General features: G+C 69.5%; 64 protein-coding genes (1 of these 64 running past the window's edge). 49 read left to right on the top strand and 15 right to left on the bottom strand.

The window, feature by feature from the left end:
- From asnB to ACFOYY_RS06365, 5 genes are all read left to right on the top strand, one after another.
- Positions 1-608 carry the end of an asparagine synthase (glutamine-hydrolyzing) gene (asnB, locus tag ACFOYY_RS06385; RefSeq protein ID WP_386188581.1) on the top strand. It extends 1,576 nt beyond the left edge of the window, so only the last 608 of its 2,184 coding nucleotides appear in the window; its start codon lies off the left edge, out of view; its stop codon occupies positions 606-608.
- Entirely contained in the window at positions 598-1,377 is a 780-nt protein-coding gene (locus ACFOYY_RS06380; RefSeq protein WP_362777832.1) for a hypothetical protein, read from the top strand. The genes asnB and ACFOYY_RS06380 overlap by 11 nt, the downstream gene beginning before the upstream one ends.
- Positions 1,377-1,652 carry a PqqD family protein gene (locus ACFOYY_RS06375; RefSeq protein ID WP_352011058.1) on the top strand — a complete coding sequence of 92 codons (276 nt, stop codon included), beginning with the start codon at positions 1,377-1,379 and terminating at the stop codon, positions 1,650-1,652. The genes ACFOYY_RS06380 and ACFOYY_RS06375 overlap by 1 nt, the downstream gene beginning before the upstream one ends.
- Positions 1,649-2,602, top strand: coding sequence for a diiron oxygenase (locus ACFOYY_RS06370; protein WP_352011057.1), 954 nt, complete (start codon positions 1,649-1,651; stop codon positions 2,600-2,602). The genes ACFOYY_RS06375 and ACFOYY_RS06370 overlap by 4 nt, the downstream gene beginning before the upstream one ends.
- A gap of 179 nt (positions 2,603-2,781) precedes the next feature.
- Positions 2,782-3,774, top strand: coding sequence for a LacI family DNA-binding transcriptional regulator (locus tag ACFOYY_RS06365; RefSeq protein WP_352011056.1), 993 nt, complete (start codon positions 2,782-2,784; stop codon positions 3,772-3,774).
- Here the strand turns inward: ACFOYY_RS06365 and ACFOYY_RS06360 are convergent.
- Positions 3,765-5,219: an MFS transporter gene (locus tag ACFOYY_RS06360; protein ID WP_386188578.1), complete on the bottom strand. Its 1,455-nt coding sequence runs from the start codon at positions 5,217-5,219 to the stop codon at positions 3,765-3,767. The two genes, ACFOYY_RS06365 and ACFOYY_RS06360, sit on opposite strands and share 10 nt — an antisense overlap.
- Complete coding sequence (locus ACFOYY_RS06355) at positions 5,216-6,178, bottom strand: hypothetical protein (RefSeq protein WP_386188576.1); 963 nt, start codon at positions 6,176-6,178, stop codon at positions 5,216-5,218. Before ACFOYY_RS06355 ends, ACFOYY_RS06360 begins: the two co-directional genes overlap by 4 nt.
- Positions 6,179-7,289: 1,111 nt before the next feature.
- Here ACFOYY_RS06355 and ACFOYY_RS06350 point away from each other — a divergent pair.
- The 3 genes from ACFOYY_RS06350 to ACFOYY_RS06340 all read left to right on the top strand — a co-directional run bounded on the left by ACFOYY_RS06350 (position 7,290) and on the right by ACFOYY_RS06340 (position 12,263).
- Positions 7,290-9,125 carry a non-ribosomal peptide synthetase gene (locus tag ACFOYY_RS06350; protein WP_352011053.1) on the top strand — a complete coding sequence of 612 codons (1,836 nt, stop codon included), beginning with the start codon at positions 7,290-7,292 and terminating at the stop codon, positions 9,123-9,125.
- A 95-nt stretch (positions 9,126-9,220) separates the two neighbouring features.
- Complete coding sequence (locus tag ACFOYY_RS06345; protein ID WP_386188574.1) at positions 9,221-11,140, top strand: radical SAM protein; 1,920 nt, start codon at positions 9,221-9,223, stop codon at positions 11,138-11,140.
- Positions 11,130-12,263 carry an acyl-CoA dehydrogenase family protein gene (locus ACFOYY_RS06340; protein WP_352011051.1) on the top strand — a complete coding sequence of 378 codons (1,134 nt, stop codon included), beginning with the start codon at positions 11,130-11,132 and terminating at the stop codon, positions 12,261-12,263. Before ACFOYY_RS06345 ends, ACFOYY_RS06340 begins: the two co-directional genes overlap by 11 nt.
- Before the next feature lie 117 nt (positions 12,264-12,380).
- Here the strand turns inward: ACFOYY_RS06340 and ACFOYY_RS06335 are convergent, their stop codons facing one another.
- Both ACFOYY_RS06335 and ACFOYY_RS06330 read right to left on the bottom strand, forming a co-directional pair.
- Positions 12,381-12,686 (bottom strand): hypothetical protein, encoded by a 306-nt coding sequence (locus tag ACFOYY_RS06335; protein WP_352011050.1) that lies wholly within the window; start codon positions 12,684-12,686, stop codon positions 12,381-12,383.
- 131 nt (positions 12,687-12,817) lie between these two features.
- Complete coding sequence (locus ACFOYY_RS06330) at positions 12,818-13,837, bottom strand: aldo/keto reductase (protein WP_386188572.1); 1,020 nt, start codon at positions 13,835-13,837, stop codon at positions 12,818-12,820.
- Positions 13,838-13,978: 141 nt separating this feature from the next.
- Between ACFOYY_RS06330 and ACFOYY_RS06325 the strand changes: the two genes are divergently transcribed.
- Positions 13,979-14,575 (top strand): TetR/AcrR family transcriptional regulator, encoded by a 597-nt coding sequence (locus ACFOYY_RS06325; protein ID WP_352011048.1) that lies wholly within the window; start codon positions 13,979-13,981, stop codon positions 14,573-14,575.
- 172 nt (positions 14,576-14,747) lie between these two features.
- On the opposite strand, the gene ACFOYY_RS06320 is transcribed toward ACFOYY_RS06325, so the two are convergent.
- A complete protein-coding gene (locus tag ACFOYY_RS06320; RefSeq protein ID WP_352011047.1) occupies positions 14,748-15,005 on the bottom strand; it encodes a holin in 258 nt (85 codons plus the stop codon).
- A 143-nt stretch (positions 15,006-15,148) separates the two neighbouring features.
- Between ACFOYY_RS06320 and ACFOYY_RS06315 the strand changes: the two genes are divergently transcribed.
- Positions 15,149-15,409, top strand: a complete 261-nt coding sequence (locus tag ACFOYY_RS06315; protein ID WP_386188569.1) for a hypothetical protein — start codon at positions 15,149-15,151, stop codon at positions 15,407-15,409.
- A 206-nt stretch (positions 15,410-15,615) separates the two neighbouring features.
- Here ACFOYY_RS06315 and ACFOYY_RS06310 read toward each other — a convergent pair whose 3' ends face one another.
- Positions 15,616-16,266, bottom strand: a complete 651-nt coding sequence (locus ACFOYY_RS06310) for a TetR/AcrR family transcriptional regulator (protein WP_352011045.1) — start codon at positions 16,264-16,266, stop codon at positions 15,616-15,618.
- Between the two features lie 132 nt (positions 16,267-16,398).
- Between ACFOYY_RS06310 and ACFOYY_RS06305 the strand changes: the two genes are divergently transcribed.
- The 19 genes from ACFOYY_RS06305 to ACFOYY_RS06215 all read left to right on the top strand — a co-directional run bounded on the left by ACFOYY_RS06305 (position 16,399) and on the right by ACFOYY_RS06215 (position 38,648).
- Complete coding sequence (locus ACFOYY_RS06305; RefSeq protein WP_386188567.1) at positions 16,399-17,865, top strand: DHA2 family efflux MFS transporter permease subunit; 1,467 nt, start codon at positions 16,399-16,401, stop codon at positions 17,863-17,865.
- Positions 17,866-18,304: 439 nt separating this feature from the next.
- The gene (locus ACFOYY_RS06300; protein ID WP_362777865.1) at positions 18,305-18,997 is read left to right on the top strand and encodes a helix-turn-helix transcriptional regulator; all 693 of its coding nucleotides are present in this window, start codon (positions 18,305-18,307) and stop codon (positions 18,995-18,997) included.
- A 617-nt stretch (positions 18,998-19,614) separates the two neighbouring features.
- Positions 19,615-20,652, top strand: a complete 1,038-nt coding sequence (locus ACFOYY_RS06295; protein ID WP_352011042.1) for a methyltransferase — start codon at positions 19,615-19,617, stop codon at positions 20,650-20,652.
- Positions 20,653-20,700: 48 nt separating this feature from the next.
- On the top strand, positions 20,701-22,170 hold the full coding sequence (locus ACFOYY_RS06290) for an FAD-dependent monooxygenase (RefSeq protein WP_386188564.1): 1,470 nt from the start codon (positions 20,701-20,703) through the stop codon (positions 22,168-22,170).
- A 65-nt stretch (positions 22,171-22,235) separates the two neighbouring features.
- Positions 22,236-22,562 (top strand): TcmI family type II polyketide cyclase, encoded by a 327-nt coding sequence (locus ACFOYY_RS06285; protein WP_362777870.1) that lies wholly within the window; start codon positions 22,236-22,238, stop codon positions 22,560-22,562.
- Positions 22,559-23,839 carry a beta-ketoacyl-[acyl-carrier-protein] synthase family protein gene (locus ACFOYY_RS06280; RefSeq protein ID WP_386188562.1) on the top strand — a complete coding sequence of 427 codons (1,281 nt, stop codon included), beginning with the start codon at positions 22,559-22,561 and terminating at the stop codon, positions 23,837-23,839. The genes ACFOYY_RS06285 and ACFOYY_RS06280 overlap by 4 nt, the downstream gene beginning before the upstream one ends.
- The gene (locus ACFOYY_RS06275) at positions 23,836-25,053 is read left to right on the top strand and encodes a ketosynthase chain-length factor (protein ID WP_352011038.1); all 1,218 of its coding nucleotides are present in this window, start codon (positions 23,836-23,838) and stop codon (positions 25,051-25,053) included. The genes ACFOYY_RS06280 and ACFOYY_RS06275 overlap by 4 nt, the downstream gene beginning before the upstream one ends.
- A gap of 65 nt (positions 25,054-25,118) precedes the next feature.
- Positions 25,119-25,391, top strand: a complete 273-nt coding sequence (locus ACFOYY_RS06270) for an acyl carrier protein (protein WP_386188560.1) — start codon at positions 25,119-25,121, stop codon at positions 25,389-25,391.
- A gap of 64 nt (positions 25,392-25,455) precedes the next feature.
- Complete coding sequence (gene fabG, locus ACFOYY_RS06265) at positions 25,456-26,241, top strand: 3-oxoacyl-ACP reductase FabG (RefSeq protein WP_352011036.1); 786 nt, start codon at positions 25,456-25,458, stop codon at positions 26,239-26,241.
- A gap of 41 nt (positions 26,242-26,282) precedes the next feature.
- Positions 26,283-27,230, top strand: coding sequence for an aromatase/cyclase (locus ACFOYY_RS06260; RefSeq protein ID WP_352011035.1), 948 nt, complete (start codon positions 26,283-26,285; stop codon positions 27,228-27,230).
- A 15-nt stretch (positions 27,231-27,245) separates the two neighbouring features.
- Entirely contained in the window at positions 27,246-29,210 is a 1,965-nt protein-coding gene (locus tag ACFOYY_RS06255) for an SDR family oxidoreductase (protein WP_386188558.1), read from the top strand.
- Positions 29,211-29,319: 109 nt separating this feature from the next.
- Positions 29,320-30,081 (top strand): SDR family oxidoreductase, encoded by a 762-nt coding sequence (locus tag ACFOYY_RS06250; protein WP_386188556.1) that lies wholly within the window; start codon positions 29,320-29,322, stop codon positions 30,079-30,081.
- Between the two features lie 83 nt (positions 30,082-30,164).
- Positions 30,165-31,736: an acyl-CoA carboxylase subunit beta gene (locus ACFOYY_RS06245; RefSeq protein WP_386188554.1), complete on the top strand. Its 1,572-nt coding sequence runs from the start codon at positions 30,165-30,167 to the stop codon at positions 31,734-31,736.
- Between the two features lie 11 nt (positions 31,737-31,747).
- Positions 31,748-31,972 (top strand): acyl-CoA carboxylase subunit epsilon, encoded by a 225-nt coding sequence (locus ACFOYY_RS06240; RefSeq protein WP_352011031.1) that lies wholly within the window; start codon positions 31,748-31,750, stop codon positions 31,970-31,972.
- A gap of 19 nt (positions 31,973-31,991) precedes the next feature.
- Positions 31,992-33,248 (top strand): MFS transporter, encoded by a 1,257-nt coding sequence (locus tag ACFOYY_RS06235; protein WP_386188552.1) that lies wholly within the window; start codon positions 31,992-31,994, stop codon positions 33,246-33,248.
- 162 nt (positions 33,249-33,410) lie between these two features.
- On the top strand, positions 33,411-34,061 hold the full coding sequence (locus ACFOYY_RS06230; RefSeq protein ID WP_352011029.1) for an antibiotic biosynthesis monooxygenase: 651 nt from the start codon (positions 33,411-33,413) through the stop codon (positions 34,059-34,061).
- An 883-nt stretch (positions 34,062-34,944) separates the two neighbouring features.
- Positions 34,945-35,622, top strand: a complete 678-nt coding sequence (locus ACFOYY_RS06225) for a hypothetical protein (RefSeq protein WP_386188550.1) — start codon at positions 34,945-34,947, stop codon at positions 35,620-35,622.
- Positions 35,623-35,793: 171 nt separating this feature from the next.
- Complete coding sequence (locus tag ACFOYY_RS06220; RefSeq protein WP_386188548.1) at positions 35,794-37,617, top strand: AfsR/SARP family transcriptional regulator; 1,824 nt, start codon at positions 35,794-35,796, stop codon at positions 37,615-37,617.
- A 206-nt stretch (positions 37,618-37,823) separates the two neighbouring features.
- Positions 37,824-38,648 carry an SDR family NAD(P)-dependent oxidoreductase gene (locus ACFOYY_RS06215; protein WP_352011025.1) on the top strand — a complete coding sequence of 275 codons (825 nt, stop codon included), beginning with the start codon at positions 37,824-37,826 and terminating at the stop codon, positions 38,646-38,648.
- A gap of 937 nt (positions 38,649-39,585) precedes the next feature.
- On the opposite strand, the gene ACFOYY_RS06210 is transcribed toward ACFOYY_RS06215, so the two are convergent.
- Positions 39,586-39,993 carry a GntR family transcriptional regulator gene (locus tag ACFOYY_RS06210; RefSeq protein ID WP_386188546.1) on the bottom strand — a complete coding sequence of 136 codons (408 nt, stop codon included), beginning with the start codon at positions 39,991-39,993 and terminating at the stop codon, positions 39,586-39,588.
- Between the two features lie 114 nt (positions 39,994-40,107).
- Positions 40,108-40,356 carry a GntR family transcriptional regulator gene (locus ACFOYY_RS06205; protein WP_386188544.1) on the bottom strand — a complete coding sequence of 83 codons (249 nt, stop codon included), beginning with the start codon at positions 40,354-40,356 and terminating at the stop codon, positions 40,108-40,110.
- A 97-nt stretch (positions 40,357-40,453) separates the two neighbouring features.
- On the opposite strand from ACFOYY_RS06205, the gene ACFOYY_RS06200 reads away from it, so the two are divergent.
- The gene (locus ACFOYY_RS06200; RefSeq protein ID WP_386188542.1) at positions 40,454-40,663 is read left to right on the top strand and encodes a hypothetical protein; all 210 of its coding nucleotides are present in this window, start codon (positions 40,454-40,456) and stop codon (positions 40,661-40,663) included.
- A 662-nt stretch (positions 40,664-41,325) separates the two neighbouring features.
- Here ACFOYY_RS06200 and ACFOYY_RS06195 read toward each other — a convergent pair.
- From ACFOYY_RS06195 to ACFOYY_RS06165, 7 genes are all read right to left on the bottom strand, one after another.
- A complete protein-coding gene (locus ACFOYY_RS06195; RefSeq protein ID WP_386188540.1) occupies positions 41,326-41,577 on the bottom strand; it encodes a hypothetical protein in 252 nt (83 codons plus the stop codon).
- Positions 41,574-41,861, bottom strand: a complete 288-nt coding sequence (locus ACFOYY_RS06190) for a DUF6247 family protein (protein WP_386188538.1) — start codon at positions 41,859-41,861, stop codon at positions 41,574-41,576. Before ACFOYY_RS06190 ends, ACFOYY_RS06195 begins: the two co-directional genes overlap by 4 nt.
- Positions 41,862-41,888: 27 nt before the next feature.
- Positions 41,889-42,452 carry a hypothetical protein gene (locus tag ACFOYY_RS06185; RefSeq protein WP_386188536.1) on the bottom strand — a complete coding sequence of 188 codons (564 nt, stop codon included), beginning with the start codon at positions 42,450-42,452 and terminating at the stop codon, positions 41,889-41,891.
- Positions 42,449-43,522, bottom strand: a complete 1,074-nt coding sequence (locus ACFOYY_RS06180; protein ID WP_386188534.1) for a hypothetical protein — start codon at positions 43,520-43,522, stop codon at positions 42,449-42,451. Before ACFOYY_RS06180 ends, ACFOYY_RS06185 begins: the two co-directional genes overlap by 4 nt.
- A 162-nt stretch (positions 43,523-43,684) precedes the next feature.
- The gene (locus ACFOYY_RS06175; protein WP_386188532.1) at positions 43,685-44,089 is read right to left on the bottom strand and encodes an NUDIX hydrolase; all 405 of its coding nucleotides are present in this window, start codon (positions 44,087-44,089) and stop codon (positions 43,685-43,687) included.
- Positions 44,076-44,681, bottom strand: a complete 606-nt coding sequence (locus ACFOYY_RS06170; RefSeq protein WP_386188837.1) for an NUDIX hydrolase — start codon at positions 44,679-44,681, stop codon at positions 44,076-44,078. The genes ACFOYY_RS06175 and ACFOYY_RS06170 overlap by 14 nt, the downstream gene beginning before the upstream one ends.
- 217 nt (positions 44,682-44,898) lie before the next feature.
- Complete coding sequence (locus tag ACFOYY_RS06165) at positions 44,899-45,099, bottom strand: hypothetical protein (RefSeq protein WP_386188530.1); 201 nt, start codon at positions 45,097-45,099, stop codon at positions 44,899-44,901.
- 267 nt (positions 45,100-45,366) lie between these two features.
- Between ACFOYY_RS06165 and ACFOYY_RS06160 the strand changes: the two genes are divergently transcribed.
- The 19 genes from ACFOYY_RS06160 to ACFOYY_RS06070 all read left to right on the top strand — a co-directional run.
- On the top strand, positions 45,367-45,636 hold the full coding sequence (locus ACFOYY_RS06160) for a hypothetical protein (RefSeq protein WP_386188528.1): 270 nt from the start codon (positions 45,367-45,369) through the stop codon (positions 45,634-45,636).
- On the top strand, positions 45,633-45,773 hold the full coding sequence (locus ACFOYY_RS06155; protein ID WP_386188526.1) for a hypothetical protein: 141 nt from the start codon (positions 45,633-45,635) through the stop codon (positions 45,771-45,773). The genes ACFOYY_RS06160 and ACFOYY_RS06155 overlap by 4 nt, the downstream gene beginning before the upstream one ends.
- Positions 45,770-45,970, top strand: coding sequence for a hypothetical protein (locus ACFOYY_RS06150; protein WP_386188524.1), 201 nt, complete (start codon positions 45,770-45,772; stop codon positions 45,968-45,970). The genes ACFOYY_RS06155 and ACFOYY_RS06150 overlap by 4 nt, the downstream gene beginning before the upstream one ends.
- Positions 45,967-46,095: a hypothetical protein gene (locus tag ACFOYY_RS06145; protein ID WP_386188523.1), complete on the top strand. Its 129-nt coding sequence runs from the start codon at positions 45,967-45,969 to the stop codon at positions 46,093-46,095. The genes ACFOYY_RS06150 and ACFOYY_RS06145 overlap by 4 nt, the downstream gene beginning before the upstream one ends.
- Complete coding sequence (locus ACFOYY_RS06140) at positions 46,088-46,330, top strand: hypothetical protein (RefSeq protein ID WP_386188521.1); 243 nt, start codon at positions 46,088-46,090, stop codon at positions 46,328-46,330. Before ACFOYY_RS06145 ends, ACFOYY_RS06140 begins: the two co-directional genes overlap by 8 nt.
- Positions 46,331-46,416: 86 nt before the next feature.
- Positions 46,417-46,677: a hypothetical protein gene (locus tag ACFOYY_RS06135; protein WP_386188519.1), complete on the top strand. Its 261-nt coding sequence runs from the start codon at positions 46,417-46,419 to the stop codon at positions 46,675-46,677.
- Positions 46,678-47,056: 379 nt separating this feature from the next.
- Entirely contained in the window at positions 47,057-47,227 is a 171-nt protein-coding gene (locus tag ACFOYY_RS06130; protein WP_386188517.1) for a hypothetical protein, read from the top strand.
- 80 nt (positions 47,228-47,307) lie between these two features.
- Positions 47,308-47,439, top strand: a complete 132-nt coding sequence (locus ACFOYY_RS06125; protein ID WP_386188515.1) for a hypothetical protein — start codon at positions 47,308-47,310, stop codon at positions 47,437-47,439.
- Between the two features lie 94 nt (positions 47,440-47,533).
- Positions 47,534-47,821 carry an HU family DNA-binding protein gene (locus ACFOYY_RS06120; protein ID WP_386188514.1) on the top strand — a complete coding sequence of 96 codons (288 nt, stop codon included), beginning with the start codon at positions 47,534-47,536 and terminating at the stop codon, positions 47,819-47,821.
- Between the two features lie 19 nt (positions 47,822-47,840).
- Entirely contained in the window at positions 47,841-48,014 is a 174-nt protein-coding gene (locus ACFOYY_RS06115) for a hypothetical protein (protein ID WP_386188512.1), read from the top strand.
- 78 nt (positions 48,015-48,092) lie between these two features.
- Entirely contained in the window at positions 48,093-49,517 is a 1,425-nt protein-coding gene (locus ACFOYY_RS06110) for a hypothetical protein (protein WP_386188510.1), read from the top strand.
- A complete protein-coding gene (locus ACFOYY_RS06105; RefSeq protein WP_386188508.1) occupies positions 49,514-49,975 on the top strand; it encodes a DUF3307 domain-containing protein in 462 nt (153 codons plus the stop codon). Before ACFOYY_RS06110 ends, ACFOYY_RS06105 begins: the two co-directional genes overlap by 4 nt.
- On the top strand, positions 49,972-50,250 hold the full coding sequence (locus ACFOYY_RS06100; protein ID WP_386188506.1) for a hypothetical protein: 279 nt from the start codon (positions 49,972-49,974) through the stop codon (positions 50,248-50,250). The genes ACFOYY_RS06105 and ACFOYY_RS06100 overlap by 4 nt, the downstream gene beginning before the upstream one ends.
- Positions 50,247-52,412, top strand: coding sequence for a hypothetical protein (locus ACFOYY_RS06095; RefSeq protein ID WP_386188504.1), 2,166 nt, complete (start codon positions 50,247-50,249; stop codon positions 52,410-52,412). The genes ACFOYY_RS06100 and ACFOYY_RS06095 overlap by 4 nt, the downstream gene beginning before the upstream one ends.
- Before the next feature lie 266 nt (positions 52,413-52,678).
- Positions 52,679-52,867 (top strand): hypothetical protein, encoded by a 189-nt coding sequence (locus tag ACFOYY_RS06090; RefSeq protein WP_386188502.1) that lies wholly within the window; start codon positions 52,679-52,681, stop codon positions 52,865-52,867.
- 93 nt (positions 52,868-52,960) lie between these two features.
- Positions 52,961-53,218 carry a hypothetical protein gene (locus tag ACFOYY_RS06085; protein WP_386188501.1) on the top strand — a complete coding sequence of 86 codons (258 nt, stop codon included), beginning with the start codon at positions 52,961-52,963 and terminating at the stop codon, positions 53,216-53,218.
- The gene (locus ACFOYY_RS06080) at positions 53,215-54,219 is read left to right on the top strand and encodes a tyrosine-type recombinase/integrase (RefSeq protein ID WP_386188499.1); all 1,005 of its coding nucleotides are present in this window, start codon (positions 53,215-53,217) and stop codon (positions 54,217-54,219) included. Before ACFOYY_RS06085 ends, ACFOYY_RS06080 begins: the two co-directional genes overlap by 4 nt.
- A gap of 96 nt (positions 54,220-54,315) precedes the next feature.
- Complete coding sequence (locus tag ACFOYY_RS06075) at positions 54,316-54,663, top strand: hypothetical protein (protein WP_386188497.1); 348 nt, start codon at positions 54,316-54,318, stop codon at positions 54,661-54,663.
- 157 nt (positions 54,664-54,820) lie between these two features.
- Positions 54,821-55,103 (top strand): hypothetical protein (locus ACFOYY_RS06070; RefSeq protein ID WP_386188495.1); only part of this gene is annotated, 283 nt, incomplete at its 3' end.

Here is a 55,103-nt window from a genome sequence, read left to right as displayed (position 1 = left end):
AGGGGCAGCGCCACACCCACCGGGTCTTCCTGCGGATGCTGCGCGGGGACGGGGCAGCGCTCGTCGAGGAGGCCCTGGCCGCGCCGGGCGCCTCCGGCGCGCTGGACGGCCCCGCCGTACGGGGACTGCTGGGGTCGCTGACGGAACGGGACGACCTGGCCCAGGTGGAGATCCTGCTCAGGCTGGTGAACCTGGGGCTGCTGTCCCAGATGGTCAGCGATCTTCCCCCGCCCGTCGTGGACATGTCCGCCGGCCCGGTCCCCGTCGCCTTGGGCGGTGAGAACGAGGCGCGGACGGAGGAGATCCTCGGCTGCGCGCCCTCCGTCGAGCCGGGGTCGGTGCCCGCGCAGGAGGACGGCTTCCTCCTGCTCGCGGACACCACGGCCGAGGGGACCTGGTACGTCGCCGTGGACGGCGCCGTCCGGTACGTGCTGGAGAAGGACGACGACTGGCTGGACCTGCTGCGCTCCGTCGACGGCGCCCGCTCGGTCGCCGAGATCGCCGAACTGACCGGGCGGCCGGGGGACCAGGTGGCACGGCAGGTCGCCGAGGCCGTCGAACACGGGATGTTGCACCTGATCGAGGAGGGGACGGGCCATGCGGGTTGACCCGAGCGGACACCTGGCGGAACTGGCCGCGCGCGGGCTACTGCCCGAGGACCACCAGGCCGTCTACCTGGCCGGATCCCTGGTCAGGGGCTGGGGCAACTCGGGCAGCGACCTCGACGTCTACGTCGTGTCCACCGCCCAGAGAACCGCCCCGAGCACGGCTCTCGCCCCGGTCGCGCTGACCCCCGACCACGTCCCCGTCGAGGTCGTCCACGTGGACGGCGTCAGGTGGGACATCGAGTACTGGACCGACTCCCAGGTCGACCAGATGTTCGCCAAGGTGTCCTGGGAGGAGTTCGACACCAACCACAGCGTGGCCGACCTGCTCACCTCCCACGAGATGGACTTCCTCGAACGACTCGGCAGCGCCGTGTCCGTCACGGGGGAGTCGTGGCTGGCCGGGCGCAGGACACAGCTGGAGTCCTCGGCGATCCGCTCGATCCTGGTCAGCCGCGCGCTCAACCTGTCGGACCTCTTCGTCGAGGACGCCGTCGGCCAGCTCAAGGCGGGAGACGTGGAGAGCGCCGTGCTCTCGGCCAAGCTCGCCTTCGGCTACGCGGTCAACGCCCTGCACGTCTCGTGCGGGGAGTTCGGCCACAGCGCCAAGTGGCGGGCACGCCGGTTCCGCCAGGTCGAGCAGACCATCATGCCCTTCGAGGAGTACTGGACGATCGAGACCATGCGGGGGTACGACCCGGCGAACCCGGCCGCGTGGGTCGAGGACGTCGTACTGGCGTGCCGCCGGATCTCCATGGAGGTCGTGATCTGATGGAACAGCTGTCCCCCGAGGCCGTACCGGTGCCCAGGCTCGACGTCCGGGTGCGCAACGTCGGCGGCACGATCACCGTCGCCTGGGGCGAGAGCGTCTTCGAGCTCTCCGAGACGGCGGGCTTCCTGTGGAGGCGCGTGGACGGCCGCAGGTCGCTGCGCGAGCTGGCCCTGCTGCTGGCCGGGGAGTACGCGGTCGACGCCGAGACCGCGCTGCTGGACACGGCGGAGACCATGACGGCGCTTGCCGACGGCGGGCTCGTGCGGTTGAGATGAGAGACACGCCGGAGGACTACGGCAGCCGTTTCGAGCGCTGGGACGAACGGGCGGCCGTCAGGGTCAAGCCGCAGCCCGTCATGGACCCCCCGGCGCCGGACGCGCTGTACTTCCCCCCGGAACTCGTCCCCGTGCTGCGCCATCCGCTGGTCGCCGAGCGGGGGGAGCGGGCGGTCCACGACGCCCTCGCCCAGCACCTCTACCACTACCTGCACTTCACGGTCGAGCTGGAACAGCTCGCGATCATCCCCGTCGCGGCCAGGATCGCCAGGGGGCGCTCCGGGCTGGACCTCCCGGAGCGGATGCGCGCCGACGCCTACAAGATCGTGACGGACGAGGCCTGGCACGCCCAGCTCTCCTACGACCTGATCAGGCAGGTCGAGGCGCGCTCAGGGGTCGAGTGGGCCGACGCGGGCACCCCGGCCTTCCTGCGGCGCCTCGACGCCGTCCGCAGGCGCCTCGACCCCCGGGTCCGGGGGCTGGAACGGCTGCTGTTCGCGGTCGTCAGCGAGACGCTCATCTCGACCGTCCTGACCGACATCCCCAGGGACCGGCGGCTGCCGGGGGCCGTACGCGACCTGGTGCGCGACCACGCCGAGGACGAGGGCAGGCACCACGCCTACTTCCGTGACCTGCTCCAGCGGCTCTGGCCCGCGCTGAGCGCCGGGGAGCGCGCCTGCGTCGGCCCTCTGCTGCCCGCGATCGTCGCGGCGTTCGTCGAGCCGGACCGTGAGGCGGCGGCCGTCGTCGCCCGGTCGGCGGGGCTGTCGCGCGAGGAGGCCAGGACCGTCGCGGCCGAGTCGCTCTCGGTGGAATGGACGGCCCGGGACACCGCGTCGAGGGCGCGGACCGTCGTACGGTACTTCGAGGAGGCGGGAGCGCTCGACGACGGCGCGACCATGGAGGCGTTCGTCTCGGCCGGGCTCCTGAACAACGTCCGGGACGGGTGAGAGCGCGCCTCTTTTTCCCCTTCGATCCGATGGGGAATGCCTGGATGGAATACTTGTCCTGGCATCGGATCACAGAGCATCGAGTGGCAGCGGTGTACGGGGTCACGGGTCACGGGGAAGAACGCGATCTGTCTGTGCGCCATGACGAACACATAGGGTGATTAGACATGCTTAGGCCGGTGAAAGCGCGCATCACCAGCAGGGATGTGGCTCAGGCAGCCGGGGTCTCACAGTCGACGGTCTCCCTCGTCCTCACCGGGAAGTGGCCGGGCCGGGTCTCGAAGGAGACCGCGGCCAGGATCAGGCGCATCACCGCGGAGATGGACTACCAGCCGGATCTGACGGCGCGGAGCCTGCGACTTGAGCGAACCGGCACGGTGCTGCTGATCGTTCCCGCGATCACCAACACCTTCTTCGCCAACCTGCACGTGGGGGCGACCCAGGTCGCCAACCAGCACGAGACGACCGTCCTGGTCTATCCCATGGGCACCGACAGGCACGAGCGGCTGCTGCCGATACCGCAGCAGGCCATTGACGGGATGCTGGTCTACGGCGACGTGGGGACGGAGGCCATCCGCCCGCAGGGCGTCGTGCCGATGGTGCCGCTGGACTGCGACCCCCGGCTGTACCCCGACGCGGTCAACGTGGACATCGCCGTGGGCAGCCGCGAGGCCGCGCGCCACCTGCTGGACCTCGGTCACCACAGGATCGGCTACCTGCACGTGGACCGGCGCGGCGCCTGGATGCTGACGACCAGGCTGCGCTCCCTGCGCGCGGTGGTCAGGCACCGCCCGGGGGCGAGCCTCACGGTGGTCGGCACGACCTTCGACCCCGTGGACGCCCAGCGGGCGGCCCTGGAACTACTGCGTTCTGACCCGGCCCCCACGGCGGTGGTCTGCGAGGACGACAACCTGGCCGTCGTGGTGTTCGCCGCCGCGCGGAGCCTCGGTCTCGACGTCCCGAACGACCTGTCGGTGATCGGCTACAACAACCTTCCGATCAGCGACGTCCTCCACCCGGCGCTGACGACGGTGAACATCCCGGTCACCGAGCTGGGGGCGGCCGGTGCCCAGGCGCTGCACGACCGGCTCGCCGCCAGGCAGCCGAGCCCCGCCGTGCTGCGGAGCTCCCTGGTCGTACGGCAGTCCACCGCCCCGCCCCGTCAGGCCTGACGTTCGCGAGCCCCCGTGAGGCCGGGATCACGGTAGATGATCCCGAACGAGGTGAGGAGGAAGGCGACCGGCAGGAGCGCCTGGATCGTCCCGGTGAGGAGCACGGTGGTCGCGCTGCCGAGAGACTGCGCCGCCACCCCTCCGGCCAGCGCCCCCAGGGGAATGGCCCCGTGCGAGATCAACCGGTAGCTCGCCGTCACCCGCCCCATCAGCTCGGGACGGACGATCGCCTGCCGGGCGCTGATGGCGTGGACGTTGTACACGGCCAGCGCGAACGTGCTGACGAACATGCAGGCCACCAGTACGGCGACGCGCGGCGCCGTGGCGTCGAGGAGCGTGGCCGAGGCCGCGGCCATCACCCCGATCCCGCTCATGACCTGGGCCGCGAAGATGGTCGGCCCCGCGGGGAACCTGTTGTGGACGTAGGCGGCGAAGGCGGAACCGGCGATGCCGCCCACGGCACCCGCGGCCACGACCACCCCGAGCAGCGCGGGCGTCAGGGCGAGGTGCTGGACCACGTAGATGAGGATCGTCACGTCGAACGCCTGGATGCACATGTTGCCGAGGCCGCTGGCCACCCCGAAGGCGAGAACCCGCCGATCCTTGACGAAGTACCGGAACCCCTCGGTGATCGCCGTCCCCCAGCGGAGCCGCTGCGGCCCCTTCCGCCCGGAGAACCTGAGCTTCAGCGTGGACAGCAGGGAGGCCGACAGCAGGTAGGACACCGCGTCGACCAGGAGGGCGTACGGCGCGCCGAGCAGCTGGACGATCAGCCCCGCGAGCCCGGGACCGGCCACGTCGATGACGGAGTAGCTCGTGCTGACCGCGGCGTTGCCGGGGACGAGCTGCTCCTCACCGACCAGCCGGGGAAGCATGGAGTGGTGCGCCACGTCGCCGAGGGCCTTGAACACGCCCATGGCCAGGCCCAGGCCGTACAGCCAGCCCAGACTCAGCACGCCGGTCGCCGTGACGATCGGCACGGTGAGCAGGATCAGTCCTCGGGCCAGGTCGCACCCGGCGTTCACCAGCTTGGCCGGCCAGTGGTCGGCGACGACCCCGGCGAAGGGCAGGACGACGACCGCGGGGACGTACTGCAGGCCGGTCAGCAGGCCGAGCTGCACGGGGTCGGCGTGCAGGACCATCAGGGCGGTCAGGGGCAGGGCCATCAGCGTGACCTGGGACCCGATTCCCGAGACGGTGACCGCGGTCCAGAACCTGAGGAAGTTCGCGTCGCGGAGCGGGCCTTTCCCAGCCGGGCTTTCCGCGGCCGGGCTTCCAACGGCCGGGCCTTTCCCAGCTGGACCTTTCGCAGCAGGGTCTTCCGCGGCCGAATTCTTCCCGGCCGAGCCTCCAGCGGCCGGGTCTTCCACAGCCGGGTCTTCCACAGCCCGGCCTTCCGCAGCGGGGTCCTTCGTAGCGGGGCCTTCCGTGGCCGGGTCCTTCATGGCAGGCCGATGACGCCGACGTCGACGAGCGAGGCGTGGTAGGCGGCGATCTCGTCCTCGCCGACCTGGAGCCCGGCCGAGGCGAGCACGCCCCCCATCAGGTGCACGGCCTCATCCTTGGGGCGGCCGTGGGAGATGCCCCACAACAGGGCGCCCTGCCAGCTGAGCAGCACGGACTCCCCGCGTACCGACTCGATGAGGACACCGCTGCCCTTCATCGGGATCACGCTCACGTCGATACGCCGGGAGTGGTGCCCGGGCACGGCGCCGAGCACCGGCACGTACTCCAGGCCGGTCGCCGCCATCACCAGCAGGTCCTGCGCGAGGAAGCGGTTCCTGCCGACGGCGTCGTCCTCGGCCGTGTACGCGTGGTCGATCACCTCGGTGAGCGAGGCCTTCAGCAACTCGCTCGCCGAACGCCTCCAGCGGGCCCAGACCCACTTGGTGTTCACGTAGAGGTCGTCCCGCATGCACAGGTAGGCCTCGGTGGCGCGGTGCAGGTACTCCTGGGAGAGATACCTCATGGCGGGCGCGTCCCCGTTGAGAATGGCGCCGCAGATGTCCTCGTTGAGATTGTGCGCGTCGATCGCGTGCCGCGTCATGAGGAGCCGTTTGTAGTCCGGCATGTTGTCGGCCAGGCGTTGCCGCAACGCGGCGAGTTCACCGTCGTCGACGACGACCTCGCCGAGCAGGAAACGGGTGAGAACGTCCAGCCGGTTACGGCTGAACCGCGCGGTCTGGCTGAAGTCGGTGTTCGTCACCCGGAAGACCGTGCTCTCCTGCACGTCCCGGCGCAGTTGTTCGAGATCCAGGTACTCCACGTCCGCGCGCTCGCCCTCGAATTCGAGCTGCGCCGGGGGAAGCGATTCGCAGTCGGCCCTGACGACGAACAGATCGATGTCCGACATCGGGGAACCAAGCCCTGCCGTCGGCGCGCCACCGAGGTAGATCCGGGACACGGGATGTTCCTTCGCGAGCCATTCGGCGGCGCGTCGCCCTCGCGCGAGGACGTCATTCGACATGGGGGTGGTCATAAGCTTTCCGACGCTTTCCGAGGCTCTCGCTGGACGGTTTCCAGAACTGTCACCGGGCAGCTTTTCTGAATCGTCGCCGGACAGGTCGTGGAGACCCGGCGACCGGGCGGCTGGGTGCGCGAGCACTCGGTCAGAGGGCACGCGCACCCAGTCAAGCTGGGGAAACTCAACCGTCTCCCGTTGTGGAGGACTACTCCATCCTGGTGGAGATGGTAATCATCGGAGACTCACCCATGGCCGATCACCCCCTTCCTGACCGTCGCGGCGGTGTTTCTCGCGAAACAAGGCCGTCTTTATCAGGAACCGTCTCCCCGGGGCCGTGGGTTTTCCGGCCGCCGTCCTCTTCCACAGGCGACCGCCCACGGGAAGGACGTTCTGAATCCGTTGCCGCAGCGATTTCTCTTCCGGCCCTCCGGCCGATACGGTTCCCTGCCCAACCTTCGTGGCGCCGGAGATCGCCGGGCAACTCTTTCGGTCCCCGCCGAATCGCCGGACTCCCGGGGCTCCCCAGGCTTCGCGGTGCACGGGTCCGGAAACGGCGGTACGCGACGAGTACGGCCCCGTCCCAGGGCGCCGCTGAGTCCGTTCGCTCCCGAGCGGTACCTGTTCGTCGCGACCGTCACACCGCCCGGGGGCCCCTCCACGGGGCGGAGGACCCGGGGCTCCCCGGCGGATCCGGGCCGTGACGGACCCCTGGGTGAAGGCCCGATCATCCAGACACACCCCTCCCTTCGCTGGCCTTTTATCGTAGAATGCTCAGTTTTCTGAGGCCCTTCTCCCGGAATTGCCCGGTGCATATGATTCGAGCCGGTTGACGAAGTATCCCGCGCTCGGACCCGGCCGCCTCCGCACGAGGAAAGGGACATCGCAGAGCGGCCGGTCGTACTCCGCCTGCGCCGATGCGGCCGTGCGGCGGGTGCCGCGCGGCGTTTTTTGGAAATCCCGAACAAACGGTGGAAACAAAAGGCGTCGGTTCGGCGGAGCCATTTCCACGTGAGTCACGCCCTTTCTTTTCGTATGCCTCGGAGGCGGAACGATGAACGAACCGATGACGGTCGGTGCCGCGGTTCCCGCTCTTGTCGCGCGCTGGGCGCGGGCGCGTCCTGACCACCCGGCGATCGTGTCCGCCGGTACCGAGCTGACCTACGGCGAGCTGGTCGAACGGGCGGGCCGGATGGCGAGCGTGCTGCGTTCCCACGGCGTCGAGCGGGGCACGCTGGTCCCCCTGGTCGTCGAACGCTCCGCGGAGCTGGTCGTCGCCGCCCTCGCGGTGCTGTTCGCCGGGGGCGCCTACGTGGGCGTCGACGTGGACGAACCGGACGCCAGGCTCGGCGCGATCGTCGCCGACTCCGGAGCCCCTCTCGTCGTCACCCGCGCGGCCACGGCCGGGCGGCTCGGCGGGGGACCGGCCAAGGTGCTGGCCGTTGAGGAACTGCTCGCCGCCGACGCGCCGGTGAGCCTGCCCCCGGAGGCGAGCCCCCTCCCGCCGGTGAGCCCGTCCCCGGAGAGAGGCCCGTCCCCGGCGGCCGGCCTGTCCCTTGGGGCGGGCCCGCTCCCGGAGGTGACGCCCGGCGACGTCTGCTACGTCACCTACACCTCCGGTTCCTCGGGCACGCCGAAGGGCGTCATGGTGGCGCACGGCGGGCTTTCCAACCTGGTCTCCTGGTACGGCCAGGCGTTCGGCGTGGGCCCCGAGGACCGGATCACCCAGTTCGCCCGCCCCTCGTTCGACGCCTGGGCGCTTGAGGTGTGGCCCTGCCTGGCGTGGGGCGCGACGTTGCGCCTGGTCGAGGGGCGGCTGCCGGACTCCCCGGCCGACTTCGCCGAGTGGCTCGCCCGGGAACGGATCACCGTGTGCTTCCTGACCACGGTGCTGGCCGTCGAGATGTTCGACCAGCCCTGGGACCTGTACGGCCACGCGCCCCGTGTCCTGCTCCTGGGCGGGGAGAGGCTGCGCCGCCACCCGCCGTTCGGCCTGCCGTTCGCCGTGTACAACCTCTACGGGCCGACGGAGACGACGGTGGTCGCCACCTGGGCCGAACTCGACCCCGCCGACGTGGTCGGAGGCCAGGACCCGCCGATCGGCAGGCCGTTGCCCGGCCTGCGGACCCATGTCCTGGACGCCGAGCGGCGCCCGGTGCCGCCGGGCACGGTCGGCGAGCTGTACGTCGCGGGGGCCGGGGTCGCGCTCGGCTACCTGCGAAGACCCGAACTGACCGAGGAGCGCTTCCCCGCCGACCCGTTCACCCCGGGCGGGCGCGCGTACGCCACCGGAGACCTGGTCCGCGAGCTGCCCGGCGGCGCGCTCGTCTTCGTCGGCAGGGCCGACGACCAGGTGAAACTGCGCGGCTTCCGGATCGAACTCGGGGAGGTCGAGACGGCGCTGACCCGCCTGCCCGGGGTCCGCGAGGCGGCCGTGGTCCTGCACGAGCGGGGCGACCGGCTGGTGGGTTACGTCGTGTCCGACGGCCTCACGGAGGACCCGGGGGAGGGTCTGGCCGCTCTGCTGCCCGCCCACATGGTGCCGCAGACGATCGTCACGGTCGAACGGCTGCCCCTGACACCGCACGGGAAGCTCGACCGCGACGCCCTGGCCAGGCGCCCCCTCCCGGCCCGCGTCGCAGGTGAGACCGGCTTCCTGACCGAGGCGGAGCGGGTGCTCGCCGAGATCTGGTGCGACGTGCTCGACCTCGACGAGGTCGGGCGGCAGGACAGCTTCTTCGACCTCGGGGGCGACTCGCTCAGCGCGATGCGGCTGGCGTCACGGGCCAGGGAACGCGGCATCAGGCTCGGCGCCGAGGACGTCTTCGAGCACGAGGTGCTGCACGAACTGGCGGCGGCGGTCGACGCGACGGCGGGTGAGGACAGATGAGCCCCCTGACGAGCTTTTCGACGAGCCCCCTGCCTGAACCGCTGCCTGAACCGCTGTCGGAGTCACCGTCTGGGTCACTGCCGAGGCCGCTGCGGGTGAGCCTGCTCGAACTGCCGCTCTACACCAACACGCTGCCCCTGGCCTCGGGCTACCTGCAGGCCTACGCCCTGCGGGACCCCGCCGTCGCGGCCGGCTGCGAGTTCCTCGTGCACGCCCCCACGGCGCGGACGCCGGTCGCCGAACTGGTCACGGCGCTGCTCGCGCAGGACGCCGACGTGTACGCGATGAGCTGCTACCTGTGGAACATGCGCCGGATCAAGGAGGTGCTCGACGAACTCGTACGGCACCGCCCCGACGCCTGCTTCGTCCTGGGCGGCCCGCAGGTGATGAACCACGCCGCCGAGTACGTGCCGCCGGAGCTGGAGAACGTGCTGGTGTGCAACGCCGAGGGGGAACGGCCCTTCCACGCGCTGCTCACCGAACTGCTCACCGCCCGTGAGGCCGCGGCCGTACCGGACTTCACCCGGGTGCCGGGGATGAGCTTCTGGGTACGGGGGGAGCTGCTGACCACCGACAAGCCCGCCCGGATCACGGACCTGGACGAGATCCCCTCGCCGTTCGCCATGGGCCTGTTCGACGGCGGGGAGTACACCTTCGCGGTCGTGGAGACCAACCGGGGCTGCCCCTACAGCTGCTCCTACTGTTACTGGGGCGCCGCGACCAACGACAAGGTCCACCGCTGGGACCTGGAGCGGGTCAAGGCCGACCTCACCTGGATCAGCGAGCACGGCGTCGAGAGCGTCTTCCTCGCCGACGCCAACTGGGGGGCGCTGCCCCGCGACGTCGAGCTGACCCGGCACCTGGTCGAGGGCAAACGGCGCACCGGCTACCCGATGATGATCGCCATCCAGGCGGCGAAGAACCGTCCCGACCGGGTCACCGAGATCACCGAGATCCTCGTGGAGGGCGGCCTGCTGACCAGCCAGCCGGTCTCGCTGCAGACGCTGAGTCCGCAGACGCTTGAGATCGTGCAGCGCGCCAACATCAAGGAGTCCACCTATGTGGAGCTGCAGCTCAAGCTGCACGAGAAGCAGATCAGTTCCTACACCGAGCTGATCTGGCCGCTGCCCGGTGAGACCCTGAAGTCCTTCCAGGCGGGCATCGCCAAGGTGTGCAGAACCGGGGCCGACGCCGTCGTCGCCTACCCGCAACTGCTGCTGCGCAACACCCCCATGTACGGCACGCGGGAGGCGCTGGGCATCGAGACCGTACGGGTCGACGACCCCGTGGCCGAGGCGGACGTGGTCGTGGCCACCAAGTGGGTGACCCGCGAGGACTTCCAGGCCGGGGCCTGGTTCTACTACGCGGTCATCAGCCTCTACAACGCCCGCGCCGCCTTCCACGTCGCCAGGGAACTCGACCGGAGCGGCGTCTGCTCCTACGAGGACTTCCTCGTCCGCGCCGCCGACCACTACCGCCGCCGCACCGACACGGAGATCTGCGCGTTCTTCGCCGAGTCGGTGCGCGGGCTGGGCAACTACGACCTCAACAACATCGGCAAGGTCCTGCACATGGTGCTGCACTCCCACCGGGCGGAGATGGACACCCTGCTTGGGGACTTCCTCGGCGAACAGGGCTGGCTGGCCGATCCCAGGCTGCGCGCCGTCTTCGAACTCGACCTGGTGGCCAGGCCGTACGTGTACCGGGAGGCCGTCTCCGCGCCCGCGGTGCCGCTCTCGCAGGTGAGGATCGTGGACAGGGACCGCTACCGGCTCGTGGTCGACCTGCCGGAGGCCGCCGTGGGGGCACTCGCCGAAGCGGGTTTCGTCGAGGGCGCCACGGACCCCGGGAGGTACGTCGTCGACCATCGAGGCCGCAGGAAGATGCCCTATCCGCGTCACCGCAGTCTGGAGCACAACGCCGCCTACTGCCAGGCGATGATGAACCGGCTGCGCGACATCCTGCCCTCCTGGCGGGCGGCGGCCGTACGGGATCGGGTTCTCGATGCGTCGTGACCTCTTCACCCGGGAGCACGAGGAGTTCCGCGACCTCGTGCGGACCTTCGTCGCCAGGGAGGTCACCCCGAACCTGGAACGGTGGGAGGAACACGGTGCCGCGGACCGGGCCGTGTGGCTGCGCGCGGGCGAACACGGCCTGCTCGGCCTCGACGTCGACCCGGAGTACGGCGGGGCGGGCGTCGCCGACTACCGCTACCACGCGGTGCTGGGAGAGGAGTTCGCCCGCGCCGGAGCCCACGCCCCGGCGCTCTCCCTGCACAACGAGATCTGCGGCCTCTACCTGCGCACGCACACCACTCCGGAGCAGCGACTGCGCTGGCTGCCCGGCTTCTGCTCGGGTGAGCTGGTCACGGCCGTCGCCATCAGTGAACCGGACGCGGGCAGTGACCTGCGGCGCATCCGGACCAGGGCGGTGCGGGACGGCGACCGTTACGTGCTCAGCGGGCAGAAGACCTTCGTCTCGAACGGGGCCACGGCCGACCTCGTGCTGGTCGTCGCCCGCACCGGGGAACGGCCCTCCGACGCCGGTGTCTTCGTGGTCGAGCCGACCAGGGTCGGGGTGACCAGGGGCAGGACGCTCGACAAGATCGGGATGCGCGCGCTCGACACCGTCGAGCTCTTCCTCTCGGACGTGGAGATCCCGGTGGAGAACCTGCTCGGTCGTGAGGACCGCGCCTTCGCGTACCTGATCAGGACCCTTCGGCAGGAACGGGTGATGCTCGCCGTCTCGGCATTGGCCACCGCCGAACGGCTCTTCGAGGAGACCCTGACCTACTGCGGCAGACGCGAGGTCTTCGGACGGCCGATCGGACGTCACCAGTACAACCGTTTCCTGCTCGCCGAGCTGAGGACCGCGCTCACGGTCGCCCGCGCCTTCACCGACCGCTGCGTGGCCGAACACGACGCCGGACGTCTCACCTCGGAGGAGGCCGCCATGGCCAAGTGGTGGAACACCGAGCTGTGCCAACGTGTGGTCGACCGGTGTGTCCAGCTCCACGGGGGTTACGGCGTGATGCGGGAGTTCCCGGTGGCCCGTGCGTTCGTGGACACCCGGGTCCAGACCATCTACGGCGGAACCACCGAGATCATGAAGGAACTGATCGGCCAGTCCCTCCTGTGACCGGTTCGACGGCTCCAAGCGGATCGGGTGGTTTCCAGCGGGTCCGGCGGCGAACCGGAGCCGGTGCGGACCTGGGGTTTTCCAGCTCCGGCTCCGGGTGGGTGGGTCTTCAGGAGGTCACAGCTTGACGCAGCCGCTTCCGGAGACCCAGGTGCTGGTGAGCAGGTTCGCCCGGTCGCACTCGTAGGTGCCGGCGCTTGAGCCGGACGAGATGGTGATCACGCTTGCTCCTCCATCACCGGAGCCCGTGCACGGATTGCCCCAGACGTGCCAGATGGGGGTGCCTCCGGCGGGGCCCCGCTCGAAGAAGGTCCCGCTGTCGCAGGTGTAGGTTCCGGCGGCGTGCGCGGCCGGAACCATCAGCAGCGGCCCGGCGAGGGCCGCAGCGGCTGCGGTGATGGTGAGACGCTTGATCAGGGACATGGGGGGTGTCCTTTCTGAAAAAGGATGATTGTCCAACTATCCACCCATCCGCCCAAGGAACACCCTCACCACACCGTCAGGCTTTTGGACCTTCTCGTTTGATCACCGAGAGTGTCGACGGACCCGGAGGCTCAGCGGCGACGCAGCGACGGGTCGAGCAGGGCGGGCGGGGTGTCGAACTTCTCGTGCGGGGCCAGATCGACACCGGGGGCGACGATCGCGTCGATCGCGTCGAGGACGTCGGCGGAGAGCACCGTGTCCGCGGCGTCGAGCTGCGAGCGCAGGTGATCCAAAGTGCGGGGGCCGATGAGCGCGCAGGTCACGGCGGGGTGCGCGGTCACGAACCCGAGCGCGAGCTGGATCATGGTCAGTCCCGCCTCGTCGGCGACCTTGGCCAGTCGCTCGACGGCGTCGAGCCTGGCGCGGTTGGCGGGGATCGCGGTGTCGAAACGCTGTGGCATGAACGTCGAGCGGCTGGTGGTGATCTCCCGGCCCTCACGGACCGCTCCCGAAAGCCAGCCGGAGGCCAGTGGACTCCACGCCAGCACACCGAGTCCGTACTGCTCGGCCACGGGCAGCACGTGGGTCTCGACACCGCGCTGCAGGATTGAGTAACTGGGCTGTTCGGTGACGTAACGCCCCAGATGGTTCTCGCGGGCGGCCCACTGAGCCTGCACGATGCGGTACGCGGGGAAGGTCGAGGAGCCGAAATAACGGATCTTCCCCGCGCGTCGCAGGTCGGTCAGGGCCGACAACGTCTCCTCGTCGTCGGCGCTCGGGTCCCAGCGGTGGATCTGGTAGAGGTCGACGTGATCGACGCCGAGGCGGCGCAGACTGTCGTCCAGCGCGGTGACCAGCCAGCGGCGCGAGCCTCCCCGGTGGTTGCGCTCCTCACCCATCGGCATGGCCGCCTTCGTGGCCAGCACGATGTCGTCGCGGCGCCCGGCGACGGCCTTGCCGACCATCTCCTCCGACTCGCCCGCGCTGTACATGTCGGCGGTGTCGATGACGTTGATCCCGCCGTCGAGGGCGGCGTCGACGATGGCGGTGACCTCCTCCTGGGTGGTGCGGCCGATCTGGCCGAAGTTCATCGCGCCGAGTGCGAGGGAGCTGACCTGCACACCGGTGCGGCCCAAGGTGCGGTACTGCATGGCCGTGTTCCTTCCGTCAAAGGTGGGGGAGCTTGGACACGGGGGCCCGTTCTGCCATCATGAATAAACGGGACGATGTCCCGATTAACGATATGGAACGTTGTCCCGTTTAGCAAGCTCGACGGCGGAGGGAACGGCGCGGTGAAGAACAGCGACGAGAACGCGGGGAGTACGGCCCGCCCCAAGCGGGCGGACGCCCAGCGCAACAAGGAGGCCCTGCTCGACGCGGCCGCCGCGATCTTCGTCACCTCGGGCGTCGAGGCGCCGGTACGTGACATCGCGGCCAAGGCGGGCGTCGGGACGGCCACGATCTACCGCCACTTCCCGACGCGGGCGGACCTCATCATCGCCGTCTACCGCCACCAGGTCGAGGCGTGCGCCGAGGCCGGACCGGCCCTGCTGGCCTCGGGAGCGACGCCGTACGCGGCGCTGGAGCGATGGATCGGCCTCTTCGTCGACTTCCTGGTCACCAAACACGGTCTCGCGGCCGTGCTGCAGCCGGACAACCCCGGCTTCGACACGCTGCACGCCTACTTCATCGACCGTCTCGTGCCCGTATGCGGCCGGCTGCTCGACGCCGCGGCCGACGCCGGTGAGATCCGATCGGGCATCCAGGCCTACGAGCTCATGCGCGGCATCGGGAACCTCTGTATCGGCGCGGGCGGCGATCCTCGCTACGACGCGCGCCGCCTGGTCGAACTCCTCGTGGCGGGCCTGAGGAATGCCGACGGGTCGTGAATCCCCACGGGTGAGGACCGACAGGTTCGCCCAGGGGCCGCCCCGAGGGCTCTGACGGTGGAAGCGGTGAGGAGGGCGAGCCTCATGGTTCCGGCTTCCACCGCGGCCCTTCGTCTCTCGGTCGTGACGAACGGGGGACGTCGTGAGTGGATGTCGGGCGGAGCGTTGACGGTTACGGCCTCGCGCCCTTTCGGGCGCCGGTGGTGAACCCGGCGGTCTGCGGATCGCCGGTCGTGCCGGCGGCGACCGAGGTCAGCATGCTGACCACCGCCGCCATGCCCGCCACCGAGACCACCGCGGGCCAGGCGACGTCGAACAGTCCGGCCTGCCTGGCGCTCAGCGCGGCCAGGGCGCTGGAGGCCGCCGCCCTGATCATCCGCTCGACCGTGTCCGCCCAGTACGTCCCGGTCAGGAGCCGTCGTGTCGTCATTGTGATCTCCTCATCTGCGCCGGGGTCGGGGCGCTCTGGAGGGTGGATACTTCCATGACCGTAACTATTTGTAGTTTTGTGAACACTTACCGTCACAGTGAGGAAGTCATCACTCCACCCGTGCGTAAGCGGCCGTACTCGCAGTGGCGCTGGGCGCCGGGACCCTGGCAGCCGTCGCCCCCGCGTCCGCGGCGCCCGTCGGATGCCGGCCGACCTACCCCTACAGCGGCGCGGTCACGACCTACTGCTCGGGTGGCACCGGTGAGCACAGGGCCGTCTGCCTCTACCGGGACGGTCAGACCGTCCTGAAGAACTTCGGCGCGTGGGTGCCCACCACCGCCTCCTCCTGCACCTGGTGCCCGCCCGCCTCCATGATCGGCGGCAACGTCGAGACCAGGGGCTGACGGCCGCGCCAAGCATGTCGGCGACGCCCCGCCGTCCTGTGGTGACTCCACCGCGGGACGGCGGGGCGTCGCCGTGTCCCCGGCCTTCCGGCCACGGCCCGGGTCGTGTGGAAGCGCCGTGGGGAACGCGTCGTGGGGAGTGCGGAGGCCGGGAAACCGTACGGTTCTGCGGAAGGGTGAGGACGCGTGGAACGGACGGTCGCCCGTCAGGTGCCGTAGGCGCGCAGGAACGTCTCGACGGCGGCGCGCACCACGGCGTGCGTCTCGGTGTCCGGAACCTGCCTGGTGCCCAGCCCGGAACGTACCTCCATCGGGCCCGTCAGCAGCGCGAGGAACTGCTCGGCGGCCATGTCCGGGTCGTCCGTGCGCAGGCGGCCGGTGAGGGCGAGTCGCGCCAGCCGGTCGGCCAGGGCGTGACGAACGCGCTGTTCCCCCTCCTGGTGGATGGCCTCCACGAGGGAGGGGAACCGGGTGACCTCGGCGTGCAGGAGCCGGCGAAGCGCCCAGGACCGCTCGTCGCAGTGGCACCGGAGCAGGTGGTGACCGACCTTTTCCAGCATCGCGTACGTGTCGGCTTCCGGGGCGCGGAGCTGGTCGAGCGCCGTCAACGCCTCGGCGAACGTGTCATGGGCCGCGGCTCGCATCGCCTCGTGGAACAACGCCTCTTTGTCGAGCAGGTGGTTGTAGATGGTCGGCTTGGCCACGCCGGCCTCGGCCGCGATCTCCCGCACGCAGGACTGGTCGTAACCCGTGCGGGCGAAGACCCGGAACGCGGCCGCGAGGATCGCCTGTCGTTTGTCGACGCGTCCGCGCCGAACGTTCGGCCTCGGCTCAGACGAGGTCGTGGCTCCGTTCACGTGAGCATCGTACCTCTCTGTACCCGACGGTTCATTTTTCTGAACCGATCAGTTGAAGTGGATCGCCTGGTTCGCTAACTTGAACCAGGTAGTTCAATTCCATGTTCGCCATCGGCCCTCAACGAGGTTGAGATGACTCAACTAGTGGACGACCGTCTGGACCCCAAGCTGCTGCGGCTGATCGGTGTGGTCCTGCTCGGCGGGATCATGGGGATCCTTGACAGCACGATGGTCACCGTCGCGGCCGAGACGCTCGGGAGAGAGTTTCACACGTCGCTGAGCTCGATCAGCTGGTCCTCGACGGCCTACCTTCTCGCGCTCACCGTCACCATTCCGGTCACCGGCTGGGCGGTCGGCCGGTTCGGCGTCAGGCGACTGTGGTTGTTCGGCCTGTCGGTGTTCCTGGTCGGCTCGCTGGCCTCCGCGGTCGCGTGGAATGTGCCGAGCCTGACCGGCTTCCGGGTCGTCCAGGGATTGGGCGCGGGCATAGTCGACCCCCTGGTGCTGGTGATCCTGGCGCGGGCGGCGGGGCCGAGCCGGGCGGGACGCGTCATGGGCATGATGGGAGTGGTGCTGTCCCTCGGCCCGGTTCTCGGTCCCGTCCTCGGCGGGGTCGTGCTCGACGCCGTGAGCTGGCGCTGGATGTTCTTCATCAACCTGCCGATCGGGATTGTCGCCCTGGCGCTCGCGATCCGGGTGATCCCGGCCGACCCGCCGACCGAGAGCCGTTCCGCCTCGCCTCTCGACGCCATGGGCCTCGTGCTGATGGCGCCCGGCCTGGCGGCGACGGTGTTCGGCCTGACACGAGCCGGTGAACAGGCCCGCTTCGACACCCTGCCCGTGCTGGTCCCACTGGTTCTCGGTGTCGTGTTCCTGGCCGGCTACGTGGCGCACGCGCTTCGGGTACGGCGTGTCGCACCGTTGATCGACGTCCGGCTGTTCGCCAGCCGCGCCTTCGCCGCGAGCGTCCTGGTCCAGGGACTCGTCGGCGTCGCCACCTACGCCGGCCTCTTCGCGCTGCCGCTCTACTACCAGATGGTCCACGACCACGGCGCCCGCGCGGCCGGGTTACTGGTGGCGCCCCTGGGTCTGGGGTCCGCCCTCGCCATGCCCCTGACCGGCCGTCTCAGTGACCGGCTGGGGGCCAGGAACCTCGTCCGGGGCGGTGCCCTCCTCGCGGGGCTGGCCGCGTTCGCCCTTACCCGCATCAACGGAGACGTCGGCGAGGTGTGGTCGGGGCTGGCCGGTTTCGCGGTCGGATTGGGTCTGGGCGCCGTGGGCGCGCCGACGATGGGGGCGTTGTACCGGACGCTGCCGCCGGAGAAGGTCCCGCAGGGAAGCTCGGTGCTGTACAACCTCAACCAGTTCGGCGGAGCGCTCGGCGTGGCGGTCGTCGCTCTCGTCCTGGCGACCGCGGGCGTCGGCAGGACAGGCGTCGGGGAGTCGGCCGGCGGATTCCACAACGCGTACTGGTTCATGGTCGGCGTCGCCCTGGTCATCCTGGTCGCCACCCCGCTTCTGCCGGGACGCCCCCAGCCCGTGTCAAGCGGCGGCGGCCGGGCGAGCCTGCGGACCGAGGGAGTCCACGCCGACGGATAGGCGCCCGGCCGCCTCACCCCGGGGTGACCGGCCTCCCGCGCCTCCCGTGCCGACGCCGACCGGTCCATGGCCGGATCGAACCGGCGGCGTCGAGGATCTCAGGTCCGGCTTTCCCGCCGCTGATTCCGGAGAATCGGACCTGAGATCCATAACTCACGGTGGATCGGAACGGCCGATGACCTCGTATCGGTCGCGGAGATATCGCGAACCATTCCGGATGGTGCCGGCCTGATTTCTTCGTCGATCGGGCCCCGGCCGTACGCCTGCGAATTCGGTTTTCCTCTCCGCGGATCCCGGCCTGCCGGAAAGGAACCGGCCGGATGAGCTAGCCGCGGAGGGCCGCCATATCGTCATGGCATGCGATACATAGTTGCGTTCAATGAGACGGTGGTTGGATATTGGAGGCTTATCGCCGTGGTGTCCTGGGGGAAGAAAAACGATGGCAAAGACGTCGAAGGCCTGTAAGGTGACCGTCACGCTGGCCAGCAGGAACGAGTTCCGCCGCCTGGGGCTCGAACAGCTGCTGCAGCGGATACCGCTCGTGGAATCATTCACAAGTTATGAGGGGGGAGCGGAACTCGCCTCTGTCGCCGAATCCGAGACGGACATCTTTATCATCCCGGTCGAAGATCTGGACGAATCCCTGGTCGCCTTCATCGCCCGGCTCCCGGAGCACAGCAAGACGTTGCTGTTGCTCGACCGGGTTTCCGACGAACGCGTCTCGCGCATCGCCGCGGTGCCCGCGCACGGGTTCCTGTCGGAGCACGACCTGGGCGTCGAGTCCCTCGCGGACGCGCTGGAGCGCGTGTCCGCGGGCGAGGTCCCGATGCCCTACGAGCTGACCATGAAACTTCTGCGGCGGGCGGGTGAGCCCTATCGGGTCGACCGCGACCGTGCCCCGGTCCACCTGACTCCCAGGGAGCAGGAGGTGCTGTCCCTGCTCGTCGACGGACTGAGCAACAAGCAGATAGCCAGTCGGCTGCATCTCTCACAGCACAGTGTGAAACGCCTCGTCACCAGCATTCTGGCCAAGCTCAACACCCCGAACCGCACGCTGGCCGTGGCGAGGAGCCTGCGGGAGGGGTTGGTGCACCGCACGGCGTCGCGGGAACCGGAGGAGTTCACCGCCTGAACCACTCCATAACGTGTTCCTGCGGAGAATCCGGCGTTCGCCGACCGCATTCCCGGCGCGGTTCGTCCGGCCCTTCCGAATAGGGACGTCGAACGCCGGAATCCTTTCTCGGACGGTATTCATCCCGTCACGCGTTCTGTTCTCCACGCGAGCCGCCGATCGGCCCCTCCCGGCAGGGGCGTGCCCGCCGCCGGCGTGCCGAAACGGCGAGAAAACCCCTCGGGTCTTCGCGGGAATTCCAGGGCGTCACCCCACCTCGCGAATATGACGCCGCGTCGCGCGAGGTGACGGCGGACGGGCTGCCCGGCGCTCCGGCCGTACGGCGGGCCCCGGCTTTTAAGCGGGCGGTGATCGTTCGGGGATGACGGGGCCGTGGGCCACGTGGTGGCCGCGTCGGCCGGACCGGGACGTCTCGGAGTCCCCGCCCGGCCGGGCATCCGCCTGAGCGCGGCGTTGAACGAGCCTTGGTCGTTTCTTGGTCGGGCGCTGCGATCCTCGGGGGGAACCGAGATCCGGCCCTTCGGCCGCGTGGCGGAACACCGAACCACCGTGTAACCGGAACACCAGACCGCGCGCGGCGGAACACCGGACCAACAGATCCCGAGAAGGGCGCTCATATGGGTGATCAGCGTGTCCCGGCTCCCGGAGAACCGGCTGTTGACCATGTCATGGGGATGCTGGCCGGTTACTGGCAGGCGAGGATTCTCATCACGGCGGTGAACTCCGACCTCTTCGGCGCTCTGTCGGGCTCCTCCGCCACCGCGGAGGAGTTGTGCGGTCGGCTCGGATACCGCATGCCCGGAGCCGGTGGCTTCCTCTTGGCGCTGGCGGGGCTGGGGCTGCTTGAGACCACGGACGAAGGAAGGTTCCGGAACTCCGCGGTCGCCGACCGGTATCTCGTGCGGGGGCGCCCCGAGTACGTCGGCGGTTACGTGCTTTTCTGCGACCGCGAGCTGAACCCCGCCTGGGACGGGCTCGCGGAGGCGTTGCGCACCGGAGCTCCCCAGAACCGCGCCGCCCTTGAGGGAAACCCCTACGACACCCTGTACGAGGACGGGGAGGTGACGAACTTCTTCCTGGAGAGCATGGACATGTTCAACACCCCTCTCTCACGGCGGATGGGGGAGCTGGACTGGAGCGGGTACGGCTCCTTCGTCGACGTCGGCGGCGCCCGAGGCAACCTCGCACACCACCTGGTGAGCGCGCACCCCCGGTTGAGAGGAACCGTCTTCGACCTGCCGCAGCTGGAGCCCGCCTTCTCCGCGTACATGCGCGAGCTCGGCGGGCAGGAGGCGGTCTCCTTCCACGGCGGTGACTTCTTCACCGACCCGTTGCCCCGGGCCGACGTGCTCATCTTCGGGCACGTGCTGCACAACTGGGGTGTGGAAGCCCGCCTCGACCTGCTGCGCAAGGCCTACGAGGCGGTCCACCCGGGGGGCGCGGTCATCGTCTACGACCCCATGGTCGGCAACGGCACGCCGCCGCTCTACGCGACCCTGGCGAGCCTCAGCATGCTGGTCTGGTCCCGCGGCGGCGGCGAGTACACAGTCGGCGAGTGTCATGCCTGGCTCAAGGAGGCGGGGTTCCGCCCGGAGACGGTCGGCCCCGAGGACACCCCCGACGACGTCCTGGTGGTCGGCCACAAGGAGCGCTGAGAGGTGCGAGGCCGAGACATGGGCCGCGCCGCTGGACAGGAGGAGCGAATGGACACACCGGTCGTGGTCGTCGGAGCGGGGCCGACCGGACTCATGCTCGCCGGTGAACTACGCCTGGCCGGGACGGACGTGACGCTCGTGGAACGGCATGCGCGACGCACGGGAGAGTCCCGTGGCGTCGGTCTCAGCCCTCGCACCATGGAGGTGTTCGACCAACGCGGCCTGCTGCGGCGTTTCGGGGACGTCGAGACCAGCAGCGAGGGCCACTTCGGCGGCATTCCAGTGGATTTCCGGGTTCTCGGGCGTGACGTACGGGCCGCGAGGACGGTGTCACAGTCGCTCACCGAGACGGTGCTGGAGACCTGGGTCCGTGAACTCGGCGTGGACGTCCGCCGCGGCCACGAGCTCGTCTCGCTGACCGACGGCGGAGACCGTGTCGAGGTCCGGCTGCGCGGCCCCGGCGGGGACCACACACTGACGGCCTCATATCTGGTCGGCTGTGACGGTGGGCACAGTCAGGTGCGCAAGGCCGCCGGATTCGACTTCCCCGGCACCCCGGCCACGACCGAGCTGTTCCTCGCGGACATCCGGGGCGTCGACCTGGAACCGCGGATGGTCGCGCACCGGATCACCGGCGGGATGGTCATGGTGGCCAGGCTGGAGGAGGGAGTACACCGGATCATCGTGAGCGAGCGCGGGGCGCCGCCGCGACGCCGTACGGAGCCGCCCGCCTTCGCGGAGGTGGCGGACACGTGGAAACGGCTCACCGGCATCGACATCTCCCACGCCGAACCCGTGTGGGTGAGCGCCTTCGGCGACGCCAGCCGGCAGGTCACCGAGTACCGCCGAGGCAGGGTGCTGCTGGCCGGTGACTCGGCTCACGTCCATCTGCCCGCGGGCGGCCAGGGGATGAACACCGGTGTCCAGGACGCGGTGAACCTCGGCTGGAAACTCGCCGCCGTGCTGCGCGGAAGCGCCCCCGCCTCGCTGTTGGACACCTACCACGGCGAACGGCACGAGGTGGGACGCCGTCTGCTCGCCAACACCCGCGCGCAGAGCCTGCTCATCCTGGGCGACGACGAGGTGCGGTCGCTGCGCGACATTCTCACGGACCTGGTCCGGTACGAGGAGGTCGGCCGTCATTTCGCCGCGCTGGCGAGCCAGCTCGACATCCGCTACGACGTCGGAGGCGGTGACAACCCGCTTCTCGGCGCGCGCCTGCCGCGCCTGGAACTGACACGCGGAACGGAGGAGACGACGAGCACCCGGCTGCTCCGCAGCGGCCGAGGCGTGCTGATCGACCTGGAGGACGTCCCGTGGCTGCGGCGACGCGCGGCCGGATGGACGGACCGGATCGACGTCGTCCTCGCCACGCCGCGGGACATCGAGGCGGGCGGTCCGGTCGAGGGCACCTCGGCGGTGTTGCTGCGCCCTGACGGCCATGTCGCCTGGGCGGCTCCCGGCAGCCACCACGACCTGACCATGGCCCTGGAACGGTGGTTCGGCCCCGCCCGCTGACACCGCGCCACACCTGTGCACATGACCGGACCGGACTGTTCAGACACGAGTGTGAAGGGGAAGAGATGTACAGCACCTTGATCGTCGCACGGATGGACCCAGGATCCGCGGCAAGTGTCTCGGAGATCTTCTCCGCCTTCGACAGCACAGAGGTCCCCCACCTGATGGGAACCCGGCGCAGGGAACTCTTCTCGTACCGCGGGCTGTACTTCCACCTGCAGGACTTCGAGAACGAGAACGGCGCCTCGCACATCCAGTCCTTCAGGACCGATCCGCGCTTCATCCAGATCAGCGAGGACCTGAAGCCGTTCATCGAGGCGTACGACCCCGCGACCTGGCGTTCGCCCGCCGACGCGATGGCGGGCCGCTTCTACCACTGGAGCGGCGAGTGAGCGGTGAGGAGGGACGACGGGTCGTGATCACCGGAATCGGTGTCACCGCCCCCGGTGGTCCAGGGGTCAAACCCTTCTGGCAGTTGCTCACCGACGGGCGGACGGCCACCCGTCGCATCTCCCTCTTCGACCCCACACCTTTCCGTTCCCAGGTCGCGGCCGAGGTGGACTTCGACGCCGAGGCGCTGGGACTCGGTCCCCAGCAGACGAGACGCATGGACCGCGCGGCCCAGTTCGCGGTGGTCACCGCACGTGAGGCGGTGACCGACAGCGGCCTGGAGGACCGCCTTCCCGCGCCGCACCGCATGGGAGTGACCATCGGCAGCGCGGTGGGCGCCACGATGAGCCTGGACCAGGAGTATCGCGTCGTGAGCGATGGCGGACGGCTGGAACTGGTCGACCACCGCTACGCCGTACCACACCTGTACAACCACATGGTTCCCAGCTCCTTCGCCGCCGAGGTCGCGTGGACCGTGGGCGCGGAGGGGCCCGTGACGGTGGTCTCGACCGGGTGCACCTCGGGCCTGGACGCGGTCGGATACGCGGCCGAGGTGATCAGGGAGGGGGCCGCGGACGTCATGATCGCGGGCGCCACGGACGCGCCGATCTCGCCGATCACCGCGGCCTGCTTCGACGCGATCAAGGCGACGACCCCGCGTAACGACGACCCCGAGCACGCCTCCCGGCCCTTCGACGGCAGCCGCAACGGCTTCGTCCTGGGAGAGGGCTGTGCCGTCCTCGTGCTGGAGGAGTGGGAACGCGCCCGGCGGCGTGGCGCGCATGTCTACGCGGAGATCGCCGGGTACGCGACCCGCTCGAACGCCTTCCACATGACCGGGCTGCGTCCCGACGGCAGGGAGATGGCGGAGGCGATACGGGTCTCCCTCGACGAGGCCCGGCTCGTCCCCGAGGACGTCGACTACGTCAACGCGCACGGCTCGGGGACCAAGCAGAACGACCGCCACGAGACGGCGGCCTTCAAACGCAGCCTGGGCGAGGCGGCGTATCGGGTGCCGATCAGCTCCATCAAGTCGATGATCGGCCACTCACTCGGCGCGGTCGGCTCCATAGAACTCGCCGCCTGCGCCCTGGCGATGGAGCATCACGTCGTGCCGCCCACGGCCAATCTGCGCACTCCGGATCCGGAGTGCGATCTGGACTACGTCCCGCTCACCGCGCGTGAACGGCGGATCGACGCCGTACTGTCCGTGGGCAGCGGTTTCGGGGGCTTCCAGAGCGCGGTGGTGCTCGCCCGTCCGGACAGGGCCCGGCGATGAGCACCGCCACGGTCGTGACGGGGCTCGGCGTCGCGGCGCCCAACGGGCTGGGCGCGCGGGCGTACTGGTCGGCCACCCTGGCGCGCGTCAGCGGCATCGGCCCCGTCACCCGTTTCGACGCCTCGTCCTATCCGGTACGGCTGGCCGGGGAGATCAAGGGGTTCTCCGCGGCCGATCACCTGCCCAACAGGTTGCTGCCGCAGACGGACCGCATGACCCAGCTCGCGCTGGCGAGTGCCGACTGGGCCCTGGCCGATGCCGGGATCGTCCCGGGCACGTTGCCCGAGTACGACATGGGAGTGATCACGGCCAGTCACTCCGGCGGCTTCGAGTTCGGTCAGAACGAGCTGAGGGCGTTGTGGAGCAAGGGAGGCCGGTATGTGAGCGCTTACCAGTCCTTCGCCTGGTTCTACGCCGTCAACAGCGGTCAGATCTCGATCAGGAACGGCATGCGCGGACCGAGCGGCGTCGTCGTCAGCGACCAGGCCGGAGGGCTGGACGCGATGGCCCAGGCCCGCAGGCAGATTCGCCGGGGCACACCCCTGGTCGTGTCCGGCGCGGTCGACGCCTCGGTCTGTCCCTGGGGTTGGGTGGCCCAGCTGGCGAGCCGCCGGCTGAGCGGCGGTGAGGAGCCGACGCGGGCCTACCTGCCCTTCGACGACGACGCCGCCGGTCACGTTCCCGGAGAGGGCGGCGCACTGCTCGTTCTGGAGAACGCGGACCACGCCCGCTCCAGGGGCGCGCGGATCTACGGTGAGATCGCCGGCTACGCCGCCACCTTCGACCCGCCGCCCTCCAGCGGGCGTCCGCCCGGAACGAGGCGGGCGATCGAGTCGGCACTGGCCGACGCGGGGGCCACACCCGGCGAGGTCGACGTGGTCTTCGCCGACGCCGCGGCGATACCCGACCTGGACCGGATCGAGGCCGAGGCGGTCAGCGAGGTCTTCGGCCCGCGGGCCGTACCCGTGACGGCTCCCAAGACCATGACGGGACGGCTCTACTCCGGTGCCGCGCCGCTGGACGTGGCCGCCGCGTTCCTCAGCGTCCGGGACGGCGTGATACCGCCGACCGTCAACACTTCGCTCTCCGACCGCTACGACATCGACCTGGTGAGAGACGTCCCCCGGGAGGCGCCCGTGCGCACCGCGCTGGTGCTCGCCCGCGGTTACGGCGGATTCAACTCCGCGCTGGTCGTGCGCGCGTTCGGGCCGTGAGCCCGGCGAACCGACTCCGGCGAACGGCCCTCAGACCCGCACAACGTTGCGAAGAAAGGACAGTCATGCCGACCGCAAGCCCCTTCGGTGTCGACGACCTCAGGCGGATCCTGCGTGAAGGAGCGGGAGCCGACGAGGCCGTCGATCTCGACAACGACATTCTCGACAGGCGGTTCGACGAACTGGGATACGAGTCCATCGCGCTGCTGGAGACGGGCAGCCGGATAGAGCGCGAATACGGGATCAGGCTCGATGACGAGGCCCTCGGTGAGGTCCGTACCCCTCGCGCGCTGATCGACCTGGTCAACGAGCAACTCCCGACCGGTCGTACCCGATGACCGGCTCGCACCGCGGCCAGATCCGTGCGCCGCGCGTCTCCGACCCACTCCCAGGAGAGAAGCCATGACGCAAGACGCACCCAAGACCGCGATCGTGACCGGCGCCACCAGCGGCATCGGCCTGGCCGTCGCCCGCCTGCTGGCCGGTACGGGCTGCCGTGTGTTCCTGTGCGCGCGCACTGAGGAGGCCGTCTTGCGGACGGTCAAGGACCTCAGGAACGAGGGGTTCGAGGTGGACGGCAGGGCGGCCGACGTACGGTCGACGGACGACGTCCGCGACCTGGTCCGGGCCGCCGTCGACCGCTTCGGGACCGTCGACGTCCTGGTGAACAACGCGGGCCGCAGCGGGGGCGGGATCACCGCCGAGATCGACGACGGGCTGTGGCACGACGTGATCGACACCAACCTCAACAGTGTCTTCCGCGTGACGCGGGAAGTGCTCACGACCGGCGGGATGCGGGACAAGGCCAGGGGCCGCATCGTCAACATAGCCTCGACCGCCGGCAAGCAGGGCGTCGTGCTGGGGGCGCCGTACTCCGCCTCGAAGCACGGCGTCGTCGGTTTCACCAAGGCCCTGGGCAACGAGCTCGCGCCGACCGGCATCACCGTGAACGCCGTGTGCCCCGGCTACGTGGAGACCCCGATGGCCCAGCGGGTCCGTCAGGGATACGCCGCCGCGTACAAGACCAGCGAGGAGGAGATCCTGGCGAAGTTCACCGCCAAGATCCCGCTGGGACGCTACTCGACCCCGGAGGAGGTCGCCGGTCTGGTCGGCTACCTGGTCTCCGACGCCGCGGCCTCGATCACCTCCCAGGCGCTCAACGTCTGCGGCGGCCTGGGCAACTTCTGATCACGGCGGCACCGCGCCCCATGGCGACCAAGGAGAGGAACATGACCGAGAGCGTGTCCCGCGAGGTCGAGCACACCATCACCGTCTCCGCCCCCGCCGCGGAGGCATACCGCCTTCTCGCGGAGGTGGAGAACTGGCCCAGACTCTTCCCGCCGTCGGTGTACGTGGACTACGTGGAGAAGAACCGCGACGAAGAGCGCATCCGAATCTGGGCCACGGCAAACGGCGAGGTCAAGAACTGGACGTCACGCCGCAGGCTTGAGCCGGACAGGCTCCGCATCACCTTCTGGCAGGAGGTCTCGGCCCCACCCGTCGCCGAGATGAGCGGCACCTGGATCATCGAGCCGCGCGGCGACGGGGGGTGCGAGGTCCGTCTGCTGCACGCCTACCGGGCCGTCGACGACGACCCCGAGGGGCTGAGGTGGATCGACGAGGCGGTGGACCGCAACAGCAGGGCGGAGCTGCCCGCCCTGCGGGAGAACCTGGAGCTCGCCGCCCGGTCCGCCGAACTCACGCTCTCGTTCGAGGACGGCGTCCGGATCAACGGCTCGGCCAAGGACGCCTACGACTTCATCAACGAGGCCCGGCTGTGGACCGAACGACTGCCGCACGTGTCCGCCGTACGGCTGACGGAGGACACACCGGGCATCCAGACCCTGCGTATGGACACCGTCGCGAAGGACGGCTCCACGCACACCACCGAGTCGATCAGGATCTGTTTCCCTCATCGCGGGATCGCCTACAAACAGACCACGCTTCCGGCCCTGATGACGCTGCACACCGGCTACTGGGATTTCGCCGAGGACGACGACGGGACCACCGTCGTGACCTCACGGCACACGGTGATGGTCAACACCGAAAAGATCGCCGCGGTCCTGGGGCCGGACGCGGGCGTTCCCGAGGCGCGCGCGTTCCTGCGGGAGGCTCTCGGAGCCAACAGCAGGGCCACGCTCCGGCACGCCAAAGAGTTCGCCGAAGCACGGCGCTGAACGCCGGTGTGCCCAGTGGACGCGGACGTCATCGTCGTAGGCGCGGGCCCGGTCGGGCTGATGCTCGCCGGCGACCTGAGCGCGGGCGGCGCCCGGGTGGTCGTACTGGAGCGGCTGAGCGAGCCGACCCTCGAATCCCGGGCGTCGATACTCCACGCGCGGACCATGGAGATCTTCGCCGAGCGCGGCATCCTCCACAGGCTGGGCGCCGTGCCGGACGCGGGGCGCGGCCACTTCGGCGGGATCCCGCTCGACCTGAGGGAGGCGGACCCGGAGAACCCCCACGCGGGTCAGTGGGAGTGCCTGCAGAGCCGGCTTGAGCCGGTCCTGCAGGAGTGGGCCGTGGGCCTGGGGGCCGAGGTGCGCCGTGGGCACACGGTCACCGCGCTGACCCAGTGGCGGGACCGGGTGCAGGTCGTCTCCGTCGACGCCGACGGGAGAACACACGGTCACACCGCCGGATACGTCGTGGGATGCGACGGGGAGCGGAGCACCGTACGCGAGCTGGCGGGCTTCGAGACGGCCGGGCGGGACGCCACCCGGGAGATGCTGCGAGCCGATGTGCTGGGAGTGGACATCCCCGCCCGCCGCCTCCAGCGCTTCCCGTACGGCACCGCCACGGCGTACCGCCGCGCCGACGGGACCACTCGCCTCATGGTCCACGACCGCACCCGCGTCCCGCGCCCCCACCCAAGGGAAACGGATTTCGCGGACGTCAGGACGGCCTGGGAACGGGTGACGGGTGAGGACCTCGCGGGAGGCACACCGGTCTGGCTGAACGGCTTCGACGACACCTGCCGACAGGTCACCCGGTACCGAAGGGAACGTGTCCTGCTGGCCGGTGACGCCGCCCACATCCAGATGCCCGTCGGTGGTCAGGCGCTGAACCTCGGCCTGCAGGACGCGGCCGACCTGGGACCGAGGCTGGCCGCGTGCGTCACCGGCCGGGCCGACGACGGCGTACTGGACGGCTACCACCGCGAGCGCCACCCGGTCGGCGCCCGGACGCTGGCCAACATCCAGGCCCAGGCCCTCCTGTTGTTCGGCGGGCCTGAGGTGGACGGCATGCGGGAGGTCTTCGGCCGGCTGCTGCGGATGGGAGTCGTCCGCCGTCATCTGGCCCGGATGATCAGCGGCCTGGACGACCGGGCGGAGTCCCGTACGGCGGAGCGTGACATCACCCACCCTTTCTCGACACACGGGAGTTCCATCATGAACAGGCTCGCCGGCAAGACGGCGCTTGTCACCGGGTCAAGCCGGGGCATCGGCCGGGCCATAGCGGTACGGCTCGCCCGCGAGGGGGCGCTGGTCGCCGTGCACTACGCCGTCAACGAACAGGCGGCGCTGGAGACCGTCACCACGATCGAGAAGGAGGGAGGCCGGGCTTTCACGGTCCGCGCGGAACTGGGCACCCCCGGCGCCGTGCACACCCTCTTCACCGGCCTGGAACAGGGGCTGAAGGAACGCACGGGAGAGGCCACGCTCGACATCCTCGTGAACAACGCCGCGGTCACCGGCATGGACGGCTTCTCCCCTGAGGACGTCACACAGGAGCAGCTCGACCGGTACTTCGAGGTGAACGCCAAGGCCCCGTTCCTCATCGTGCAGCGTGTGCTGACCAACATGCCGTCCGGAGGCCGTGTCATCAACATCTCCTCCGGGCTCACCCGGTTCGCCAACCCCGGCCAGGTCGCCTACGCGATGACCAAGGGCGCCCTCGAACAGGTCACGCTGCACTTCGCGAAGCATCTGGGTCCGCGCGGGATCACGGTGAACACCGTGGCGCCCGGCATCACCGACAACGGCGGGCCGATCTTCGACGTTCCCGAGGCGGTGGAGCAGATGGCCGGTCTGTCGGTTTTCAACCGGGTGGGCGAGGCCGGTGACGTCGCCGACGTGGTGACCTTCCTCGCCACCGACGAGGCGCGATGGATCACCGGCGCGTTCCTCGACGTCAGCGGCGGAACCCTGCTCCGATGAGCGCCCTGCGGTCTCCCGGCCGGGAGACCGGCCCGTCGGAGTCTCCGGCATCGAGACAGGAAGCCAGACAGGAAGCCAGACAGGAAGCCAGACAGGAAGAAGGTCGCACATGTCCAGCACGCCTCGCGTCGCACTCGTCACAGGGGCGAACAAGGGCATCGGACACGCCGTCGCCCGCCGCCTCGGAGAGCTGGGGATGCGTGTCTACCTGGGCGTCCGTGACGGCGAACGGGGCCGGACGGCCGAGCGCGACCTGCGCGCGGACGGGCTGGACGCACGGTTCGTACGCCTCGACGTCACGGACGAGGCCTCGGCTCTCCTGGCGGCCAAGCACATCGACGAGGAGTCCCACCGCCTCGACGTCCTGGTGAACAACGCGGGCGTCGGCGGTTCGGTGAGCGCTCCCAGCGAGGTCTCCCTCGACGAGGTGCGGCGGACGTACGAGACGAACGTCTTCGGTGTCATCGCCGTCACCAACGCGATGCTGCCGCTGCTGCGCCGCTCGCAAGCCGCTCGGATCGTGAACGTCAGCAGCGTCCTCGGCTCCCTCGCCCACGCGGCCGCCCGGCACGACCCGACGGGGGTGTTCGCCGAGGGGGTCTTCCCGGCGTTGCTGGAGTACAACACGTCGAAGGCCGCGCTGAACGCCCTCACCGTCACCTACGCCAACGAACTGCGGGGGGAGGGGATCCTCGTCAACGCCGTCTCCCCGGGTTTCGTGGCGACCGACATCAACGGTCACCGAGGACATCTGACGCCGGAACAGGGCGCGCGCGTTCCCGTGCTCCTGGCGACCCTCGGCGACGACGGCCCCACAGCCGTGTTCCTGGGGGAGGACGGCTCGGACACCGGCCGGGAGCTGGCCTGGTGACGGCCTCGTGCTCTTCCAGGAGCCCAGGGACCACGGGCTTTCTCAGGGCTCTGGGCGGCGACGTAGGAAAGGAGTGAACGCCGATGAAGGCCACACACCAGGCTCCTCCGGCACCTGACCCGTTGCGGGAACTGGGGAAGGTGAGGGAGCTCGCCCGCCAAGGGCCGGACGGCGAAGCCACGCGACGGCAGCACGCCAAGGGCAAACTGACCGCCCGTGAACGCATCGACCTCCTGCTCGACAAGGGGAGTTTCGTGGAGGTCGAACCGTTGCGGCGCCACCGCGCCACCGGCTTCGGGCTGGAAGCGAAACGTCCGTACACCGACGGCGTCGTGACAGGCTGGGGTACGGTCGACGGCCGCACGACCTTCGTCTACGCCCATGACTTCCGCATCTTCGGCGGAGCGCTGGGGGAGGCGCACGCGCAGAAGATCCACAAGATCATGGACATGGCCGTCGCGGCCGGGGCGCCGCTCGTCTCGCTCAATGACGGAGCGGGGGCACGCATCCAGGAGGGAGTCTCCGCGCTCGCCGGTTACGGTGGCATCTTCAGCCGCAACACCCGGGCCTCGGGCGTCATCCCGCAGATCAGCGTGATGCTGGGGCCGTGCGCCGGGGGCGCCTCGTACTCACCCGCGCTGACCGACTTCGTTTTCGCCGTCCGCGGTGTCTCCCAGATGTTCGTCACCGGGCCGGACGTGGTCCAGACGGTCACGGGGGAGGAGATCTCCCACGAAGGGCTGGGCGGGGCGGACGTCCACGGGGGCACCTCCGGCGTGGCCCATTTCGTCTACGACGACGAGGAGACCTGTCTGGACGAGGTGCGCTACCTCCTGTCCCTGCTGCCCTCGAACAACCGTGAGCTGGCGCCGGTCGGAGCCGGGGGAGACCCGGCCGACCGGGTGTGCGAGGCGCTGGTGGACCTGGTCCCGGCGGAGGGCAACCGCTCCTACGACATCCGCCAGGTGATCGAGGAGATCGTCGACGACGGTGAGCACATGGAGGTGCACGCCATCTGGGCGCCCAACCTGGTGTGCTCGCTCGCCCGGCTGGACGGCCACGTCGTGGGCGTCGTCGCCAACCAGCCGTCGGTGACGGCCGGTGTGCTGGACATCAGGGCGTCGGAGAAGGGCGCACGTTTCGTCCAGTTCTGCGATGCCTTCAACATTCCGCTCATCACCCTGGTCGACGTGCCGGGCTTCCTCCCCGGCGTGGAGCAGGAACACGGGGGCATCATCAGGCACGGCGCGAAACTGCTGTACGCGTACTGCAACGCGACTGTGCCGCGCGTCTCCGTGGTGCTGCGCAAGGCGTACGGCGGGGCGTACATCGTCATGGACTCCCGGTCGATCGGTGTGGACGTCGCGTTCGCCTGGCCGGGGAACGAGATCGCGGTCATGGGGGCGGACGCCGCCGCCAACGTGGTCTTCCGGAGAGAGATCGCGGCGGCCGACGACCCCGACGCGGTGCGCAGGCAGAAGATCGAGGAGTACAGGAGGGAGCTGGTGCATCCCTACTACGCAGCCGAACGCGGTCTCGTCGACGACGTCATCGATCCACGGGAGACGCGTTCGGCGCTGGCCCGCTCGCTCGCCATGCTCCGCGCCAAGGACCGTGACCTGCCCCGCCGTAAACACGGCAACCCGCCACAGTGAGGAGTCAACCGATGAGCGAACCTCATGACCGGACCCTGCTGCGGGTGAGGAGGGGGCGCCCGACCGCGGAGGAACTGACCGCGATCACGGCCGTGCTGCTCGCCTGCGCGCGCCGTAAACGTGATCTTCCACGCGACGGCCTCCCCCCGGGAGCCGAGGCGAACGCCCGCTGGCGCAGGCCGGAACGGACGGCCGTCTTCGAGGACCCACGATCCTGGCGAAGGGACGGCACATGACGGCCGGAACGGTGGGACGGTGACGGCGGACCGCACGACACGGGGTTCCCTCACCGTCCCGGACCCCCGGGGGGCACGCCAATGGGTCCTGCTGCTCGTCCTGTCGGGGAACATGCTCCTGGACGCCGTCGAGGTGTCCGTGGTGCTCCTCGCGCTGCCCACCATCGGCGGCGCCCTGGGCATGTCGCTGCCGGAGGCGCAGTGGCTGATGAGCGGATTCGCCCTCGGCTTCGCGGCTCTGCTCGTCCTGGGGCCCTGGATCTGCGCCCGCCTGGGGCGGCGCCGCGCCTATCTCGGGGCCATGCTGCTGTTCGTCGTCGCCTCGGTGGCCGGCGGTACGGCGGACAGCGAGGCCCTTCTCGTCGCGAGCCGGGTCGTCAAGGGGGTGTGTGCCGCGTTGACCGCGCCCACCGGTCTGGCCGTCATCGCCACCACCTTCGAAGAGGGGCCGAGGCGGCGCAGGGCCGTCTCCGTCTACGCCCTGTTCGGCGCCGTCGGGTTCACCGCGGGTCTGCTGCTCTCCGCGGCCTTCCTCGCCGTGAACTGGCGGTGGACCTTCCTCTTCCCTGCCCCGGTCGCACTGGTGCTGCTCCTCCTCGCGGCACGGACCATGACGGAGGAACCCGGAGAGGGGAGACGCGTGACCTGGGTGAAGCCGTCGCTGCTCCGCGACGGACGGCTGCGTAACGCGACGATCGGCGCGGCCACGCTCAACGGGGGCTACGTCAGCCTGCTCCTGATGGTCACCTTCGATCTTCAGCAGAGGCTGGGATGGTCCCCCTGGCGGTGTGCCCTGGCGCTGTTGCCCGCCTGCGTGCCACTGGCGGTGACGGTGCCGTTCGCCGGGCGTCTGACCGCCCGTTTCGGAACGGAGAAGCTGATAACGGCGGGTGCCTCCACTTCCCTTCTCGGCTACGCGCTCTACCTTCTGTCGCCGGAGACGAGGCCGTACTGGTCCGGGACGCTGCCGACGCTGCTGCTGGTCGAGACCGGGTTCGTCCTCTCCTTCGCCGCGCTGAACATGCAGGCCACGGCGGGGATCCGGCCCGCAGAACGGGGGCTGGCGGTTCCGCTCTACCAGACCGGGGTCCAACTCGGCGCCGCCGTGATGTTGCCGCTCGTCGCGGTGCTGGTGACCGTTCGGCCCACCCCCCGGGCGGCGACGCTGGCGATCACCGCCGCCGGGGCACTGGGCCTGCTGGCGGCGCTCGCCGGACTACGCGGGGGCGCGTTGCGGCGCCCCGGAGAACACATGGGAGGTCCCGTTCATGATTGATCGTCCTGCCGACCTCGTCGTGACCGTCGGCGGTGTCCGGGAGGGGCCCGTCAGTCCCGGCGTCGCCGCCCGCGACGAGGGAAACTCCACCGTGCGGCGAGAAACCCCGCGAACGGTTGTTCCCCATGGACACCGCCTGGCTTTCCTCGAAGGGAAGGCGGAATGACCCGGCTCACCTCCGCGCGCATGCCGGACGTTCGCCGCACGGACGCGCGGGCCGTCTTCGTCGGACAACGGTACGTGCCGACCCGGCAGGCGGCGATCGAGGTACTGCAGCAGCACGTCGAGCAGTGGAGCGGCACGCCATGGCCCGTCGGCGTTCTCTCCTTCAGTTGTTACCTCAGCGTCGAGGAGGACACCGTACTGACCTACGCGCAGTGCTCCGACGCGGCGGTGTACCGGCCGTTCGTCGCCTCCCTGCACGGAGCCGCCAACGCCGGAGCGGTGGAGTACCGCCTGCGGGGGAGCGTGGTGCCGCGGGGGGCGGCGGGGACCCCCGGATGCATGGTCGTCGCGACGTTCGACGTCGACGGCGCCGAACGGCAGGACAGGGTCATCGACTCCCTGACCGACGCGCTGGAGAGGACGCGGGCGGGCCGATCCCCCGGAATGCTCTCAGCGAACTTCCACGTGAGCACCGACGCCACCCGGGTCCTCAACTACGCGGAGTGGACGTCCGACGAGACGCACACGGCGTTCCTCGACAGCGCGGCACGGGTCACGACCAGGAGCGTCAGTGACGACATTCCCGGCGTACGGCCCATCGGGTTCAAGCGCTACCACCTCTACCGAGGATTCGATAGACAGGCGTAGAGCCGTGCACGAGGGAGTCCGGCGCTCTCCCGGTCCTGAGCGCCTCGTCAAGGGCCGGGAGGGCGGAACCGCGAGGCCGTTCCAGCCGCGACGCCCTCGACGGCATCGGCCCGCGGGCGGCGGGACACCCGCGGGCCGGATCGCGGAGGGGCACACAGGACTCTCCGGTGCCGCCACGTCGGACCACGACGACGGCGGTGGCCTCGGGCCGGGCGGCGAGCACGGGGCAGGCGGCCCCCCGGAGGAGCCCGTACGGCGGGCCCGGCGGGCCGGGGCGCAGCGGCGCAGAACGAGGCGTGAAAAGACGGTTCCGCACTTCGGGCCTGTTCCGCCGCATTTTTCGACATGGTCGTGAGAAGAGGCGCCTTGAGCGCTCGCACCCGACTGTGTATCGTAGCCCCTAATTGACTTAGGGTGACGGGAAACGTTTCCTGATCGTTTCGCGAACACATTCCGACGGACGTGCCGTCGTGGTTTTCCCCACCCGGGTGAAGGTGGCGAACGCGCAGGCCAGGGGTTGTCTGCGGGCTCGCCGTGCGGAGTGATTCCCTTTCCCGCGGATGATACGCGTGACGCGTCCGGCGCGGACGGTCGGCCTACCCGTTTGGGGCGCTCGGGTGTAGGGGCGAATGAAACCCGTTCGGGCGCCCGCAGGGGGCTACTCCCGCCGTGCGGGAGGATGAAGAATGGCAATGAGGTCGCGAACAGTCTCTTAGACGGCACCGAATGCATGAGCCGAAATAATGTGGCCGCTTCGGCGATTCCCTGGTAACGGGACCTCGCTCTCCTTAAAGATTTCCTGTCCGCGCATTCAACGGTATGACATGTCGCGCCGGATCACCGGGTGCGGCGCGGCCGAAAAATCCTTGATAAGGGGTCAAGAATGTTCCGTACCGCTGACAGTCTTCCCGTCATCGACCGTCCGGACGCCGCCGCGGTGTGCGTGGAGGTGATATCCGTCGGCGGAGCCGATGGACAGGGCGCCGTCGTGGACGCGACGGCCGCCCACCGGCGGTCCCGCCCCTGGCCCGCGGAACTCCTCTCCTTCAGCTGTTACGTGAGCACCGACGGAGACTCCGTGCTCACGTACGCGCAGTGGTCGTCCAGGGAGGCCGCGCTGAACGCCCTGCGGGAGGAGGAGGACGGACCGCAGGAGGGCCCCTACCTGGGCGTTGAGGGGGCTCGCTCCCTCGGCGCCGTGCCGTACCGGTTGTACAGGGTCGTGAGAGGTGGGGCGATCACCGAACCCGAACCGGTCCCCGAATGTTTCCCCGCCGCGGTCTTCCCGATGCCCGGCGAGGACGCCGCGTGTCGTTGGATCGACGATCTGCTGGCCTCGGAGGAGGAGGTCGAGGGAGAGGAACGCGCCTATCCCGGTGCGATCGCGGCCAACTTCCATGTGGGTCTGGGCGACGGTGGCGTCTTCGTGCTCTCTGAGTGGGCCTCGGAGAAAGAGGCGGCCGAACACATCGAGGAGGTGATCCAGCCGTTGCTCGACCAGGCGGGCGGTGGCGACGCGGGAGCGCGCTACACGCACGCGCTGACGCTCACGGGCCCGTGACCTGATTGCCGATGGGGTGCCGTGGCGGTCCTTCTTCGTCCAGGAAAGCACGCTGGACGCCGTGGAAACGTCATGAATGCCGGCTGATGAACGGGGGTCATCATGTACTTCGCCATTCTTGGCCCATTGGAGGTGCGTGGAGAGCGGGGGCTCCTTGATCCCATGTCCCCGATGGGCCGCCGAGTGCTCTCGCTGCTGCTCGCCCACGCCGGGCAGACGGTCTCGGTCGAGACCCTGATAGAGGAGCTCTGGGGGGAAAGGCCCCCGAAACTCGCCCGCAAGACCGTACAGACGTACATCTACTCCGTGCGCAAGGCACTGCGGAAGAACATGGAGGGAAAGCCTCCCATAGAGACCGGACAGCATGGTTACCGGATCCGGCCGGAAGAGGACCGGTTCGACCTCTGGTGTTTCCAGAAACTGTGCGAAGCGGGATTCTCCGAGCTGGGCGGGGGAGATGTCGAGGCGGCCTCGGACAGTTATCGAAGGGCGCTCGCGCTGTGGCGTGGGCGGCCCTTCGAGGACGTGGAGACCGGGGTGCTGCTCATGGCCCAGCAGGCCAGGCTGGAAGAGCTGCGGATGCACGCTCTGGAACAGCGGATCGAGGCCGACATGGCACTGGGGCGGCACCGTGAGTTGCTGACCGAGCTGAGCGGCCTGGTGATCAGTCATCCGCTGAACGAGGTGATCTGCGGGCAGCTCATGCGCGCGGCGGCCCATTCCGGACGGCAGCACGTGGCACTCGACGCCTACAGACGGCTGCGGACCACGACGGCGAACGAACTTGGTCTGGAACCCTCCCCACAACTGAGGGATCTGCAGCGCCGCATCCTGGAGGGCCAGGTGTCGTTGGAGAGGCCGAGGGTGCGCGTCGTCGGCGGGCCGCCCCAGAAACCTCCGGCGGAGCTGCCGGCCAGGACACCCGGCTTCACCGCGCACAGTCGCGAGGTCGCGGACATCGTACGCGCCGTCCGACCGGCCGCCGCGGCCTCCAGCGGCCCGTCGACGGTGCGCATCGTGCTCGTGGCGGGCGGTGTGGGAGTGGGTAAGACGGTGACGGCGGTCGAGGCGTCCCACTGCCTGCGCCGCCGGTATCCCGACGGCCAGCTCTTCACCACACTGCACCGTCCGGACAGCACCCCGGTGCCCGTCCGGGACGCGCTCACGTCGCTGCTTCTGTCAGCCGGATACCTCGAACGGCACCTGCCCGAGTCGACGGAGGACATGGCGCGGCTCTTCCGCAGCTGGACGTCGGAACGGCGCATGTTGGTGATGCTCGACGACGCCCACTCCTGCGGGCAGGTGCTTCCCCTCATACCGAACAGTCCGGGCTGCGCGGTGATCGTCACCTCACGCTGGCGGCTGGAGGGCTTACCCGGCGCCGTCACCCACGTCCCGCTTGAGGGCATGTCCGACCACGAAGGGGTGGTACTTCTCAGCTCCGTCGTCGGTGCCCAACGCGTCGCGCGGGAGCGGGCGTCCGCCATGGAACTGGTACGGCTGTACGAGGGATCGCCGCTGGCCCTGGTCGCACTGGGAGAGCGGCTCAGGGCCCGGCCGCACCTTTTCCTGCACGAGGTGCTCCGCCGGGCGCGCGACCACACCGAGCGGCTGGCGCTGCTCCAGGGACCGCGGAACGACTGCCTGCGAAGGCTCAGAGAAGCGTATCTGCGGCTCCCCGCCGCGGAGCGGCGCCTGCTGTCCACCCTGTCCCGGCTTCCCGGGCCGGTGCGGGAGGCCGACCTCTGGAACGAGGCGGGACGGCCGGGGCCGTACGCCAGGGAGTTCGGTCGTCTGGTGGAGTCCCTCCTCGCGTCCCACTCGCTGAAGGTGCGCGACCGTCACGACGGTCCGGTGCTGGAGGTTCCCGGGCTGCTGCGGTTGATGCTGTCCACCTGGGCGGACCGGCCATGGAGTGCCTCTGTGGGGGATTTCGCACTCGACGGGGAGGACCGCCTGCCCCTGGTTTCCGCGCAGGCCGCCCGATCACGGTGAGGAGGAGTCGCGGGGACCGCCGCCCACTCCGTCACCCGCCTGGACGGAGCCGCCGCTTTTCTTTCTCCTGCGTTTCCGCCCCGTCTTGGAGATGGATTTGTCATCCACCTGGAAAACCGTGCTCGGAGTTTTTCTTTGTTCTTTGCGATGCCAGGTCCGTCTCGACGTAAAATCAGCCGGGAATCACACCATTCGAAAGGACAAATGTGAAAAGAATCGTTATTCAGGGGGGCAGTGACGGGATGGGGAGGGGAATGGGTGCCGCATTCCTGGAGCGGGGCGACGAGGTCGTCGTCATCGGGCGCGACGAGAGGAAGGGGGAGTCCTTCCTCTCCGCTGCCAGGGAGATCGGCGCAGGCGGGCGAGCCCATTTCGTGCGGGCGGACCTGAGCCTGGTGAGTGAGAACCGCAGGGTGGTCCGCGAGATCGGTGAGAGGCTTCCCGCGGTGGACGTACTCGTCCTGTGCGCACGGCACTTCCTCTCGGAGCGCCGGGAGACGGCCGAGGGGTTCGAGTACACCTTCGCGCTCTTCTACCTGAGCCGGTTCTTGCTCGGCCACGATCTGCGCGGCCTTCTGGAGAAGGGGGAGAGACCGGTCATCATGAACGTCGCGGGACCGGGCTCCCCGATGGGGGAGATCCAGTGGGACGACCTCGGGTTCGAGCGGAACTATGACGGTCTGGCCGCGCAGATGCAGGGCGGAAAGGCGAACGACCTGCTGGGGGTCTCCTTCGCGGAGAGATACGGATCCGGGCCGATCAGATATGTGCTTTTCAACCCCGGCAGCGTGTCGACCGGTTTCTCCGGAGAATATGACGAGATGACGAGGTTCCACGTCGAGGCGATGAAGAGAAGCGCGAAGCCGGTCGAGGCGGGGATAAAGCCGATCATCGCGACCATCGACAATCCTCCGGCCGAACCGCTGAGCGCCTTCGTGGAAGGACGGAGGATGGATCTTGTGGGAGAGTCCTTCGAGCCGCGGCATGCCAGGAGACTCGACGAGGTGACCCGCGAGCTGCTGTCGCGCTGAGGGAACGCCGGTCGGGCCGACGCGTCGAGCGACGGGCACGCGCGCCGCACCACATGGTTCGTCCCGGGACCAGGCCGGTCCCGGAGGCGGTCCACTGTCTCGGCCCACGTTGGTCGCCTCCGTGGAAGGCCCCGTCCGCGACGTCGAACCCGACGCCGACGAGGTGGCCCCTCCCGTGACCGGCGTCTCATGGCGGTCTTCCACGGCCGGGCCGGTCCTGCGGCCTCCCCGCTCCTCCTGGCCACTTCGTGCCGTCACGCGGTCCTGCCACCGGACCGGCCCGGTTACGGCTGTTCGGCCGTGGATCTCCGGACGGCACGAACCTCGGCGGTCAGGCGGATCCGTGTACGAGCCGCCAAGGATCGAACAGACCGTGAGGACCTGAACGGTCCACGCCGAGGAAACACGGGTCTTCCTCCTGGGGCCGAGCAGGGGCCGTGGGAGACGTCCTCCCAGGAGTTTGAGGTCGGCCGACGTCACGGGCGCCGTCCCCGGACCGTGAGCTCACGGCCTGACAGGAGGAAGCAAAGATCGCCTCCCGTATTTCTCCCGGAAACAGAAAAAGGACCCGATCCGCTTAACGAATCAGGCCCTTGATCTGGCCAAACACTGTCGGGGTGGCGGGATTTGAACCCACGACCTCTTCGTCCCGAACGAAGGAATTGTTCGCGGTTGGGGGCTTTCGCGCCGATCTGACCTGGGGAAATGGTCTCCCTGTGTCGTGACGTGTAGGGGGTCGTCGCCCACTCCTGACGCACGTCTGACGCACGATCACCCCGCAGCGCACGATCACTCCCTGTAGACAGGTGACCAGACCGATATGTAGCGGAAGGTAGACCGGAAAGCGGAGGCTGGATAAGGTCTCCGGATACGTTGCGAAGGGGAGTCGCCCTCGCCTCGCAACCGAAGACCCCCGTAGCCCGGCTGCGGGGGTCTTTCACTTCACCCGGATCTCCCCGCCGTCCCCCGGCAGAACCTCGACCTCACCCGACGGGCGCTCCACCACCAGCACCCAGACGCCCTCGGCAAGATCCAGCGTCGCCCTCTCCGCGTCGGTCGCCGGCCGCGTCGTGATCCGGAGGCCCGGCTCCATGTCCACCACGCTCACCTCCAGTGCGCGCACGAACGTTCCCCGGCCGGCGACCACTCGCACCAGGCCGAGTTCGACGAGGTGGGTGATCGCTCGCCGGATCGTATCCCTCGCGACGCCGAACTCCTGCTGCAGGTGGACCTCGCTCGGGAGCGGGCGCCGCGGCTGGACGCGGCCTTCCTCGATGTCGGCCCGCAGGGCGTCGGCCACCTGCCGGTAGACCGGCGTCTCGCCGTGATGATCGATCTCGCGCACGGGGCGACCGTACGGGCGCCCAGGTGCGCCCCTACCGGGCCCTACGGGTACCTGGACAGGGGTAGACGGGGGAGTAGACAGCGGGCAAGGGGGAGCGCTGGAGCGGCCGGTGAGTCACTCCTCAGCGGCTGGAGCGGCCGGGTCGGCGACGAACGATCCGAGGGACGGCCGGGTGACGATCAGCCCGTCCTCGCGGAGCTGCCGGGTGACCTTGCGGATCGTGGTCCGCGTCACGTCGAACTCGGCCTCGAGGCGGACCTCGCTGACGAGCGCCTTCGGCGGGTACTCGCCGGACTCGATGCGCTGGCGGACGATCGCGTAGATCTGCCGCCACTTCGGCTCGGTCGGGTCGTACTCGATCACGCTCCTGACGGTACGTAGGCGGCGACGTGCACTCATAGAGATGGATAGCTGCCCCTGTCTATGGACAGGTATAGATAGGGTCACGTACGGTCACCCCGTGACTCCTGAGGAGCTGGACCGGCTGCACGCCCGGGCGGTGGCGCGGGGCGTCGCCCCCGCCGAGCAGCTGGACGCCGTCAGGCAGGCGGCTCTGCGGTCCGTGGGCGGCGACGAGCATGAACTCGCTCGGCGGATCGGCATCGCGCTGAGCCTCGCCGAGTTCCAAGAGGCGATCGCCCGCTCCGTGAAGCCCCCCGGTCGGGTCTGAACTCCGACCAGGCCGGCCGGGGACGGCGGCCCCGCACCCTTCGGAGGGGAGGTGCGGGGCCGCTTCAATTTCGGGCCTAATACCGCAGTACTACAAGCGTTGTAGTACTACAAGGCTTGTAGTACTACAACGATTGGCGTAAACGACTTGCCGCCATCTTCGGATCAAGCGCAGGAAATACTGCTAGCTTCGGGACGGTTCGTAAGCGCAGCACGTGCCTTTCCTCTCAGTCGATGACCATGGGATCGACTGAAGGCCGGAGTCATCCCCCCATCAGGGGCATACCGGCCGGGAAAGGAATCTCGTGGCGAAACACGCGAAACGAATCGTCAGGCCGAACCGCCTTGGTTGGCGATGGATCCCCGTCGCGGGGGTCGTCGTGGCGGTAGTGGCCTGGCTGCTCAGGCGTCGCAGATCCAGCCAGCTCAACCGCTAGCCGAATCCGCGACACCAGGCGAGGCGAGGCCCCGGAAATCGTTACCAGGCGGTTCCGGGGCTTCGTGCTGTACAGGGGTCTTTAAACGCCGTGATGAAGGGCACTTCATAAGACGCCCAGCCCCACAGTAGACGATCCACCCGGGCTGTAGGGCCTCCATTGCAATCACCGACCGCAGATCGGTCACGTCGCGCTTTCGGGAGCGGGACGTCGCGAATAGCGACCTTCAGCCCACCCAGATGATGTCGACCACCCGAACCACCTCGACCGCATCGAGGATGAGGAACGTGACGAACCCGCGGCCCTCGCCGAAGTCGGCGCGCCGTACCTGTTCGTCGCCGGTGGCCATGCTGGTGAGCGGGTCGTAAGGGTCGTCGCACACGTCGGCCATGGCTGCGGCGAGCGCTCCGAGGGCGTCGACGGGGAAGCCGCCGAGCTGGCTGAGGGCACGCTCGGACAGGTCAGGGCGGTAGGTCACCGGCGGCGGGCCACCTCGGCCTCGAGCGCCTCCATCAGCGGCACGCCCGGCCCGGTCTTCGCCTGCTGGATCGCTTCGTAGTAGCCGGGCCTGGTTGTGGCGATGACGACCAGGTGCCAGCGGTGCAGCAGCCGGTTGAGGTCCTTGTAGCGGGCGACGTCGTCCCGGGCCGCCTCGGCGGCTGCCCGGTACTGGCGCAGGAACTCCGGCCGTTCCCGGGCAGGCAGGTCGCGCAGGATCACCTGAGGGTCCTGCGGGTCCTTCTCGACGGGCTGAGCGCTCATGAAGCCACCGTACCCGCGGGAGGGCCGTTAAGGGACGACAGGAACACCTGACCCGCCCTTCGCCATCTCCGCAGCATGCTCCCGGAGTACCTGCTCCATGTGGAGGGCGCGAGCAGCCAGGACGCCGAGCTTGTCCGCCTCGCCGATGAGCCACTCCGCGCTGGCCACGTTGTCAGGGAACTCCTCGTAGTCCTCACCGTGGCGTCCGATCGGGTACTCCTCATCGCGGCCGACCTGCGCCAGGCGCGCCCGGAGCGCGTCACGTTCCTGCGCGGCGACGAGGGTCGGCCAGGCGTCGCGGACGATGAGCGCCGTCTCCCACGCCGAGGGCCATTCCACGTATTCGACCTCGCTCTCCCACTGGCGGTCGAAGTGCTCGCGAGCCACACCGGACAGGGCGGCGCGGTAGGCGGCGAACTCTTCGATTTCCGCGGCGTCGGGAGGCCAGTACTCCCGGTTCACAAACGGATCCCCCTGGGCTTCGGCCACGGCCAGACGAGGAGCCCGCTCGGTGAGCCACGCCAGGTAGTCGACACGGCGGTGGGTGGCGCACGGCCCCAAGGCGTGTTCGATGTCGCAGTTGCAGGTCATGCGCTCTCCTGGACGGGGGCTCGATGGGTTCGGGCGAGGTTGGCCGCGAGGATCACGACTTCGTCGCGGTGGGCGTCGCCGCCGAGTTTGCCGTACGCAGCGGTCATCCACTGGCCGAAGTCGCCATATCGGGCAAGTTCGGCGCGGGCCTCGGCGGCTTCCGCAGGCTCGGCCTGCTCGGGTATGGCCAACCGGGCATTGGGCGTGCTGTGGCCGATTCGGCCGCGAGCGTGGGCGATGGCCTTCTCGCGGTCCGTCAGTTCCTCGTCTCGCTCCTCGGGCGGGGTGGCGGAGGTGCGGCGCTGGGCGAGCACGGCGGAGGCGGGCGGCGGGATCGGCGTCTCGCGCGGTACGGCCGCGCGCTCTCCGGCCCGGACGCGGGCGAGGAAGCCGGGGAGGTCTCCGTTCCTGGCGACGGCCCGGACGAACGGGGCGAGGCTGACGATGGGGTCGTTCTTCCGCCTGGCGTCGGTTTCCATCAAGGAAATGATCTCTCTCGCCTCTTCCTCCGTGATCCCGATCTTCTTCTCGGCGAAGGCGTCGACGATCGTCCGGGCGGCCGCGACGAGAGAGGGGTTGTTCAAGGGGTTGTTCAAGGGTTGTTTGGCTCCCTTGGAAGGGAGGGGTCCCAGGTCATCCATGGGAGGGGTGGAAGGGGCTTGGACGGGAGGAGTCCCACCCGAGGGGGAGGTCCCATCCATGGGAGGGGTCTCCTGGATCACCTTCTTGACCCCGCTCTTATTGCGAGACTCCTTGACCGGCTTTGGTCCGCTCAAGTGCATCGGCACGTCGTAGACCACCGGCCGTTGCCCTGGAGGGAGGTGCTCGACGAGACCTGGGTCGCCCAGGAGCAGCAACCCCAGCTCGCGCAGCCTGACGACGTCACGCTGCGCCTGCTTCGGCGACTTACCAACCTTCGTCGCGATCGTGCTGATCGATTGGTAAGAACCCCGGCCGTGCTCGTCGCAGCGGGCGGCGATCACAGTCAGGGTGAAGGCGAGATCGGCGGGAACGGGTGCGTCGTGGATCACCCACGCGACAGCGCGGGCGCTCACCCAGTCGTGATTCATCGGACGCCGTCGCCTCTGCAGGCAAGGGCGTGTGCGAGGGCAGCCTGTATCGTGCCCATGGGTCTTCCTCCTGGTTGTGCAGGCGGTGGATCAAGGGCTCGTTCCGGTGTTGGCGCACCGGGCGGGCCCGACTTGTCTTAGCCAGCCGGGCTGGCTTGATGTTCAGATGAGAGTGGCGTCGAGGTACTCCTGGACTGGCTCGAAGAAGGGGAAAGGCACCCGCTGCTCAACGGCGGTTCGGTCACACCACTCCACTTCGGCCACCTCGTCTGCGTCTGCGGTGTGAGCGGTGCCGTCGATCGCGTCACACAGGACGTAGATCATGTGGCGGCCGGTCGCTGGGTGGACCCGCTCGCCAAGGGTCTTGACTGCAGCCACCGTCAGCCCTGTCTCCTCCACTGTCTCCCGCACGGCGGCCTGCTCCCCAGACTCCCCCGGTTCGACGACGCCAGCCGGGAACTGCCAAGAGAGCTCTCCCTCGGCGATCGCGCGGCGGATGAGGAGGACGCGGCCGTCGACCACGATGATGGCGGCAGCGACCGCTGGTCGCTCGTCAGGGCCGTTCACTCGGTGCCTCCTCGATGGCCTGTAGGACGGGCGGGTAGAGCTGCTCTGCGGGGATGAACCGGGTGATCTCGGCACGTGGCACCCAGATCACGGACATGTTTTCGTCGGCGTCCCGGTTCTCCGCTTCTCCGGCGAGGTAGTCGCACAGCCAGTAGGTGCACTGGACACCGGTCACTGGGTGGAGGCGTTCACCAAGCGGCGCCCGGACACTGCAGTGGACGCCGGTCTCGGCGAGGGTCTCGCGAACCGCCACAAGATCAGCTGCACCACCCGGCTTGACCACACCTGCGGGAAACTGCCAGGTGATCCCCGAAGTCTCGGTGTCGCGCCGACAAACGAGCAGCACACGATCACCCCTGGTGACAATGGAGATGGCGACGGTGAGCGCCCGCCCGAGAACAGTTCCGCCCGCTGGCGAAATCTGGCCGAGGTGGTGGGCGAAGCGAGCGCGAGCGCCAGCTGGGGCACGTTCATGGGCGGTGTCGAGAGCGCGCTGTAGCTCTGTCCGGAGCACCACTTCAGGACGCGCATGCCAAGAGGCAACGGTCCTGCGGGCGACGCCGAGGTGAGCGGCGTACTCGTCGTGGGTCATCCGCAGGGCGGCTTGAAGCGCGGCAGCATGACGACCGGTCCACCGATCTACGACGTCCACGAATAGCACCCCCTCACGGCCCTGATGGTGATGAGTGCACCGCCAGTGCATCACGGCTGGTCACACTGCACTAGCCGTGCACCATCGGCGCATCGTTCCGGCACAGCCGTCCCGCTTCGCTTGGATCATGTCCACTACGAACTGCGCGGCAGTGCCCTTACGGGGTCTCGGCGTCCTTGCTGCGTCGCTGCACGCGTTCTTGTCGCCGGCGCTTGGCGATGTACTCCATCAGCGCCGTCTTCACCACACTGGTCGCGGTGGTGCCGTCCAGGTCGGCGATGTACTCCACCTGCTCCCAGATCTCATCGCCGAGGCGAATGCTTCGTCTCGGCGTGTGCCCCGTGGCGGGTCGCGGCATGGGTGTGCTCCCGATCGTGTGTGTACACGGGATCATACGCACCTCACTCAGTCGGCTGATTTATGTGTCATGACACTAACAGCCAAGAAGAGCTTGCGAAAGCAGCTACTGCCATGCGAATCTGTCTGCACAGAAACCCGTGAGGTTGCCGCAAGGCTCGCCTCTAGGGGGCCTCTTCTGTGTGCACAAACCAAAACGGGCCCGCCCGGCGTTCCAGCGCCGGACGAGCCCTAAGCCCACCCACCTGCCCTACAGGAAGGAAGACCCGTGCACGAGCGTACCGCGCTCATCTCCGCTTCCCAGCCCCACCAGCCGTGGTGCAACAACCACTACACCGACCCCCGCCACGCCGAGGACAGCTACTGCCGCCGGGGGAGTGGCACCGGCCTCTACCTGTCCGACACCGACGACGGCCCCCGCCTCTTCGCCCACGACGCGACGGCCGACCTCGACCAGCTGCCCCTCGACCAGGTCGAGGCCCGCCTCCGCGCCGGACTGGAGCTCGTCACCGCGTACCGGACGGCGGTCGCCGCGTGATGAAGCCCTCCGACACGCTGCCCGTAGCCCTCGCCGCCGAAGCCGCCTACTCCTGGTGCAACGAGCACCGCACCGCCTCCGCGAACTGCGCCGTCCTGCCCCACTCGTCCCGCGAGGCGAAGGGCGGCAACCAGTGAGCGCCGCCGAGGACCTCGACGTCAACACCATGAACCGCACCGAGCTGGTCAAGCACGTGAAGAACTGCGACGACTGCGGCGCCGACGACCCGGCCATGTGTAAGGCCGCCCGAACCTCCTCCATCAGCGATCTCCGCGACTACGTCGCGACGGCCCACGACCCGCGCTGGAAGGCCATCGCCGGGAGGACGAAGTGACGCCCGCCGAGCGGCTTGCCGCCGCCCTGGTCGCCCTCAACCAGCTGGACAGCGCCATGATCCAGACCGACGACGACAAGGACAAGAAGGAAGGCAAGGGCAAGGGAGGCAAGACCCGTGCGTAGCCGCATGACCCCCGAACAGCTCGCCAAGGTCAAGAACGCCTCCACCCGCGCCAACCGTCTCACCAAGCTCGCCGAGGCCGCCGAAGGACTCGGAGTGACCAAGGTCCAGCGGGAGCAGGCGGCCAAGGAGCTGGAGCGCGAAGTCGGACGCAGCCTGGCCAAAACCTACCGCGAGTCCGCCCTTCGCCGGGCCGGTGCTCCCGCCAAGGGCCTGAGCCGCTTCTTCGGCGGCTGACCGCCCGCTGCGGGTGCTCGCCCAGCCCCCCTTCAGCTGGGCGGGTGCCCGGAGCAAGGCGCTCCACCGAACCGAAGGAGACCCCCATGGCCACCCCCGTGACCTACCGCACCAAAGGCGGCGCCACCGTCACCTGGACACCCGCCTCAGCCCTGACCATCCCGGTCGGCGTGAAAGGCCGCTACGTGCAGCAGATCACCGCCTCGAAGTGGTCCTGCCGGGGATGCGGCGCCTACGAAGGCGGCGAAGCCACCCAGGTCTCCGGATCTGGGTCAACGAAATGGGACCCGACCGGGCCGGGGCAGTCCGAGGCCGCCCGCCACGCCAACCAGTGCACCTGGCGCTGAGGTTGCGGATCGCGCCCAGCAGGGCTGGGCGGGAGTCCGGAGCAGAGCGCTCCACCAGAAAGGAGACCCACATGTCCATCGTGAAATACCGCAGCAAGGGCGGCGCCACCGTCATCTGGATGCCAGGAGAATCCACGACCTTCCGGACGGGCGACGGAGGGTCCATGCGACAGGTCATCACCTCCCGATGGTCATGCGGCGGATGCCGTCAGGAGGAAGGCGGAAAACTCTCCTGCATCTCCATGGGGGAGACGCCTCCGACCGGCCCCGAGCGTCGTGATGCCCAGCAGCACGCTGACTGGTGCGCCGCCCTCCCGTAACGCTGACCCAGCCCCGCATGCCCGGAGCGGCAACTCCACCACTCACGAAGGAGACACACATGGCCAAGACGAAGAAGTACCGCAACCTCGGCGGCGGCACCGTCGCCTGGGTCCTCAACTACACCGCCGACACCCCCGACGACGGCAGCTTCGCCTGCCCCTGCGGAACCGACCAGCCCGGAACCCCCACTGACGCCCAGGACCACGCCGGCCAGTGCCGGGCCTTCTAGGCGCTGAGGTTGCGGATCGCGCCCACCCGACGTGGGCGCGCTTCCGGAGCAGAGCGCTCCCCGACCGAGAGGAAACCGACATGAGCGAGAACGCCCCCGAGAGCCACGTCGTCAAGTGCGCGAACTGCCACGGCAAGGGCCGTGACCCGCAGTACCCAATCACCCGGAAGTGCGACGTGTGCAAGGGCGTCGGCAGCGTCCTCCTCAAGTAGCGGCGCTGCGGATCGCGCCCGCCCCGTGCGGGCGCGTGTCCGGAGCGCCAGCTCCACCACCGGCGCCACGGCGCCCCACCTGAAGGAGAACCCCATGAACAAGACCGAGCTGATCGCCGCCGTCGCCGAGCTGCCGAAGACCGTCGTCGCCAAGGTCCTCGGCGCCACCTTCGACATCGTCCCGCTCGCGGTCGCCGCCGGAGACCCCGTCACCATCCCCGGCTTCGGCACCTTCGAGACCGTCGAGCGGTCCGAGCGCACCGGCCGCAACCCGCAGACCGGCGCCACGATCCAGATCCCCGCCTCCAAGGCGCCGAAGTTCCGCCCCGGCTCGACCTTCAAGGGCCTGGTCGCCGACAGCAAGTCGCCCGTCAACGCCTGAGCCGGAGGGAACACCCGACATGAAGGACACCATCGCTTACGCCAGCCTGGGCGGCGCCACCGTCACCTGGACGAAGCACGTCGGCGGAGTCAAGTACGGCTCCTACACCTGCGACGGCTGTGGCGAGTCGCAGGACGACGTGCAGCACCGGCAGGCCGAGACCCACGCCCTTAGCTGCCGAGCCCTCCCATAGCAGCTGGTCCCGGGCCGCGATTCCGCCGCGGCCCGGGACCCCTGATCGATCCCGCGCCCCGTACAGGAGCAGAACCTCATGAACCTTATCCCCGACCTCATCGGTCGCCTCGGCATTCCCGCCGTCGCGCTGTGGATCACCGCCGGGCTGCTGGCCGCCGTCCTGGCCCTGTACGGCCTGCGGCAACTCAAGCGCGCGGTGGCCAGCCACCCGCTCGAGGAAACCCTGACCGTCACCGTCGCCGCCATCGCCACCAGCGTCAGCGCCCAGGGCATGTGGAAGTTCGCCGGCGACGTCCTCCACCTCGACGGCCCGCTGAGGATCCTGCTGTTCGCGTTCATCGAACTGGCCGTCGTCACCTCCGCCGTGCGGGCCAAGCGCAGCATGCGGGAGAAGTACTCCGCCGGCATCGACGGCGTCGCCGTGTGGGTCCTCACCGGCCTGACCGCGGTCCTGTCGGCCATGGACGCCGCCAGCCTCGCCGAGTTCATCTTCCGCCTGGCCGCCCCGCTGGTCGCCGCGTGGCTGTGGGAGCGCGGCATGGCGGTCGAGAGGCGTCGCATCACCGGCCTGGCCGGTGTCAACTGGCGCCTCACCCCCGAGCGGGTGCTGGTGCGGCTCGGCCTGGCCGAGGCGCGCGACCGAACCGCCAGCGAGGTTGACGCCCACCGGCGCCTCACCCGCGTCGCCTTGGCCGCCAAGCGGGCCCGCGCCCTGCGCGAGACCGGGGCCTCCGACCGGAAGATGCGCGGCGCGCTCGCCAAGCTCGACAAGGCCCTCGACCGGGCTGTCGAGCACACTGGCCTGGCACGCGACCACGTGATGCAGGCCGCGCTGCTCGACCAGATCACCACCCTGTACGGCGGAGCCAGTCTGATCGAGCTGCCCGACGCCGCCCCCTGGAAGACCCTCGACCATCCCGCCATCACCGGTGCCGCCCGCGACAGCGACGCCGCACGGCTCGCCGACGAACTCCGTGACTGGACCGCGTCGGTCGAGCGTCGGCGCGACACCGACCCAGAGGTGCACGCCGCGATCACTTCCATGGCCGCCTACATCACCGGCGGACGTGTCGTCCCGACGTCGCCCGAAGTGACCGCCTGGATGACCAAACTCCCGGCCCCGGAACAGCCCGACGATGTCACGCCGCCGGTCACGGATGCGGTCACCGCCGACGACCAGACCAGCGACCACGACCGTGACCACGACGGCGACGCCGACACCCCCTCTGAGCAGGACAATCAGCGTGCTGAGGAGTGGATCCGCCGTCGGTGCCGCGGTCAGAACGGCGTCGGCCGACGCCCGACGCAGCGCGAGACGGCCGATGCGCACGGTAGGAGCATCGGCTGGGCCCGCACCCGTATCGCCGCCGTGCAGGAGCGGATGACCGCCCAGGGCTACGACTTCCAGCCGGACGGGACGGTCCTTTCCCCGCGGCGCGCGGTCGCTGAAACCGCCGACGCCGAGACCGTCGTAGAGACCATGAACGGAGTGAAGAAGTGACCGCCGCCGCGACCGTCTTCGCCGCCACCTTCGCCGCCCTCTACGCGGCGCACAGCGTCGGCGACCACTGGATTCAGACGCACCACCAGGCGTGCGGCAAGGGCGCCCCCGGCCGGGCCGGACAGATCGCCTGCGCCAAGCACGTGCTCACCCTCACCACCACCAAGGCCGCCGCCCTGGCCGCCATGCAGATCGTCACCGGCCTGCACCTGCCCCTGACCGCCGTCTACGTCGCCCTGGCGGTGGACGCGATCAGCCACTACTGGGCCGACCGGCGCACGACCCTCGCCGCGCTGGCCGACCGAGTCGGCAAGGGCGACTTCTACCGCATGGGCGCCCCGCGCCCCGGCCACGACGACGCCCCGCACCTGGGCACCGGCGCCTACGCCCTCGACCAGTCCTGGCACATCGCGTGGCTGTTCATCTCCGCGCTGATCGTCGCCTGGGGTGCGTCGTGACCGCCCTCCTCGCGCTCCTGGCTGTGCTGACGGTGCGACCGACCAGCACGGACGCCCGCACCCTCGCCCAACTGGTCGCCGCCGTCCGCGCCGCCGGATGGGCCAGGGTGACCGGCCGCGCCCTCCAGATCACCGTGGTCGCCCTGCTCCTGGTCATGGCCGTCGCCGCCCGAATGCGCTGGCACACCGCGGCGGCCATCGGATCGCTCGCAGTCCTCCTGGCCGCCTCGGTGGCCACCCTCGGTACCGCTCAGCTCCCGGGAGGCGTGTCATGACCGAGGTACAGCACCTGCGGATCGTCCGCGACGCAGCCGACGCCCCCACGCTGCCGCTCGGCAACGAGACCGAGCCTGCCCAGTCCGGCACGGAGCTGGCCGCTCAGATCTTCGACGGTGAAATCGTCGACGACGGCGAGCCCCAGGCGCAGGCCGAGGCGGGACTACCAGCCCTCCGAACCATCCGCCTACCCCTGCCCCTGCCGGTGCCGTCCGAGCGCACCGTCACCATCGCCCGCGGCGCCCTGGCCGCCGCCGTCACCACCGCCCAGGGCAGCCACTCCTGGACCGTCCGGGCCTGGGACTCCCTCACCCTCGGCGTGTACCGCCGCCAGATCCGCAGCGCGGAGGCGGCCGGGGACCGTGAGGCACTGGCCGAGTGGCAGGAGCGCCACCACCAGGCCATCACGCGCCGCCGCGACCGCCTCGCGGGCCTGCCCGTCCTGGCGTGGTCGATGACCAAGTTCGCCGGAGGTGTCCTCGCTGGCGGGGTGGTGCTCACCGTCGGCGCCTCCACCCTGGTGTGGGCCGTCGGCGCCGCCGAGTGGATGACGATTCCACGTGCCATCGCCACCGCCATCCGGTGGGGGGTCAGCACCGTCGAGGTGCTGCTCGGTCCGGCCCTGGTCGCCGCGCCGGTCGCGATCGGATGGGCCGCCTGGCGCGAAGGACGACGCCGCAGCGAAGTCCCCGCCTGGGTAGCCGGCGACTCGGACGACACACCCACTGGTCGCGATGTCATCCCTGACGAGAGCGCGATCCTCGCCGCACTACGCCACCTAGAGCTCGCTCCGCTGAACAAGGCGTTCAAGAGCGGCTGGAGGCCAAGGTTCGTGCTACCGACCGAGCGAGACGGCAAGGGCTACCACACCCAGCTGGAGCTGCCCCGAGGCGTCAACGTCGAGATGATCAACAACAAGAAGAAGCTGCTCGCGCACAACCTGGTGCGCTTCCCCGTCGAGGTCTGGCCCACCGAACCCCGCGACAAGCCCGGCGTGCTGGACCTGTGGGTGGCCGACCAGGGGGCGCTCTCCGGGCCGGTTGACCCTTGGCCGTTGCTGCACAAGGGAAGCGCCGACTACTTCCGCGGCGTCCCGGTCGCCGTCGACATCCGTGGCCGGACCATCATCGGACGGCTGTCCGAGGCCAACTACGCCGCCGCCGGAATGATGGGCTCCGGCAAGTCCACGCTGTTCATCACCCTGCTGCTCGGCGCCCTGCTGGACCCGCTCGTTACCGCCGAAGTGTTCGTCATGGCCGACAACGCCGACTACGAACCGATGCAGCCGCGCCTTCGCACGCTGCGGACCGGCCAGGGAGACGACGTCGTCGAGGCGTGCATGGCGGCGCTGCGCAGGACGTACAACGAGCTGAGCGTGCGCGGCAAGGCGTTGCGGGAGCACGACGCGCGAGCCGTCACCCGCGAACTCGCCGAGAAGGACGAGCGGCTGCGCCCTCGGATCCTCGTGATCGACGAGTGCCAGGCCCTGTTCATGCACGAGGAGTTCGGTGAGGAGGCCGCCGAGATCGCGGTGAAGCTGGAGAGCGCGGCCCGTAAGTACGCCGTGACGTTGATGTACGCCACGCCGGAGCCGTCCACGGACTCGCTGCCGCGCCGGTTGATCTCCATCACCTCCAACAAGGCGTGCTTCGCGATCGGCGACCAGCTCAGCAATGACGCCATCTTGGGCACCGGCTCCTACAAGGCGGGTATCTCCGCTGTCGGCCTGGTGCCCAAGACGGATGAAGGGCCCGGCGACGTCGGCACGTTCATGGGGCGGGGGTTCACGCCCCGGCCGGGCCTGCTGCGCGGCTACTACGTCTCGCAGAGCGACGCCCGCGCGGTCGTGGAGCGGGCGATGAAGCTGCGCGAACAGGCCGGAATCACCTCGGGAACGCCCGAGCGGCGGGATCTGCTGGAGGACCTGGCCGCCGTGCTGGGTGGCCAGACCATCAAGGCCGCGGACGTGCCCGCGCTGCTGCGTGAGCACGCGCCGCAGTGGGCGCCGTACCGCTCTCTGACCGGCAAGCAGCTGGTCGCGGATCTGGCCGATCTGGGGGTCAAGGTGCCCTCGACCGGCAACCGGTGGGAGATCGACGCGGCACTGATCCGCGAGGCCCTGAACCGGCGCCAGGCCGACGAGGAGCAGGACGAGAGTTAGCTCGGCTCGCCCCATCGAAAGGCGCTCCTGGGGGCTCTCAGGGCGCCTCGTGTACCCCGATCTAACTGGCTAACTGACCTAACTTTCCGCAGGTCAGACTGTGAATTACCCCGCCGATGGCGCTGAGTGAAAAACCTAACTCGGTTTTGGCGATCTAACTCGCTATCGATCTTCGCAGCGGGGGTTGCGGGCCCCCTCCCGGCACGTCCGGGAGGGGCCCCGGAGCAGCCGCTCCCCACACCAAACCACCAGGAGAAGAGATCGTCATGGGCCTATCCAGCAGTAAGAGGGCAACTCACGTCATCACCGGTCCGCCGAGCGAGGTCGACAAGGCGCTCGGGACGACCGGCAAGGCCGCCGTCTACGGACGCAAGGACCTGAAGAGACGCCTCAAGGCCGCCTCCGAGCTCGGCGTGCCGGTTCAGGTCCGCAAGCTCAAGCGCGACGAGCGCTGAGGCCGCGGATGCCGCCCGGCCAGCACGGCCGGGCGACTTCCGGAGCAGCAGCTCCACCACCGGCGCCCCGGCGCCCCCACCAAGGAGACCGGCATGACGGAGAGCGCAGCGATGTGCCCGACCACCCGAATCACACCTGAGCAGCGAAGCCAGGCCGAAGACGCAGTCAGCAGGCTGACTCCGAGGGAGCGGTGGACCCTGCTCGTGGAAACGTACGCGACCGTGGCCGCATACAGCGAGGACGCCGAGCGTCTGCAGCAGCTGGCCCGCGACGTGACGAGCACCGTCCACCTACGTACCCGAGTCCCGGGCTACCGGGAGGCAGTGGACGCGTCGGGCCGCCCGCGATGACGATCCTGACCGGCACGGTCACCGACTCCGCCCTGCAGCCCCTTCCCTCGACGGGGAAGGAACCAACGTGGAAGCGGAACCTCCGCGCCGAGATGGCGATGCTCGGCCCGTCGGTGCAGCAGCTCGTGTGGGCGTGGCTGCTGCGGCAGCGCTCGGAGCACACCGCCGCGGCGTACGGGCGGGACCTGCGGGAGTGGCTGGCCTGGTGCGCCGAGCACGACCTCGACCCGCTCACCGTCCGGCGCGCCCACGGTGACGCTTACGGCCGGCACCTGGAACACGAGCGTGGCCTGTCCGGCCGGTCGGCGGCGCGCAAGTTGGCCGCGATGTCGTCCTGGTACACCTACCTCGTCGAGGAGGAAGTCCTCGACTCCAACCGGGTCAGGTTGGCCAACCGGCCGGAGATCAACCGCGGCGAGTCGTCCACGCGCTCCCTGACCGAGTCCGAGGCACGGGCCATGATGACGGCGGCGGTGCACGACCACGGCCGGCAGCGGGCGCGGACGGCGGCGATCATCGCGCTGATGCTCACCGTCGGGCCGCGGGTCGCCGAGGTTGTGGCGCTCACGATGGCCTCGCTGGGATATGAGCGGGGGATGCGGACGGTGCGGATCGTCGGCAAGGGCGGCAAGGTCCGGCTGCGGCATCTGCCGGAGCTGGCCGGGCAGCTGCTCGACGCCTACCTCGCGACGCGAGGCTCGACGCCGGGGCCGGTGTTCGTGACGGCGTCCGGCCGGGCGATGCTCACCGACGCGGTCGAGGACCTCGTGAAGCGGATCGCGAAGCAGGCAGGTCTGAATCATCCGGAAACCGTCACTCCGCACTCGTTGCGGCACACGTTCGCCACTTTGGCCCAGGAGCGTGGTGCATCCCGAGATGAGATCCAAGACGCGCTCGGTCACGCTTCGGCGGAGACGACACGTGTGTACCTGCATGCGGTGAAGCGCCTTGAAAACGACCCTTCGGCCCGGGTCGCGAGTGTCCTCGGCTCGACCACCTGATAACCGCGATTATCGGGCCGCCTTCGTGATCTTGGAGGCGGCCTGTCGCCGGGCCGCCGTACGCTCACCCCACCCCCTCACCCAGGAGGACCACCGATGCACGACCCGAACACACACGCCCCCACCGCCCGGGTGGCCGTGCGAGGCGCCCTGCAGGCGGCGCTCGGCCTGGAGTACCACGACGAACGGCTGGACCCCGCTACCGGCCGCGTCCTCGACGAGCTGCTGGAGAACGGCTACACGGTCGTCCGCCCGGCTCGCATCGAGTCCTCCCGGGTGGAGGACCTGCTGATCGCCGTCCGGCCGGTGTGGGACAGCACCGAAGGTGGGGACGACGCCCGGCTGCGTGCGGTCGTGACCGAGCTGGTGCCGCTCATCGCCTACCGGCTCGGCCACCACGCTGGTACCGTCACCGGCCACCGCCAGGGCCGACGCTCCCGCTGACGATGCGCGGTACTCGGCACACCACGGCGCCCCCGTCCTCCGTAGAGGTGGGGGTGTTCTGCTGCCTGCTGACGTGGATCGACCACGCCGAGGTGGAGCCCCAGCTTTTCGTCAAGGATTCCTTGACGACCCCAGAGCGTCAAGGAATCCTTGACGTATGACAGATCAGTCTTCCGGCCTGGGATACACGTGGGCCAGCATGGCCCGCGCCCAGGCCCTGTCCCTCGCCGTCGACGCCGCAGCGATCGGCGAAGCCCTGGCCCGCCCCACCGGCGACGGACCCGGCTCCCTGGCCGCCCTCGCCCACACCCTGACCCACCGCAGTACCGCGGCCCTGCGCCAGGCCGTCATCGCTGAGCGCCTGAGCGGAACCTCCTGGTCCACGATCGGCGCCGCGCTCGGCGGGATCTCCAAGCAGGCCGCCTCCGAGCGCTACCAGC

This window comes from Streptosporangium jomthongense, from assembly GCF_042650425.1.
Classification (GTDB): Bacteria; Actinomycetota; Actinomycetes; order Streptosporangiales; family Streptosporangiaceae; genus Streptosporangium.
The sequence above is the reverse complement of the archived record's forward strand: the minus strand, read 5'-3'. Positions and strand labels throughout refer to the sequence as shown.

What these genes read in the sequence shown, in the direction of transcription:
- ACFOYY_RS06125 (WP_386188515.1), top strand. Translation starts at nt 47,308, where the DNA reads ATGAGCGAGAACGCCCCCGAGAGCCACGTCGTCAAGTGCGCGAACTGC.
- ACFOYY_RS06225 (WP_386188550.1), top strand. Translation starts at nt 34,945, where the DNA reads ATGTTCCGTACCGCTGACAGTCTTCCCGTCATCGACCGTCCGGACGCC.
- ACFOYY_RS06180 (WP_386188534.1), bottom strand. Translation starts at nt 43,522, where the DNA reads ATGAATCACGACTGGGTGAGCGCCCGCGCTGTCGCGTGGGTGATCCAC.
- ACFOYY_RS06240 (WP_352011031.1), top strand. Translation starts at nt 31,748, where the DNA reads ATGAGCGAACCTCATGACCGGACCCTGCTGCGGGTGAGGAGGGGGCGC.
- ACFOYY_RS06250 (WP_386188556.1), top strand. Translation starts at nt 29,320, where the DNA reads ATGTCCAGCACGCCTCGCGTCGCACTCGTCACAGGGGCGAACAAGGGC.
- ACFOYY_RS06185 (WP_386188536.1), bottom strand. Translation starts at nt 42,452, where the DNA reads ATGACCTGCAACTGCGACATCGAACACGCCTTGGGGCCGTGCGCCACC.
- ACFOYY_RS06375 (WP_352011058.1), top strand. Translation starts at nt 1,377, where the DNA reads ATGGAACAGCTGTCCCCCGAGGCCGTACCGGTGCCCAGGCTCGACGTC.
- ACFOYY_RS06220 (WP_386188548.1), top strand. Translation starts at nt 35,794, where the DNA reads ATGGGCCGCCGAGTGCTCTCGCTGCTGCTCGCCCACGCCGGGCAGACG.
- ACFOYY_RS06095 (WP_386188504.1), top strand. Translation starts at nt 50,247, where the DNA reads ATGACCGAGGTACAGCACCTGCGGATCGTCCGCGACGCAGCCGACGCC.
- ACFOYY_RS06300 (WP_362777865.1), top strand. Translation starts at nt 18,305, where the DNA reads ATGGCAAAGACGTCGAAGGCCTGTAAGGTGACCGTCACGCTGGCCAGC.
- ACFOYY_RS06170 (WP_386188837.1), bottom strand. Translation starts at nt 44,681, where the DNA reads ATGACCCACGACGAGTACGCCGCTCACCTCGGCGTCGCCCGCAGGACC.
- ACFOYY_RS06135 (WP_386188519.1), top strand. Translation starts at nt 46,417, where the DNA reads ATGGCCACCCCCGTGACCTACCGCACCAAAGGCGGCGCCACCGTCACC.
- ACFOYY_RS06230 (WP_352011029.1), top strand. Translation starts at nt 33,411, where the DNA reads ATGACCCGGCTCACCTCCGCGCGCATGCCGGACGTTCGCCGCACGGAC.
- ACFOYY_RS06370 (WP_352011057.1), top strand. Translation starts at nt 1,649, where the DNA reads ATGAGAGACACGCCGGAGGACTACGGCAGCCGTTTCGAGCGCTGGGAC.
- ACFOYY_RS06340 (WP_352011051.1), top strand. Translation starts at nt 11,130, where the DNA reads ATGCGTCGTGACCTCTTCACCCGGGAGCACGAGGAGTTCCGCGACCTC.
- ACFOYY_RS06295 (WP_352011042.1), top strand. Translation starts at nt 19,615, where the DNA reads ATGGGTGATCAGCGTGTCCCGGCTCCCGGAGAACCGGCTGTTGACCAT.
- ACFOYY_RS06165 (WP_386188530.1), bottom strand. Translation starts at nt 45,099, where the DNA reads ATGCCGCGACCCGCCACGGGGCACACGCCGAGACGAAGCATTCGCCTC.
- ACFOYY_RS06380 (WP_362777832.1), top strand. Translation starts at nt 598, where the DNA reads ATGCGGGTTGACCCGAGCGGACACCTGGCGGAACTGGCCGCGCGCGGG.
- ACFOYY_RS06360 (WP_386188578.1), bottom strand. Translation starts at nt 5,219, where the DNA reads ATGAAGGACCCGGCCACGGAAGGCCCCGCTACGAAGGACCCCGCTGCG.
- ACFOYY_RS06130 (WP_386188517.1), top strand. Translation starts at nt 47,057, where the DNA reads ATGGCCAAGACGAAGAAGTACCGCAACCTCGGCGGCGGCACCGTCGCC.
- ACFOYY_RS06305 (WP_386188567.1), top strand. Translation starts at nt 16,399, where the DNA reads ATGACTCAACTAGTGGACGACCGTCTGGACCCCAAGCTGCTGCGGCTG.
- ACFOYY_RS06275 (WP_352011038.1), top strand. Translation starts at nt 23,836, where the DNA reads ATGAGCACCGCCACGGTCGTGACGGGGCTCGGCGTCGCGGCGCCCAAC.
- ACFOYY_RS06350 (WP_352011053.1), top strand. Translation starts at nt 7,290, where the DNA reads ATGAACGAACCGATGACGGTCGGTGCCGCGGTTCCCGCTCTTGTCGCG.
- ACFOYY_RS06260 (WP_352011035.1), top strand. Translation starts at nt 26,283, where the DNA reads ATGACCGAGAGCGTGTCCCGCGAGGTCGAGCACACCATCACCGTCTCC.
- ACFOYY_RS06110 (WP_386188510.1), top strand. Translation starts at nt 48,093, where the DNA reads ATGAACCTTATCCCCGACCTCATCGGTCGCCTCGGCATTCCCGCCGTC.
- ACFOYY_RS06090 (WP_386188502.1), top strand. Translation starts at nt 52,679, where the DNA reads ATGGGCCTATCCAGCAGTAAGAGGGCAACTCACGTCATCACCGGTCCG.
- ACFOYY_RS06075 (WP_386188497.1), top strand. Translation starts at nt 54,316, where the DNA reads ATGCACGACCCGAACACACACGCCCCCACCGCCCGGGTGGCCGTGCGA.
- ACFOYY_RS06285 (WP_362777870.1), top strand. Translation starts at nt 22,236, where the DNA reads ATGTACAGCACCTTGATCGTCGCACGGATGGACCCAGGATCCGCGGCA.
- ACFOYY_RS06335 (WP_352011050.1), bottom strand. Translation starts at nt 12,686, where the DNA reads ATGTCCCTGATCAAGCGTCTCACCATCACCGCAGCCGCTGCGGCCCTC.
- ACFOYY_RS06290 (WP_386188564.1), top strand. Translation starts at nt 20,701, where the DNA reads ATGGACACACCGGTCGTGGTCGTCGGAGCGGGGCCGACCGGACTCATG.
- ACFOYY_RS06085 (WP_386188501.1), top strand. Translation starts at nt 52,961, where the DNA reads ATGACGGAGAGCGCAGCGATGTGCCCGACCACCCGAATCACACCTGAG.
- ACFOYY_RS06115 (WP_386188512.1), top strand. Translation starts at nt 47,841, where the DNA reads ATGAAGGACACCATCGCTTACGCCAGCCTGGGCGGCGCCACCGTCACC.
- ACFOYY_RS06190 (WP_386188538.1), bottom strand. Translation starts at nt 41,861, where the DNA reads ATGAGCGCTCAGCCCGTCGAGAAGGACCCGCAGGACCCTCAGGTGATC.
- ACFOYY_RS06245 (WP_386188554.1), top strand. Translation starts at nt 30,165, where the DNA reads ATGAAGGCCACACACCAGGCTCCTCCGGCACCTGACCCGTTGCGGGAA.
- ACFOYY_RS06330 (WP_386188572.1), bottom strand. Translation starts at nt 13,837, where the DNA reads ATGCAGTACCGCACCTTGGGCCGCACCGGTGTGCAGGTCAGCTCCCTC.
- ACFOYY_RS06080 (WP_386188499.1), top strand. Translation starts at nt 53,215, where the DNA reads ATGACGATCCTGACCGGCACGGTCACCGACTCCGCCCTGCAGCCCCTT.
- ACFOYY_RS06270 (WP_386188560.1), top strand. Translation starts at nt 25,119, where the DNA reads ATGCCGACCGCAAGCCCCTTCGGTGTCGACGACCTCAGGCGGATCCTG.
- fabG (WP_352011036.1), top strand. Translation starts at nt 25,456, where the DNA reads ATGACGCAAGACGCACCCAAGACCGCGATCGTGACCGGCGCCACCAGC.
- ACFOYY_RS06320 (WP_352011047.1), bottom strand. Translation starts at nt 15,005, where the DNA reads ATGACGACACGACGGCTCCTGACCGGGACGTACTGGGCGGACACGGTC.
- ACFOYY_RS06120 (WP_386188514.1), top strand. Translation starts at nt 47,534, where the DNA reads ATGAACAAGACCGAGCTGATCGCCGCCGTCGCCGAGCTGCCGAAGACC.